Annotated in this window: 49 protein-coding genes and 3 pseudogenes (1 of these 52 running past the window's edge); 33 read left to right on the top strand and 19 right to left on the bottom strand. The window is 74.3% G+C overall.

What is annotated here, in order from left to right; genetic code table 11:
- The 5 genes from NX801_RS18405 to NX801_RS18385 all read left to right on the top strand — a co-directional run.
- A protein-coding gene (locus NX801_RS18405) for a bifunctional acetate--CoA ligase family protein/GNAT family N-acetyltransferase (RefSeq protein ID WP_258788847.1) crosses the window boundary here: on the top strand, positions 1-453 show its final stretch. Its footprint begins 2,751 nt before the window's first position; only the last 453 of its 3,204 coding nucleotides appear in the window; the start codon falls outside the window, past its left edge; its stop codon occupies positions 451-453.
- 92 nt (positions 454-545) lie between these two features.
- Positions 546-1,130, top strand: coding sequence for a DUF5998 family protein (locus tag NX801_RS18400; RefSeq protein ID WP_258788846.1), 585 nt, complete (start codon positions 546-548; stop codon positions 1,128-1,130).
- The gene (locus tag NX801_RS18395; RefSeq protein ID WP_258788845.1) at positions 1,130-2,335 is read left to right on the top strand and encodes an alkaline phosphatase family protein; all 1,206 of its coding nucleotides are present in this window, start codon (positions 1,130-1,132) and stop codon (positions 2,333-2,335) included. The genes NX801_RS18400 and NX801_RS18395 overlap by 1 nt, the downstream gene beginning before the upstream one ends.
- A gap of 230 nt (positions 2,336-2,565) precedes the next feature.
- Positions 2,566-3,213, top strand: a complete 648-nt coding sequence (locus NX801_RS18390; RefSeq protein ID WP_258788844.1) for a thymidine kinase — start codon at positions 2,566-2,568, stop codon at positions 3,211-3,213.
- A 506-nt stretch (positions 3,214-3,719) separates the two neighbouring features.
- Complete coding sequence (locus tag NX801_RS18385) at positions 3,720-4,472, top strand: aspartyl/asparaginyl beta-hydroxylase domain-containing protein (RefSeq protein WP_258788843.1); 753 nt, start codon at positions 3,720-3,722, stop codon at positions 4,470-4,472.
- A 34-nt stretch (positions 4,473-4,506) separates the two neighbouring features.
- Here NX801_RS18385 and NX801_RS18380 read toward each other — a convergent pair whose 3' ends face one another.
- The 3 genes from NX801_RS18380 to NX801_RS18370 form a co-directional block, all read right to left on the bottom strand.
- Positions 4,507-5,043: a copper chaperone PCu(A)C gene (locus tag NX801_RS18380; protein WP_258788842.1), complete on the bottom strand. Its 537-nt coding sequence runs from the start codon at positions 5,041-5,043 to the stop codon at positions 4,507-4,509.
- On the bottom strand, positions 5,040-7,532 hold the full coding sequence (locus NX801_RS18375) for a heavy metal translocating P-type ATPase (RefSeq protein ID WP_258788936.1): 2,493 nt from the start codon (positions 7,530-7,532) through the stop codon (positions 5,040-5,042). Before NX801_RS18375 ends, NX801_RS18380 begins: the two co-directional genes overlap by 4 nt.
- 104 nt (positions 7,533-7,636) lie before the next feature.
- On the bottom strand, positions 7,637-7,876 hold the full coding sequence (locus NX801_RS18370) for a hypothetical protein (RefSeq protein WP_258788841.1): 240 nt from the start codon (positions 7,874-7,876) through the stop codon (positions 7,637-7,639).
- A 747-nt stretch (positions 7,877-8,623) separates the two neighbouring features.
- On the opposite strand from NX801_RS18370, the gene NX801_RS18365 reads away from it, so the two are divergent.
- From NX801_RS18365 to NX801_RS18315, 11 genes and pseudogenes are all read left to right on the top strand, one after another.
- Complete coding sequence (locus NX801_RS18365) at positions 8,624-10,027, top strand: MFS transporter (RefSeq protein WP_258788840.1); 1,404 nt, start codon at positions 8,624-8,626, stop codon at positions 10,025-10,027.
- Between the two features lie 188 nt (positions 10,028-10,215).
- Entirely contained in the window at positions 10,216-11,310 is a 1,095-nt protein-coding gene (locus NX801_RS18360) for a beta-ketoacyl-ACP synthase III (protein WP_428986177.1), read from the top strand.
- On the top strand, positions 11,307-11,546 hold the full coding sequence (locus tag NX801_RS18355) for an acyl carrier protein (protein WP_258788839.1): 240 nt from the start codon (positions 11,307-11,309) through the stop codon (positions 11,544-11,546). The genes NX801_RS18360 and NX801_RS18355 overlap by 4 nt, the downstream gene beginning before the upstream one ends.
- A 123-nt stretch (positions 11,547-11,669) precedes the next feature.
- The gene (gene scoE / locus NX801_RS18350; RefSeq protein WP_258788838.1) at positions 11,670-12,557 is read left to right on the top strand and encodes a (3R)-3-[(carboxymethyl)amino]fatty acid oxygenase/decarboxylase; all 888 of its coding nucleotides are present in this window, start codon (positions 11,670-11,672) and stop codon (positions 12,555-12,557) included.
- The gene (gene scoD / locus NX801_RS18345) at positions 12,554-13,096 is read left to right on the top strand and encodes a (2E)-enoyl-ACP glycyltransferase (protein ID WP_258788837.1); all 543 of its coding nucleotides are present in this window, start codon (positions 12,554-12,556) and stop codon (positions 13,094-13,096) included. The genes scoE and scoD overlap by 4 nt, the downstream gene beginning before the upstream one ends.
- Before the next feature lie 83 nt (positions 13,097-13,179).
- Complete coding sequence (locus tag NX801_RS18340) at positions 13,180-14,826, top strand: long-chain-fatty-acid--CoA ligase (RefSeq protein WP_258788836.1); 1,647 nt, start codon at positions 13,180-13,182, stop codon at positions 14,824-14,826.
- Positions 14,827-15,222: 396 nt separating this feature from the next.
- On the top strand, positions 15,223-15,480 hold the full coding sequence (locus NX801_RS18335; RefSeq protein WP_258788835.1) for a phosphopantetheine-binding protein: 258 nt from the start codon (positions 15,223-15,225) through the stop codon (positions 15,478-15,480).
- Positions 15,467-20,161 carry a non-ribosomal peptide synthetase gene (locus NX801_RS18330; RefSeq protein ID WP_258788834.1) on the top strand — a complete coding sequence of 1,565 codons (4,695 nt, stop codon included), beginning with the start codon at positions 15,467-15,469 and terminating at the stop codon, positions 20,159-20,161. The genes NX801_RS18335 and NX801_RS18330 overlap by 14 nt, the downstream gene beginning before the upstream one ends.
- A gap of 324 nt (positions 20,162-20,485) precedes the next feature.
- Positions 20,486-21,511 carry an ABC transporter substrate-binding protein gene (locus tag NX801_RS18325; protein WP_258788833.1) on the top strand — a complete coding sequence of 342 codons (1,026 nt, stop codon included), beginning with the start codon at positions 20,486-20,488 and terminating at the stop codon, positions 21,509-21,511.
- 47 nt (positions 21,512-21,558) lie between these two features.
- The gene (locus NX801_RS18320) at positions 21,559-22,524 is read left to right on the top strand and encodes a FecCD family ABC transporter permease (RefSeq protein WP_258788934.1); all 966 of its coding nucleotides are present in this window, start codon (positions 21,559-21,561) and stop codon (positions 22,522-22,524) included.
- Positions 22,521-23,297: pseudogene (locus NX801_RS18315) on the top strand (ABC transporter ATP-binding protein); the annotation flags it as partial. The gene NX801_RS18320 and the pseudogene NX801_RS18315, both read left to right, overlap by 4 nt.
- Before the next feature lie 199 nt (positions 23,298-23,496).
- Here the strand turns inward: NX801_RS18315 and NX801_RS18310 are convergent.
- The 4 genes from NX801_RS18310 to NX801_RS18295 form a co-directional block, all read right to left on the bottom strand.
- A complete protein-coding gene (locus NX801_RS18310) occupies positions 23,497-24,090 on the bottom strand; it encodes a DJ-1/PfpI family protein (protein WP_258788832.1) in 594 nt (197 codons plus the stop codon).
- A 223-nt stretch (positions 24,091-24,313) separates the two neighbouring features.
- Positions 24,314-24,952 (bottom strand): sigma-70 family RNA polymerase sigma factor, encoded by a 639-nt coding sequence (locus tag NX801_RS18305; RefSeq protein ID WP_428986176.1) that lies wholly within the window; start codon positions 24,950-24,952, stop codon positions 24,314-24,316.
- A gap of 182 nt (positions 24,953-25,134) precedes the next feature.
- Complete coding sequence (locus NX801_RS18300) at positions 25,135-25,854, bottom strand: hypothetical protein (RefSeq protein ID WP_258788831.1); 720 nt, start codon at positions 25,852-25,854, stop codon at positions 25,135-25,137.
- A 345-nt stretch (positions 25,855-26,199) separates the two neighbouring features.
- Positions 26,200-26,973 carry a VOC family protein gene (locus tag NX801_RS18295; protein ID WP_258788830.1) on the bottom strand — a complete coding sequence of 258 codons (774 nt, stop codon included), beginning with the start codon at positions 26,971-26,973 and terminating at the stop codon, positions 26,200-26,202.
- A gap of 294 nt (positions 26,974-27,267) precedes the next feature.
- Between NX801_RS18295 and NX801_RS18290 the strand changes: the two genes are divergently transcribed.
- The gene (locus NX801_RS18290) at positions 27,268-28,101 is read left to right on the top strand and encodes a sulfurtransferase (RefSeq protein WP_258788829.1); all 834 of its coding nucleotides are present in this window, start codon (positions 27,268-27,270) and stop codon (positions 28,099-28,101) included.
- A 1,099-nt stretch (positions 28,102-29,200) separates the two neighbouring features.
- Here the strand turns inward: NX801_RS18290 and sepH are convergent.
- A complete protein-coding gene (gene sepH, locus NX801_RS18285) occupies positions 29,201-30,280 on the bottom strand; it encodes a septation protein SepH (RefSeq protein ID WP_258788828.1) in 1,080 nt (359 codons plus the stop codon).
- 429 nt (positions 30,281-30,709) lie between these two features.
- On the opposite strand from sepH, the gene NX801_RS18280 reads away from it, so the two are divergent.
- A complete protein-coding gene (locus NX801_RS18280; RefSeq protein ID WP_258788827.1) occupies positions 30,710-32,002 on the top strand; it encodes a hypothetical protein in 1,293 nt (430 codons plus the stop codon).
- Between the two features lie 109 nt (positions 32,003-32,111).
- Here NX801_RS18280 and NX801_RS18275 read toward each other — a convergent pair whose 3' ends face one another.
- Together NX801_RS18275 and NX801_RS18270 are read right to left on the bottom strand one after the other, a co-directional pair.
- Complete coding sequence (locus NX801_RS18275) at positions 32,112-33,461, bottom strand: D-arabinono-1,4-lactone oxidase (protein WP_258788931.1); 1,350 nt, start codon at positions 33,459-33,461, stop codon at positions 32,112-32,114.
- Complete coding sequence (locus NX801_RS18270; protein ID WP_258788826.1) at positions 33,391-34,719, bottom strand: MFS transporter; 1,329 nt, start codon at positions 34,717-34,719, stop codon at positions 33,391-33,393. Before NX801_RS18270 ends, NX801_RS18275 begins: the two co-directional genes overlap by 71 nt.
- Before the next feature lie 389 nt (positions 34,720-35,108).
- Here NX801_RS18270 and NX801_RS18265 point away from each other — a divergent pair, with 389 nt between their 5' ends.
- Complete coding sequence (locus NX801_RS18265; protein ID WP_258788825.1) at positions 35,109-36,236, top strand: ferrochelatase; 1,128 nt, start codon at positions 35,109-35,111, stop codon at positions 36,234-36,236.
- Between the two features lie 9 nt (positions 36,237-36,245).
- A complete protein-coding gene (locus tag NX801_RS18260) occupies positions 36,246-37,079 on the top strand; it encodes an inositol monophosphatase family protein (RefSeq protein WP_258788824.1) in 834 nt (277 codons plus the stop codon).
- Between the two features lie 607 nt (positions 37,080-37,686).
- On the opposite strand, the gene NX801_RS18255 is transcribed toward NX801_RS18260, so the two are convergent.
- Entirely contained in the window at positions 37,687-37,860 is a 174-nt protein-coding gene (locus NX801_RS18255) for a hypothetical protein (RefSeq protein WP_258788823.1), read from the bottom strand.
- 370 nt (positions 37,861-38,230) lie between these two features.
- Between NX801_RS18255 and NX801_RS18250 the strand changes: the two genes are divergently transcribed.
- From NX801_RS18250 to NX801_RS18235, 4 genes are all read left to right on the top strand, one after another.
- The gene (locus tag NX801_RS18250) at positions 38,231-38,884 is read left to right on the top strand and encodes a response regulator transcription factor (RefSeq protein ID WP_258788822.1); all 654 of its coding nucleotides are present in this window, start codon (positions 38,231-38,233) and stop codon (positions 38,882-38,884) included.
- A 3-nt stretch (positions 38,885-38,887) separates the two neighbouring features.
- Positions 38,888-40,126: a sensor histidine kinase gene (locus NX801_RS18245; protein ID WP_258788821.1), complete on the top strand. Its 1,239-nt coding sequence runs from the start codon at positions 38,888-38,890 to the stop codon at positions 40,124-40,126.
- 441 nt (positions 40,127-40,567) lie between these two features.
- The gene (locus NX801_RS18240) at positions 40,568-40,864 is read left to right on the top strand and encodes a DUF4193 domain-containing protein (protein ID WP_258788820.1); all 297 of its coding nucleotides are present in this window, start codon (positions 40,568-40,570) and stop codon (positions 40,862-40,864) included.
- 13 nt (positions 40,865-40,877) lie between these two features.
- Entirely contained in the window at positions 40,878-41,777 is a 900-nt protein-coding gene (locus NX801_RS18235) for a hypothetical protein (RefSeq protein ID WP_258788819.1), read from the top strand.
- A gap of 231 nt (positions 41,778-42,008) precedes the next feature.
- Here NX801_RS18235 and NX801_RS18230 read toward each other — a convergent pair whose 3' ends face one another.
- Complete coding sequence (locus tag NX801_RS18230) at positions 42,009-42,482, bottom strand: DUF3093 domain-containing protein (protein WP_258788818.1); 474 nt, start codon at positions 42,480-42,482, stop codon at positions 42,009-42,011.
- Between the two features lie 91 nt (positions 42,483-42,573).
- Here NX801_RS18230 and NX801_RS18225 point away from each other — a divergent pair, with 91 nt between their 5' ends.
- The 7 genes from NX801_RS18225 to NX801_RS18195 all read left to right on the top strand — a co-directional run bounded on the left by NX801_RS18225 (position 42,574) and on the right by NX801_RS18195 (position 49,594).
- Entirely contained in the window at positions 42,574-43,116 is a 543-nt protein-coding gene (locus NX801_RS18225; RefSeq protein ID WP_258788930.1) for a PaaI family thioesterase, read from the top strand.
- A complete protein-coding gene (dut, locus tag NX801_RS18220; RefSeq protein WP_258788817.1) occupies positions 43,116-43,628 on the top strand; it encodes a dUTP diphosphatase in 513 nt (170 codons plus the stop codon). Before NX801_RS18225 ends, dut begins: the two co-directional genes overlap by 1 nt.
- A gap of 1 nt (position 43,629) precedes the next feature.
- Complete coding sequence (locus tag NX801_RS18215) at positions 43,630-44,391, top strand: DUF3710 domain-containing protein (protein ID WP_258788816.1); 762 nt, start codon at positions 43,630-43,632, stop codon at positions 44,389-44,391.
- 651 nt (positions 44,392-45,042) lie between these two features.
- Complete coding sequence (locus tag NX801_RS18210; RefSeq protein WP_258788815.1) at positions 45,043-47,607, top strand: sensor histidine kinase; 2,565 nt, start codon at positions 45,043-45,045, stop codon at positions 47,605-47,607.
- Complete coding sequence (locus NX801_RS18205) at positions 47,604-48,290, top strand: response regulator (protein ID WP_258788814.1); 687 nt, start codon at positions 47,604-47,606, stop codon at positions 48,288-48,290. Before NX801_RS18210 ends, NX801_RS18205 begins: the two co-directional genes overlap by 4 nt.
- Positions 48,291-48,325: 35 nt before the next feature.
- Positions 48,326-48,724, top strand: a complete 399-nt coding sequence (locus tag NX801_RS18200; protein WP_258788813.1) for an OB-fold nucleic acid binding domain-containing protein — start codon at positions 48,326-48,328, stop codon at positions 48,722-48,724.
- A gap of 3 nt (positions 48,725-48,727) precedes the next feature.
- Positions 48,728-49,594, top strand: a complete 867-nt coding sequence (locus NX801_RS18195; protein WP_258788812.1) for a DUF3159 domain-containing protein — start codon at positions 48,728-48,730, stop codon at positions 49,592-49,594.
- 728 nt (positions 49,595-50,322) lie between these two features.
- Here the strand turns inward: NX801_RS18195 and NX801_RS18190 are convergent.
- Together NX801_RS18190 and NX801_RS18185 are read right to left on the bottom strand one after the other, a co-directional pair.
- Positions 50,323-51,003: a potassium channel family protein gene (locus NX801_RS18190; protein ID WP_258788811.1), complete on the bottom strand. Its 681-nt coding sequence runs from the start codon at positions 51,001-51,003 to the stop codon at positions 50,323-50,325.
- Complete coding sequence (locus NX801_RS18185; protein ID WP_258788810.1) at positions 51,003-51,671, bottom strand: potassium channel family protein; 669 nt, start codon at positions 51,669-51,671, stop codon at positions 51,003-51,005. Before NX801_RS18185 ends, NX801_RS18190 begins: the two co-directional genes overlap by 1 nt.
- A 370-nt stretch (positions 51,672-52,041) precedes the next feature.
- On the opposite strand from NX801_RS18185, the gene NX801_RS18180 reads away from it, so the two are divergent.
- Positions 52,042-54,099, top strand: coding sequence for an APC family permease (locus NX801_RS18180; protein WP_258788809.1), 2,058 nt, complete (start codon positions 52,042-52,044; stop codon positions 54,097-54,099).
- A gap of 399 nt (positions 54,100-54,498) precedes the next feature.
- Entirely contained in the window at positions 54,499-55,818 is a 1,320-nt protein-coding gene (locus NX801_RS18175) for a class I SAM-dependent RNA methyltransferase (protein WP_258788929.1), read from the top strand.
- Between the two features lie 279 nt (positions 55,819-56,097).
- On the opposite strand, the gene NX801_RS18170 is transcribed toward NX801_RS18175, so the two are convergent.
- The 5 genes and pseudogenes from NX801_RS18170 to NX801_RS18150 all read right to left on the bottom strand — a co-directional run.
- Entirely contained in the window at positions 56,098-56,223 is a 126-nt protein-coding gene (locus tag NX801_RS18170; RefSeq protein WP_258788808.1) for a hypothetical protein, read from the bottom strand.
- Between the two features lie 9 nt (positions 56,224-56,232).
- Positions 56,233-56,673: a hypothetical protein gene (locus tag NX801_RS18165; RefSeq protein ID WP_258788807.1), complete on the bottom strand. Its 441-nt coding sequence runs from the start codon at positions 56,671-56,673 to the stop codon at positions 56,233-56,235.
- A 61-nt stretch (positions 56,674-56,734) separates the two neighbouring features.
- The gene (locus NX801_RS18160) at positions 56,735-56,962 is read right to left on the bottom strand and encodes a hypothetical protein (protein ID WP_258788806.1); all 228 of its coding nucleotides are present in this window, start codon (positions 56,960-56,962) and stop codon (positions 56,735-56,737) included.
- A gap of 262 nt (positions 56,963-57,224) precedes the next feature.
- Positions 57,225-57,400, bottom strand: a pseudogene (locus NX801_RS18155) (transposase); the annotation flags it as partial.
- A 40-nt stretch (positions 57,401-57,440) separates the two neighbouring features.
- Positions 57,441-57,671: pseudogene (locus NX801_RS18150) on the bottom strand (IS630 family transposase); the annotation flags it as partial.

Here is a 57,671-nt window from a genome sequence, read left to right as displayed (position 1 = left end):
ACCGAGGCGCTCGGGGCCCCGGCCGAACTCCAGCCGGTCGTCCAGGCCATGGTGCCGCGCGGGGTCGACACGGTGGTGCGCGCCGCCATCGATCCCGCCGTGGGCGCGGTCCTCTCCTTCGGGCTGGCGGGCGCCGCCTCCGAGCTGCTCGGTGACATGGCCCACCGGCTCGTCCCCGCCACCGACCGGGACGTGGCCGAGCAGATCCGCTCCCTCCGGACCGCCCCCATCCTCTTCGGCTGGCGGGGTGCCGCCCCGGTGGACACCCCGGCCCTGGAGGAACTGCTGCTCCGGGTGTCCCGGCTGGTGGACGACCACCCCGAGGTCGTGGCCGTGGGACTGGAACCGGTGGTCGTGGCGGCGCACGGCCTCTCCGTGCTGGCCGCGACCGTCCGGCTCGCCCCGCCCCCCGCCCGCAACGACCTCGGTCCCCGCAGCCTCCCCGTCTACTGACCGGCCGCCGGGCGCCCCGGCCGTACCCGCTCCCGGCGGCGAGGGCTCGCCGTCGTACCGGGCAGCCACCGGGCCCCCGTAGGATGGAGTCCATGGCGAAGACCGGTACGACGACCCAGGGGCTGCGCGCGGCGATCGAGCGCAGCGGCTACTACCCGGCCCTCGTGGCCGAGGCGGTGGAGGCCGCCGTCGGCGGCGAGGAGATCGCCTCGTACCTGGTGCACCAGGAGACGACCTTCGACGCCAACGAGGTGCGCCGCCATGTGACGGTGCTGGTGCTCACCGCCAACCGCTTCATCGTCAGCCACACCGACGAGCAGAACGCGGACACCAGCTCCCCGACGCCCTACGCCACCACCTCCACCGAATCGGTCAAGATCGGTCAGATCTCCTCGGTCGTGCTCAGCCGGGTCGTCGCCAACCCCGAGTCGTACACCCCCGGCACCCTGCCCCGGGAGGTCGTGCTGACCATCGGCTGGGGCGCCGTCTCCCGCATCGACCTGGAGCCCGCCGCCTGCGGCGACCCCAACTGCGAGGCGGACCACGGCTACACCGGCAACAGCACCGCCGACGACCTCAGCCTCCGGGTCAGCGAGGCCGGCGACGGCCCCGACACGGTCCGCCAGGCCCTGGCCTTCGCCCAGGCGCTCTCCGAAGCCACCGCGGCCAGTCGCTGATGGTCCAGCCCGTACACCCGGTGTCCGCCTGGCCCGACGATCCGGTCCCGCTCGCCCTCGACACCGCGCCCGTGCCCGAGTACGGCTCCGGCTCGCTCGCGGACCTGCTGCCCACCCTGGCGGCCGGGATGGAGGTGCCCGGGTTCGAGCCGCGCATCACGGAGCTCGCCCCGGCCGACCGGAACTGCGTCTTCCTGATCGACGGACTCGGCTGGGAGCAGATAAGGGCGCACCCCGACGAGGCCCCGTTCCTGCACTCCCTGCTCGGCGGTTCACGTGGCGGCACCGGCCGGCCGATCACCGCCGGTTTCCCGGCCACCACGGCCACCTCGCTCGCCTCGGTCGGCACCGGTCAGGTGCCGGGCGTCCACGGGCTGCCCGGCTACACCGTCCGGGACCCGGAGTCGGGCGAGCTGATGAACCAGCTCCGGTGGAAGCCCTGGACCCCGCCGCACGTCTGGCAGCCGTACCCCACCGTCTTCCGGCTGACCGACGCGGCCGGGGTGCACACCGCCCAGGTCTCGGCCCCGGCGTTCCAGGACACCCCGCTGACCCGGGTCGCCCTCAGCGGCGGCACCTTCCACGGCCGGCTCACCGGCGAGGAGCGGATGGACCTCGCCGCCCGGCAGCTGGCCGCCGGCGACCGCTCGCTCATCTACACGTACTACAGCGAGGTCGACGGCAACGGCCACCGCCACGGCGTCGACTCCGACCCCTGGCGCGAACAGCTCGCCACCGTGGACCGGCTGGCCCAGCGGCTGGCCGAGCAACTTCCGCCGCGCAGCGCGCTGTATGTCACCGCGGACCACGGCATGATCGACATCCCCTTCGACGAGGAGTCCCGGATCGACTTCGACGAGGACTGGGAGCTGCGCGCCGGGGTCGCCCTGCTCGGCGGCGAGGGCCGCGCCCGTCATGTCTACGCCGTGCCCGGCGCCCACGCCGATGTGCTGGCCTGCTGGCGCGAGGTACTGGGGGACAGGTTCTGGGTGGCGGGCCGGGACGAGGCGATCGCGGCCGGCTGGTTCGGTCCTTCGGTGGACGAGCGGGTGTACGGGCGGATCGGGGACGTGGTCGCCGCCGCCCATGACGATGTGGTGATCATCGCCTCGGTCAATGAGCCCAATGAGTCCGCGATGGTGGGGATGCATGGGTCGATGACCCCCGTGGAACAGCTGGTCCCGCTGCTCGAAGTCCGCCCCTGAAGCCCCGGGCGGGGCCCCGGTCCCGCCCGGAGGGCGCCCCGCCCGCCGTCCGGCCCGTTCCCACGGCGCCCCGTGGGAACGCCCGCCCGCCACCGCCGGCCGGTCCCGACCCGTCCGATCCGGCCGGCCCCACCGCCGCCGAACCGCCTGAACTGTCCGAACCGCTTCCGCCGATCCGCCTCCGCCGTACCTTCCCCGCCGACCCCGCCCCGAAAGGCCGTCACCCTCCCATGCCCGAGCTGGTGTTCTTCTCCGGAACGATGGACTGCGGAAAGAGCACCCTCGCTCTGCAGATCGAGCACAACCGGTCCGCGCGCGGCCTCCAGGGCATGATCTTCACCCGGGACGACCGGGCCGGGGCGGGCAAGCTCTCCTCCCGGCTCGGCCTGGTCACCGACGCCGTGGAGGCGGCCGAGGGCTTCGACTTCTACGCGTATCTGGTCGACCGGCTCTCCCGGGGCGGCCGCTGCGACTATGTGATCGCGGACGAGGCGCAGTTCCTGGCGCCCGAGCAGATCGACCAGCTGGCCCGGGTGGTGGACGACCTCGGCCTCGATGTCTTCGCCTTCGGTATCACCACCGACTTCCGCTCCAAGCTCTTCCCCGGCTCCCAGCGGCTGGTGGAGCTGGCCGACCGGGTGGAGGTGCTCCAGGTCGAGGCGCTCTGCTGGTGCGGGGCCCGGGCCACCCACAACGCCCGTACGATCGGCGGGCTGATGGTGGTCGAGGGGGCCCAGGTGGTGGTGGGCGACGTCAACGCCGGGGACGAGGTCGGGTACGAGGTGCTGTGCCGCCGCCACCACCGGCGCCGGATGACCGCCGCCTCCGCCCACGCCGGGGCGCTCTCCCCGGACGTACTGCCGGCCGCCCCGGCCTGAGCCCCCCCGGCCGCCGGGCGGCCGACCGGTCCCGACCGGTCCCGGGACCGGTCGGGACCGGCGGAGATCAATTCGGGGACGGCCGGGGATTCCGATTCCACCGGGGCATTCGGCAGGGCTGATTCGGCCGGTGGATCGACCGGTGGATCGACCGGCGGATCGACGGGCGACTCGGCGGGTAATGGACCGTACCAATGCCGCGGCACTGGCGTACGGTGGACAGCGCGGCGGGGAACGGGACGCGGGATTCGGTCAGTTGTGGTCGCCGGGTGCTCCGGGGAAACAGCTCACCACAGAAGAAGTCGGTTCGGGACGGTGCCGAGTTCCCGTGATCCGCCCACTTCTCTCGGGATTCGGGGCCGTGGGTGGCGGCGCCCGGGGGAAATCCCGCCGGCGGACCGGCGGTTGGTTTCTTCCGGTCGTTTTTCCCTCGTGCGGCGAGGGCTCGTCCCGGTACGCTCCCCCCGGGACGCACGGACCGTGGAGCGCTCAATCCTGGAGATCCCATGACCCCGGAAATAGAGAACGCCTTCGCCGCGATCAGAAGTCAGCACGGACCGGAATCGATCGTTCGGGTCGAACAGATGCTGGCGGCCGGGAAACAGGACCGGCACCCGCTCCAGCGGGGCGCCAAGTGGATCCTGCCCGGCATTTCCCGGCAGCCCTGGCACGATCCGCACGGCCACCCGGAACTCGCGCCCGTGGTCGCGGCGTTCGAGGCGAACCACGCCTCGGTCAAGAAGGAGCTGGAGGCCGCCTGGGCGGTCCGCCGGAACGCCTTTTCGGACTATGAGCACTACCTCACCCGCCAGTCCGACTGGCAGGCCCTCTACCTCTTCCGCAAGGGCGCTCTGGTGGAGGAGTCGGCGGAAACCGTGCCGACGGCGTTCCAGGTGCTCAAGGAGTACGCGGTCGACACCGGCGTCCTGTGCCCGCTGCTGGAGTGCCACTTCTCGACGCTGCTCCCCGGCGCCACCATCGCCCCGCACAGCGACCTGTGGAACTTCAGCATCAACCTGCATCTGGCGGTCGACATCCCGGAGGGCTGCGGGATCACCGTGGCGGGGGAGACCCGGAGCTGGCAGGAGGGCACCTGCCTGCTGTTCGACTACTCCTTCGAGCACGAGGCCTGGAACCGGGGCACCCGGCCGCGCACCTGCCTGCTGGTGGACCTCTGGCACCCGGAGACCACCGTGCCCGAGCGGAAGGCGCTGGTCGCGCTGATCACCGAGATCCGCACCCTGATGGGCGAGGGGTGAGCGAACCGGCACCCCGGGATGCCCGGGGGCCGGCTCACCCCCACCGGGCGGGAACCACCACGGCATCGACCCTGATCCGCCCGGAGGCGCGGAACCACAGGTCGAAGGGCACCTTGTCGCCCGGCTCCAGCGCCGGTGGATAGGTGATCATCACATTGACGTCGTACGGACTCATCCGCACCGCGCCCCCGGCGGGAATGGTCAGCGGCCCGGCCGACACCATCCGGCCCGCGCCGTTCGCCACCAGCCGCCGGGAGACCATGACCGACCCGAGGGCGGGGGAGGAGACGAGTTCCAGCGTGTCGGCACCGGCGCCGGTGTTGCCGATGTCGAAGTAGGCCGAGGTGCGTTCGGAGTTGGGCGGGACGAAGACCCGGCCCCGGGTGACGGCGATCCGGGCCGGCCCGGTACCGGCCGCCCCGGTGGCGGTGTAGGCGGTGAGCAGCAGCAGGGTCACCAGACACGCGCCCAGCGGCACCAGGGCGGGCCGCAGGGCCCGGACGGCCGGGCGGAGCCGGGCGCCCGCGCCGCGCGTCGGGGTCGTTCCGGCCGCCGGGGTCGTTCCGTTCATCGGACTTCCTTCACGGGTCGTGTCCGGTCCGCCGTCGTGGGCCGTGTCCGGTCCGCGAGCGGGAGTGGCCGTACGCCCGCGGCCCCCGCCGGAGCCGGGGCGGTGCCGGCTCCGCTCTCGGTCCCGGCCCTGTTCTCGGTTTCGGTACCGGTACCGGGCGCGGGCCCAGTGCCGGTCCCGGTCCCGGTTCCTTCGCCGGGGCCGGCGGGGTCGTACGGGCCGGCGGCCCCGGGCGGGGCCCCCGGGTGCGCCCGCAGGCGCAGGCTGTTGGCCACCACCAGCAGCGAGCTGGCGGACATCGCCACGGCCGCGAACATCGGGTTGAGCCAGCCGGTGGCGGCCATCGGCACGGTGACCAGGTTGTAGCCGAAGGCCCAGACGAGGTTGGCCCGGATGGTACGGAGGGTGGCGCGGGTGAGCCGTACGGCCGCGACCACCGCCCGCAGGTCCTCGCGGACCAGGGTCAGGTCGGCGGCGCCGATCGCGGCGTCGGTGCCGCCGCCCATGGCGATGCCCAGGTCGGCGGAGGCCAGCGCGGCGGCGTCGTTGACCCCGTCACCGATCACGGCGACCCGCCGTCCCGCCGCCCGCAGCTCCGCCACCAGGGCCGCCTTGCCCTCCGGGGTGACCCCGGCGCGGACCTCCTCGATGCCCGTCCGCTCGGCGGCGAACCGGGCGGCGGCCGGGCCGTCGCCGGTGACCAGCACCGGTGTGATGCCCAGGGCCCGGAGCTCCCGTACGGCGGCGGGGCCTCCCGGCCGGAGCGTGTCACCGACCGCGAGCACCGCGACCGGGCGGCCGTCCCACTCGACCACCACGGCGGTCCGCGCGGCCGCCCCGGCGCGGTCCAGGGCCCGCCGGAGCACCGCCGGCAGCGGGGCGTCCGGGCGGTGGCGGCCCACCGTGACCCGACGGCCGGCCACCCGGCCGGTCACGCCCGTGCCGGGCACCGCCCGGAAGCCGGTGACCCCCGGCAGCCGGCCGTCGCCCTCGGCCGCCCGGGCGGTGGCCGCGACGGCCCGGCCGATGGGGTGCTCCGAGCCGTGCTCCACCGCCCCGGCCAGCCGCAGCACCAGGGCCGGGTCCACCCCGTCGGCCACCGTCGTCCCGGTGAGCGTCATCCGCCCGGTGGTGAGGGTGCCGGTCTTGTCGAAGAGCACGGTGTCGATCCGGCGCAGCCGCTCCAGCGCCTCCGGCCCCCGGACGAGCACCCCGAGCTGGGCGCCCCGTCCGGTGGCGGCCAGGAAGGCGGTCGGAGTGGCCAGGCCGAGCGCGCAGGGGCAGGCGACGACGAGCACCGCGACCGCCGCGGTCACGGCGGCGCCGCCGTCCGCCCCGGCGCCGAGCCAGAACCCGAGGACCGCGCAGGCCACCGCCACGATCGCGGGCACGAAGACGGCCGCCACGGCGTCGGCGAGCCGCTGGACGCGGGCCTTGCCGGCCTGGGCGTCGTTCACCAGCCGGGTGATACGGGCCAGTTGGGTGTCGGCCCCGACCGCCGTGGCCCGGACCACCAGGAACCCGCCCGCGTTGACGGCCGCGCCCACCACGGCGGACCCCGGGCCCACCTCCACCGGCGCGCTCTCGCCGGTCACCAGCGACAGGTCCAGGGCGGAACCACCTTCGACCACCGTTCCGTCGGTGGCCACCCGCTCGCCCGGCCGGACCACGAACTCCTGGCCCACCCGCAGTTCCGCCACCGGGATCCGGCGGTGGCGGCCGTCCTCGCGCACCTCCACGTCCCTGGCGCCCAGTTCGGCGAGCGCCCGCAGGGCCGAGCCGGTGCCGCGCCTGGCGCGTGCCTCCAGGTAACGGCCGGCGAGCACGAACAGCGGCACGCTCACGGCCGCCTCCAGATACAGCTGGGCGCCGCCCACGTCCGCCCCGGGGAGCGGACTGAACGGCATCCGCATGCCCGGCAGCCCGGCGCCGCCGAGGAACAGCGCGTAGACGGACCAGGCGAAGGAGGCCAGCACGCCGAGGGAGACCAGGGTGTCCATGGTCGCCGTGGCATGCCGGAGGCCGCGCCAGGCCCGCTGGTGGAAGGGCCGGGCACTCCAGACGACGACCGGCCCGGCGAGGTTGAGGGCGAGCCACTGCCAGTGGGTGAACTGGAGGGCCGGGACCATGGAGAGCAGCAGCACCGGCAGCGAGAGCGCGGCGGTGATCAGCAGCCGGCGGCGCTCGTCCGCGCCGGAGGCAGTCTCCGCCCCGTCGCCGGACGGGTCGCCGGCCCCGTGCCCGGACTCGTGCCCAGGCCCCTGCTCGGCCCCTTGTCCGGCTCCGCCCCCGGCCGGCCGGCTCGCGGGCACCGGAGGCAGCGCGGCGGTGTAACCGGCCCGCTCCACCACGGAGATCAGCTCCTCGGCGGAGACCGAGGCGGGGTGGGAGACCCGGGCCCGACCGGTGGCCAGATTGACGGTCGCCGCCACCCCCTCGACCCGGCCGAGCTTCTTCTCCACCCGGCCCACGCAGGCACCGCAGGTCATGCCCCCGATCAGCAGATCGGTGGTCAGCGCGCCGGCGGTCAGGGCCCCGGCGTCCGGCGGTTCGGTCGTCGGCGGTCCGGCGGGCGGGTGTGATTCCGCGCGGGTCACCGGCCCGTCTCCGCCCCGCCGGTTCCTCCGCCACCCATGCCTGCCATTCCCGGCATCCCCGGTCGTGGCGCGGTGTCCCCGGAGGCGGGCACGGTCCGGTGCATTCCGGGGGCCACCGGCCCGGCCAGCCGGCCGGCGGCGAACGAGAGGGCGGTCAGCGCGAGCAGCAGGACGGCGAAGCCGAGCAGCGCCGGGGGAAGGGGGAGAACACGCTGCGGTGTTCCGGGTGACGGCATGGGAACTCCTCCGTGAACCGAGCCGTACGCCCGGCGCACACTTACGGTAGGCGGTGTCCTCGGGAAAAAATCCGGGAAACAGTCCGGGAAACTGTGACAAGAAAATCCAGGACGGCCGGGAACCAGAACGGCCCGCCGTCCGACATCATGAATATGGCCCCCGTGGCCCCGAAAGAGCAGGATTTTCGGGGCGGAAGAGGGTGTTCCAAGTGTGTCGGAACGCCGGCCGGTGCGGCGTCATCCGACCGCGAAACAGAAACTAATCGGCCATTCCCGAGCCGACGCCGAGAGGGTCCGGTGCCCGGAAGAAAAGACGGCCCCCGGGTCTTTCCGTAACGCCTTTCCGGCGGCCTTCCCCGGGGAACTGGGATCCTTCCGTCCGGCGATGGCCTCACCGGGGTGGGGCAATGGCCTGGACCTTTGCCCCACCGATGGTGGCCGCCGACCGCCCCACGGCCTCCTCTCCGATCGATTTCCGGGGCTTACCCAGGGCTTTTCGGGCCGGTCCGGGGTTCCGTTCCGGGAGTCCGGCCGAAATTGGTTGCCGAGCGCTTGTGGCGGCGCAGCAAGTGAGCCACGATCCGGAGTGCTTCGCGCTTCGAACGGATGGCGGCCCGGCGTGGAAACGTCTGATTCCGGCAGTCGCCGATCACTTTTCCGGTATGCCGCACCCGGTACGGCAGCGCGTCCGCGGTGAAAGATCCACTCCGCCGCACGGAGTGGATTCCTAGGGGGATCAGTTGCGCCATGCCTGCTGTTGAAACGACGTCCACGCCAGCTCGCCGGCGGCTCGGGCCGCCGCTGCTCGTCCTGGCCACCGCGCAACTGGTCATCTCACTCGACTACAGCATCGTCTATGTGGCCCTGCCCGGCATCGGCAGCGGGCTCGGCTTCTCGGGCCAGGACCTCCAGTGGGTGGTCAGCGCCTATGTGGTGGCGACCGGAGGGCTGCTGCTCCTCGGCGGACGGGCCACCGATCTGCTGGGCCGCCGCCGGATCTTCGTGATCGCCGCCCTGCTGTACGCGGTCTCGTCGCTGGTGGGCGGGGCGTCCGGCTCCCCGGGCCTGCTCATCGCCGTACGCGCCGTGCAGGGGATCGGCGGAGCCCTGCTGTTCCCGGCGGCGCTCTCACTGATCAACACCCTGTACGAGGAGGGCCCCGACCGGAACCGGGCGCTGGCCGTCTGGGGCGCCGCCGGAGCCGGCGGACTCTGCTTCGGCTCCCTGCTGGGCGGGGTGCTGGTGGAGGCGTTCGGCTGGCCGGCGGTGTTCTATGTGAACGTCCCACTGGCCGGCGGGACGGCGCTGGCCGGGGCGCTTCTCTTCCCCGCCGACCGACCGCCGCCCGGCCGACGGGACTTCGACCTGCCGGGCGCCCTGACCGCCACCGTGGGCATCACCCTGCTGGTCTTCGTCCTCATCCACGCCCCCGAGGCCGGCTGGGGCAGTCCCGGAATCCTGGGCTGCGCCGTTCTCTCGGTGCTGTCACTGGCCCTGTTCGCCCTGGCCGAGAGGCGCGCCCGGGCCCCGCTGACCCCCGGTCACCTCTACGGCCGGCGCGGGTTGCTGGGCGCCATGGCGCTGGCCGCCCTGTTCAGCGCCACCTTCAGCGCGCTGCCGTACTTCCTGACCCTGTACTTCCAGACGGTGCGTGGCTACGGCGCGCTGGCCACCGGCGCCGCCTTCCTGGTGCCGGCCGTCGTGGTGGCCGTCGGCACCAAGGCCGGTGAGCGGGCCGTCTCCGCCTTCGGCGTACGGCCCGTCCTGCCCGGCGCCCTGGCCGTGGGAGCGGCCGGTGCCGTCCTGCTCGCCGCCGGGCTGGGTGGCGAAGGCCCGTATCTCCGGCTGCTGCCCGGGCTGGTGCTGCTGAGCCTGGGCCAGGGCGCCACCTGGACCGCGCTGTGGATAGCCGCGGCCTCGGGCATCCCGGCCCGGGACCAGGGGGTCGCGTCGGGGCTCGCCTCCACCGCGCTGCAGGTCGGCGGTGCGGTGGGCCTGGCGGTCCTGATCGTGGTCGTCGGCGCCGGTGATCACGGCGCCGCCACCGCGACCCCCGCCGGAGCCGTCCGGGACGCCGTCTGGATCATCGCGGCCGGCATCGCCGCCGGGGCGTGTGCGCTGCTGCCCCTGCGCCACCGCGCCGCCCGCTGACCACGGTCCGGCCGGCCTCCTCCCCGTACACCGTGGGCACTCCACCCGGCCGGCCGGCCCCGCCCACTCCCGTACCTCCGGATCCCGCCCCGAACGCCCCCACTCCCGTACCTCCGGAGCCACCCCCGACCGTCCGCCCGCATCCCCACCCCACCCCAGCCGCACCCCGGGAGCACCGAGGAGCCCTCGTGTTCAGCTCACCCGCACCGACACCCACCACCGCCACCGCGCCGCCCGCCGTGCCCCCGGCCCGGGCCGCCGTCCTCTGCGGTCTGGGCGGCTGGCTGCCGTCCCGGGTGGTGACCAATGAGGAACTGTCCCGCCGGCTCGACACCAGTGACGCCTGGATCCGCACCCGTACCGGCATCACCCAGCGGTACGCCGCCGGGCCCGGCGAGGCCACCTCGGACCTGGCCGTGGCGGCGGGGCGCCGGGCGCTGCGCTCGGCGGGAGCGCCGGAGGCGGACGCGGTGGTGGTCGCCACCACCACACCCGACCGTTCCTGCCCCGCCACCGCGCCGCTCGTCGCCGACCGGCTGGGACTGGCCGGTGCGTGCGCCTTCGACGTCGGCGCCGTCTGCACCGGTTTCGTCTACGGGCTGGCGTCGGCCGCCGGGCTGATCGCCGCCGGAGTGGCCGAGCGGGTGCTGCTGATCGGGGCGGACACCTACTCCACGATCGTCGACCCGGAGGACCGGGCCAACGCGATCATCTTCGGCGACGGGGCCGGCGCCGTGGTCCTGCGTGCCGGAAGCCCCACCGAGCCCGGCGCCGTCGGCCACTTCGACCTGGGCAGCGACGGCGCCGGCGAGGAACTGATCATGGTGGCGGCCGGCGGCTCGCGCCGGCGCCCGGCCCCGGGCCCGGCGGAACGGCCGGACGGCTACTTCGCCATGCGCGGCAAGGAGGTCTACCGCCACGCGGTGACCCGGATGACCGCGTCGGCGCGGGCCTCGCTCGCCCTGGCCGGCCTCAAGACCGACGACATCGACCGGCTCGTCCCGCACCAGGCCAATGCGCGGATCCTGCGCTCGGTGGCCCAGGAACTGGAACTGCCCCCGGACCGGCTGGTGAGCAATGTCGCCACGGTGGGCAACACCGGCGCCGCGTCCGTGCCGCTCGCCCTGGCCGACGCGGCCGCCCGGGACGGGCTCCGGCCGGGTGAACGGGTGCTGCTCACCGCCTTCGGCGGCGGACTCACCTGGGGCTCCTGCCTGCTGACCTGGCCCGCCCTCGGGCCGACCATCCACCCGCACGACGGAGGAGGAACCCCGGCACCATGAGCGCCACCACCTACGACCGGCTGGTCGAGATCGTCACGACCGTGCACGACGCCCCGACCCACCGGATCAGTCCGGACATCACCTTCGCCCAGCTCGACGTCGACTCGCTGACGATGGTCGAGATCGGCATGCGCATCGAGCGCGACCTCGGGGTCCACATCACCGACGACGAACTGAGCGAAGACCTCACCCTCGGCGCGACCAGCACCCTCATCGAGACGAGGCTCGGCCAGTAGTGCTCCGCGAAGACCGGCGAGACCGGCGGGATCAGTGGAGGCCGGCGGGACCGGCTGAGACCGGCGACACCGGCGGAGACCAGTGAAGACCAGTAGAGAGCAGTATCGAAGAGAGCGGGAACGATGGACATCACGGTTCATGACGACCGAGCGATCGGCGCCTCGGTCCACGGGTTCGACCACACCACCGCCACGGCGGAGGAGATCGACGCCGTCCTCTCGGCGGTCTACGACCACAAGATCGCCGTACTGAAGGACCAGGAGCTGAGCCCACGCCAGTTTCTGGAGCTGGGCGGGCGGTTCGGCCGTCCGGAGACCTACTACGAGCCGATGTACCAGCACCCCGAGGTCCCGGAGGTGTTCGTCTCCTCCAATGTGCCGGAGAACGGGAAACAGATAGGCGTACCGAAGACCGGTAAGTTCTGGCACGCCGACTACCAGTTCATGCCGGACCCCTTCGGCATCACCCTCATCTACCCGCAGGTCGTGCCCGAGAAGAACCGGGGAACCTACTTCATCGACATGGGGAAGGCGTACGAACGGCTGCCCGGTGACCTGAAGAAGGAGGTGTCCGGCACCTTCTGCGAGCACTCGGTGCGCAAGTACTTCAAGATCCGCCCGTCGGACGTCTACCGGCCGCTCTCCGAGGTCATCACGGAGGTCGACACCAAGACCCCGCCCGTGCTGAAGCCCACCACCTTCGTCCATCCGATGACCGGTGAGACGGTCCTCTACCTCAGCGAGGGCTTCACCCTCCGCATCGCCGACGAGCACGGCGAACCGCTGGAGACCGATCTGCTGCACCGTGTCTTCGAGGCGACCGGCCAGCTCGACGACACCTTCGCCCACCCCAACATCCATCTCCAGACCTTCGAGCGGGGAGACCTGCTCGTCTGGGACAACCGCAGCCTCATCCACCGCGCCCGGCACACCACCACCCCGGAGCCGACCGTGTCCTTCCGGGTGACCGTGCACGACGCGCACAAGCTGTACGACGAGCCCGCGGCATGACCGCGCCGGTGACCGGGAGACGCTCCCCGGCGCGACGGAGCTGGGACACCGACGAGGAACTGCTGCCCCAAGTGCTGCGGCCCTACAAGGCCCACTGCAAATATCTGCTGTCCGCCTCGGTCGGCACGGCGGCCGGCCGGGTGACGGCCCGCTGCGACCTGGCCATCCCGGAGTCCTGCTACATCGACGACACCGGACACCTCAACGCCGTCGAGGTCAACATCAGTTACAACCAGATGATGTATTACACCGTCGCCAAGGCGGTGAAGGAGGAGCTGCTGCCCGCGTTCGACGGCTGGACGCTGGACGACTACTGGCGCCACCAGCTCCCCGACATCCTCATCGCCCGCTTCAGCGGCAACTTCCGCCGGCCCATCAACGCCCGTGCCTTCCACGGGGAGATCGAGTTCCTCTCCGTGGAACGGCGCTCGCCCGGTGGGGAGTCACTGCTCCTCGCCGACACCTCCTACCGGTACTGGGACGACACGGGCGGCCGCTGCGACGGCACGGTCAAGCTCGCCTTCCGCGACGCCCCATGAGCCGGGGACCGCAGCCCCGGGGGCGTACCGCCGCACCCTCCCGCGGTGGTACGCCCCCGGCCGACCGAGAGGCAGGACCGCACATGGCCGAACCGGCCCGCCCGGCGGCAGCCGGCGCACCGCCCCACCGACCCGGACCACCCCACCACCCCGGGTCGCCCCACCATTCCGCACCGGCCCACCACTCCGGACCGGCCACGCTGGTCGACACCGCGCGGCACCACGCGGCGCACCGCCCGGACACCGCCGCCGTGCTCTGCGAGGGGCGCACCCTGACCTACGCGGAGCTGCACACCGGCGGCAACCGCGTCGCCCACGCGCTGCGGGCCGCCGGAGCGGCGCCCGGCGCCCGGGTCGCGTATCTGGGCAAGGAGTCCGAGCACTACTACGAGATCCTCTTCGGCTGCGCCAAGAGCGAGACCGTGCTGGTGCCCGTCAACTGGCGGCTGACCCCGGACGAGGTCGGCCACATCCTCCAGGACTCCGGCAGCGAAGTGCTGTTTCTGGAGGAGGAGTTCGCCGGCGTCCTCGACCGGCTGCCGGGCGCGCCGCCCAAGACGGTGGTACGGCTCGGCGCCACCGGGGACTACCCCGCCTGGAAGGCGCGGCACCCCGGCACCGAACCGCCGTCCGCCGCCGGCCCCGGCACCCCGGTCGCCCAGCTCTACACCAGCGGCACCACCGGACTGCCCAAGGGGGTGGTGCTCGCCCACCGCAGCTTCTTCGCCATCCGCGACGCGCTGACCGGTGCCGGTCTCGACTGGATCGACTGGCGGCCGGGGGACGTGGCGCTCATCGGCATCCCCGGCTTCCACATCGGCGGCCTGTGGTGGGCGACCCAGAACCTCAATGCCGGGGTGACCGTGGTCGCGATGCGCGCCTTCACCCCCCGGGGCGCGATCGACCTCATCCGCGACCAGGGTGTGACCACGGCCTGTGTCGTGCCCGCGATGCTCCGCATGATGGTGCGTGAACCCGGGGTGTCACGGGACGACTTCGCCACCCTCCGGAAGATCGTCTATGGCGGCTCACCGATCTCCGAAGCGCTGCTGGAGGAGAGCCTCGCCCTGTTCGGCGGCGAGTTCGCGCAGATCTACGGCCTCACCGAGACCGGTAACACCGCCGTCTGCCTGCCGCCCGCCGACCATGTCCCCGGCCACCCCCGGATGAAGGCCGCGGGCCGCCCTTACCCGGGGGTGCGCTGCAAGGTCGTCGACGAGGAGGGCCGCGAACTCCCGCCCGGCACACCGGGGGAGATCTGCCTCGCCACCCCGGCGCACATGGTGGAGTACTGGGGGCTGCCCGAGCGCACCGCCGAGACCCTGCGGGACGGCTGGATCCACACCGGGGACGCCGGCTATCTGGACGAGGACGGCTATGTCTTCATCCGCGACCGCATCAAGGACGTGATCCTCGTCGCGGGGGAGAACGTCTACCCCGCCGAGATCGAGAACGTGCTGGAACGGCATCCCGGGGTGGCCGACGCGGTGGTCGTGGGCGCCCCCGACGAACGCTGGGGCGAGCAGGTCCGCGCCTTCGTCGTCCCGGCGCCCGGCCGGCGGCCCGCCCCGGGAGAGCTGCACCGCTTCCTCGCCGAGCGGATCGCCGCCTTCAAACTGCCCGCCCGCTACGAGTTCATCGACCGCGTGCCACGCAATCCGAGCGGCAAGATCCTCCGCCGCGAACTCCGCGACCGCTTCTGGACCGACACCGAACGCAAGGTGAACTGACCGGCCCCGGGCTCCTGTTCACCGGCCTCCGGCCCTGGGCCCTGGGCTCCCGGCCCCTGTGCGCCGATCCCCGGTTCCGGGCCCTGAGCCCCGGCCCCCGGGCCGACTCCGCCCGGCGACCACCGGCCGCCGAGAGCTGCCACCCGCCGACCGCCGCCGACCGTCCCGGCCCCCACACCCGCCGACCGCCCCGATCCCCGGTTCCGGCCCCCGTGCCCTTCGGCCCCGGCCCCGGGTCCGCAGCCGCCCGGCGGGCCACTCCCGCCGCCGAGAGCCCCGGCCTCCACACCCACCGACCGCCGCCGTCACCGACCGTCCCGGCCCTGCCGATGTCACCGACCGCCCCGGCCTCCACCCGCCGCCCGGCGACCACCGCCACCACCGAGAGGGAGCACCATGCCCGAGCCCCTGACCCAGGCGGCCTTCCGCGCCGACCTGGCGGAGGTGCTGCACCAGCGCCCGGACGACGTCGACCTCGACGAGAATCCCCTGTACGCGGGCCTCGACTCGCTGCGCATCGCCGCCCTCGCCGAACGCTGGCGGGACGCCGGCGCCGAGGTGAGCTTCGTGGAACTCGCCGAACGCACCTCCTTCGCCCAGTGGTGGCAGCTGCTGGCCGAGCGCCTGGCGGGAGCGCCCCGTGCCGGCGCCTGACCCCGGCGACGGGCTCCGGCCCCTGCTCGCCGCCCAGGAGGGCATCTGGACCGGCCAGCAGCTAGACCCGGACAGCCCCGCCTACAACACGGCCGAGTACGTCCGGATCGCGGGCGCGGTGGACCCGGCCGCCTTCGAACGGGCGCTGCGCCACACCGTGGCCGAGGTGGCGGCGGTCCAGGTCCGCTTCCCGGTCGACGCCGGGGGCCGGCCCCGGGAGCTCGCCGTCCCCGTCCCCGACTGGGCGCCGCACCACGCCGACCTCACCGCCGCCGCCGACCCGCACGGCGCGGCCCTGGCCTGGATGGCGGACGACCTGGCACGCCCCACCGATCTGGCGCGCGGCCCGCTCTTCGGCCACGCCCTGCTCCGCACCGGCCCCGCCGAGTACCTCTGGTACCACCGGGTGCACCACATCGCGCTCGACGGCTTCGGCCTCGCGCTGGTCGCCCGCCGGGTGGCGCACGTCTACACCGCCCTGCTGGCCGGTGAGCCCCCCGGCGAGAGCGGCTTCGGCACCCTGGAGTCGGTGCGCCACGAGGAGGCCGCCTACCGCGCCTCGGCCCGGTACGCCGAGGACCGGGCGTACTGGACCCGGCGGTTCGCCGACCGGCCCGCCGTCACCGGGTTCGCCGGCCGGTCGGCGCTGCCCGCGCGGAGCTTCCTGCGCCGGATCACCGACCTGGGCGCCGAGGAGACCGCCGCCCTGCGCGCCGCCGCCCGTGAGCTCTCGGTGACCTGGTCCGACCTGCTGCTGGGCATCACCGCCGGCTACCTCCACCGGGTGACCGGCGCCCCCGAGGCGGTGCTCGGGCTGCCGGTCATGGGCCGGCTCGGCTCGGTGTCGCTGCGCGTCCCGTGCATGGTGCGCAATGTCCTGCCGCTGCGGATACCGGGCGGCGGGCGGGACAGCCCGCGCGAGCTGGCCGCCCGGGCCGCCGCCGAACTCCGGGCCTGCCTGCCGCACCAGCGCTACCGGTACGAACAACTGCGCCGCGATCTCAAGCTGGTGGGCGGCGGCCGGCGGCTGTCCGGGCCGGGCGTCAACATCATGCCGTTCGAGTACGACCTGCGGTTCGCCGGGCTGCCCAGCACCGTGCACAACCTCTCGGCCGGGCCGGTCGACGATCTCTCGGTCAATGTGTACGACCGCGCCGAGGGCGCCGGACTGCGGATCGCCGTCGACGCCCACCCCGGGCTCTACGACGAGGTCGCCCTCGCCGGGCACCAGCGGGGGCTGCTGGACCTGCTGCGGGAGGCCGTCGCCGCCCCGGACCGGCCGCTCACCCGGCGGCCGTCCCCCGCCACGCCCGGCGGCGGAGGGCCACAGCCCCTCGTGCTCGACGGCGGGCCGCTCCCCGGACCCGCCGTGCCGGTGGTCCGCCCGCTCACCGACCACGCGGCGCGGCGCGGCGCGGCCGTGGCGGTCGAGGAGGCCGGCCGGAGCCTCGACTACGCCGGGCTGTACGCCGCCGCCCGGCGCCTCGCGGCCCGGCTCGCCGCCCGGGGTGTCGGCCCCGGGGACCTGGTCGCGGTGGTGCTGCCGCGCGGCACCGGGACCGTCGTCGCTGTCCTCGGCGTCCTGCTGTCCGGCGCCGCCTACTGCCCGCTCGACCCGGACGCCCCCGCCTCCCGGACCGAGGCGCTGCTGGCGAGCGCCCGGCCGGCCGCCGTTCTCACCACCGGCGACCGCGCCGCCCGGTTCCCCGGTCTCCCGGTGCTGACACCAGGCGCCCCGGAGCCGGGGGCCCCGGAACCCGGGCCGGCGGACCGGTGGCCGCCGGAGCCGGGGCCGGACGACCTGGCGTACGTCATCCACACCTCGGGCACCACCGGCACCCCCAAGGGCGTGGAGATCAGCCATGGCGCGCTGGCCGCCTTCGTCGCCGGGGCGAGGCCCCGCTATGGGCTGCGCCCCGCCGACCGGGTGCTCCAGTTCGCGCCGCCGCACTTCGACACCAGCGTGGAGGAGCTGTTCCTCACCCTCGCCACCGGCGCCACCCTCGTCGTCCGCGACCCCGCGATGACCGATTCGGTGCCGGCCTTCCTGGACGCCTGCGACCGGCTGCGGATCAGCGTGCTCGACCTGCCGACCGCCTACTGGCACGAGGTGGCACACGCCGTCTCCACCGGCATTGCCCGGTTGCCGGCCGGGGTGCGCACCGTCGTCATCGGCGGCGAGGCCGCCCTGCCGGAGCGGGTCGACCGCTGGCGGGCGGCGGTCGACCCCTCGGTGCGGCTGCTCAATACGTACGGCCCGACCGAGGCCACCGTGGTCGCCACCGTCGCGGACCTCCACGACCCGGCCGCCGATCCCGGCGATGTGCCCATCGGCCACCCGCTGCCCGGCATGCGGGCCGTGGTGGCCGACGGCGAGCTGTATCTGACCGGGGCCGCGCTGGCCCGGGGCTACCGGGGCGCGGCGGCCCCGGACGACGCCCGGTTCGCCCCGCTCGCCCAACTCCCGGGCGCGCCCCGGGCCTTCCGCACCGGGGACCGGGTACGGGTGGGTGATGACGGCCAGTTGCGGTTCCTGGGCCGGGCGGACGACGAGTTCAAGATCAGTGGCCATCGGGTCCACCCGGCCGAGGTGGAGGCCGCCCTGCTCACCGACGCCCGGGTGCGGGAGGCCGCCGTGGTGGGGCAGGTGCTGCCGGACGGCACCCGGCGCCTCGCGGCCCATGTCGTGGCCGCCGGTCCGCAGCCCGCCGCCGCCGAACTCCGCTCCCGACTGCGAGAGTTGCTTCCGGCCGCGATGGTCCCTTCGGCCGTCGAGTTCACCGACCGGCTGCCCCGTACCAGCACCGGCAAGATCGACCGGAAGGCCCTGGCGGCCGTCACCGGTGGGCGGACAGCCGACCCGGCAACGGTCGTTGACCCGGCGACGGGGGCACCACGCGGTCCGGAAGAGGCCGTCGGCCCGGTGACGGGGTCAGCACCCGTCACGGTGGCGGCCGGTGACCCGCTGGAACGGGCCTCCGTTCCGGACCCGCTGGAACGGGCCGCTGCCCCGGACGGGGCCGGTGACCCGCTGGAGCGGACCATCGGCCGACTCTGGGCCCAGGTGCTGGGCATCGAGCGGCTGAACCGCGACGACGACTTCTTCGACCTCGGCGCGCAGTCGCTCCAGGCGATCCAGGTGGCCAACCGGCTCGGTGTCGAACTGGCCCGGGAGGTGCGGGTCGGCTGGCTCTTCGAGCACCCGACCGTGGCCGGACTCGCCCGCCGGCTGGCACCGCCCCCGGCCGCCCCGGGGGAGCCGGGCACGGACGCGGGTGCGGCGGCGGACACCGCCGCCACCGGTCCGGACCCGGCCGTTCCGGTACCCGCCGGAGCCGCGCCGGCCGACGCGGTACGCGCCGACGCCGCTCCGGCCGGTCCGCCGGACATGGCCGCCGCTGCCGGGGACGCCAGGGACGCCAGGGACACCGGGGACACCGGGGGCGCCGTACCCGGCCTCCCGCCGGCCCTGTCGGCCGACGCCGTGCTGGCGGGCGCCATCCGCCCGGCGGTGCCGGCCCGCCGAGCCGGGGCCCGCGCACCCGGGGCGCCGCGCACGGTGCTGCTCACCGGTGCCACCGGCTTCGTCGGCCCCCATCTGCTGGCCGAACTCCTCCGGGTCACCGACGCCGAGATCATCTGCCCGGTCCGGGCCGCCGACCCGGCCGGGGCCACCGAGCGGATCCTCGGCGCCCTCGCCGCCCAGGGGCTGCCCCGGCCGGCCGGAGCGGAGCGGATCACCGCCCTCCCGGCCGACCTGGCCCGCCCGGACCTCGGGCTCGGCGCCGCCCGGCTCACCGAGCTGGCCGACCGCTGCGACGCCGTCTTCCACAACGCCGCGACCGTCAGCGTCCTGCGCGAGTACACCAGCCTGCGCGCCGTCAACACCGGGGCCACCCACCGGCTGCTGCGGCTGGCCGCCGCCCGCGCGGTGCCGCTCCATCTGGTCTCGACCCTCTCGGTCGCCCCGCCCCGGAGCCTGAGCCCCGAGGTGCCCGAGGCGTTCTTCCCGCCGCACCCCGGGCTGCTGCGCGGCTACCAGCAGTCCAAGTGGGCCTCCGAGCGGCTGGTCGAGCAGGCCGCCGAGCGGGGCCTCCCGGTCACGGTGCACCGGCTGGGCCGGGTGGTGGGCGCCCCGGCGACCGGTCTCGTCAACCCCCGGGACTTCCTGTGGAGCGTGCTGGCCGCTGGTCTCCCGGCCGGGCTGCTGCCCGAGCTGTTCGAGGCCGAGGTCTGGACGCCGGTGGACTATGTGGCCCGGGCCGTCGTCCGGCTCTCCCTCTCCGGCGCCCCGGGCACCGTGTTCAACCACGCCCCGGTGGAGCCGGTGCGGCTCGACGACCTCTACGACTGGGTGGCCGCGTACGGCTACGCCGTCAAACGCGTGCCGACGGCCCAGTGGCGGGCCGAACTGCCGCGCTCCCCGGGAGAGACGGCGGCGGTGGCGGTCACGACCGGGGCCTTCTTCGACTCCCTGGCGGGCGCGGAGGAGAGCGGGCGGCACGACGGCGGGGACGGCCCGGAGCTGGGACTCGGCCGGGTGCGCGCGGATCATGTGCGGCGCGGGCTCGACGGCACCGGCATCGGCTGCCCGGTGATCGACCGGGCCCTGGTCTTCCGCTACCTCGACCACGGCGTGCGCACCGGGATGCTGCCGCCCCCCGGCGGACGGGAGGGCTGACCGACCCGCGTCACCCGGCCGGCCCCCGTCGCCCCGGCCGGTCCCCCGCGCCACCCGGCCGGCCCCCGCCCACCCGCGTCACCCGGGCGGCGGCCACTCCGGCGGGCGGCAGGTCCGTACCACTGGCGACCCTCCGGGAACCCGGCGGGACTCCGCGCCGACTACTGGAACGGAGTCCCCCACCCCCGAGGAGCGCATGTGCCGAGGACGCCGGGAAGAACGCCGAGCACGCCGCAAGCGCGGAGGCAGCCGGGAACACCGAGAAAACCGGGACCACCGAGAAAGCCGAGGAAACCGAGGAGGCCGGGAACACGGTCCGCCGCCATGGCGCTGGCCGGAGCGCTCTGCCTCGCCGCCACGGCCTGCGGGGGCCCACCGGCCCCGGTGGCCAAGGCGGCGGCGGACGCGCCCGGCTACCCGGTCACCCTGGAGAACTGCGGGCGCACCACCACGTTCACCCGGCCGCCCGAACGGGTGGTCGTCATGAACGGCGCCTCCGTCGCGGAGGCGTCCGCGCTGCTGGCGCTCGGCCTCGGTGACCGGGTGGTGGTGAACCAGCAGTCCTACGGGCGTTCCGAGGTGCCGGGCCGGGCCGCCGCCCTCAAGCGGCTCCCCACCGGGGACGTCACGCCCAACGAAGCCGCCGACATCCCCCGCGAGACCATGCTGGGCCTGCGCCCCGATCTGGTGCTCTCCACCACCTCCTACGGGTTCGACGCCCGGAACGGCTTCGCCACCCGCGACGACCTCACGGCCGCCGGCGCCCAGAGTTATGTCTCCCCGCAGGGCTGCGACCAGGACACCTCGCGGATGACCGTGGAGGACAGCTACCGGCTCCTCCGCGACCTGGGAAAGATCTTCGGCGTGGAGGACCGCGCCGAGAAGCTGGTGGCCGCCTCCCGCGCGCGGATCGCCGCGGTCTCGGCGAAGGTGAGCGGGGAGAAGAAGCCGAACGTCATGGTGGTCTTCTCCCGGATGACCATGGGCGCCAACGACTTCAGCTCCGTCGCGGCCAACGGCATCTGGAACGACATCCTCGCCCGGGCAGGTGGCCGCAACGCCTTCGCCGGCGCCACCACCGCCACCTTCGCCGACCTCAGCAAGGAGAAGGTCGCCGCCGAGCCGGTCGACGCCCTCGTGGTGATCAGCTACAACGACCCCGCCCCGGAGGCGTACGCCCGCGAACTGCTCAAGGAGTTCCCCCAGTGGCCGGCCGCCAAGAACAAGCGCTTCCTCGTGCTGTCCGACTCGATCTACCTCGGTCCGAGCAACGACCTGGCCGTGGCGGCGCTCGCCCGGACCCTGCACCCGGACGCCTTCCGCACCGGCCGGACGGGCGGCACCGGCTGACCGCCGCCCTGGTGCCGGCGGTGCTGCTGGCGCTGCTGGTGGCCGCCATGACGGTGGCCGTCAGCGTCGGCGCGGTCACCGTGCCGCTCGGCGACGTCTGGCGGATCGTCGGACACCACCTGACCGGCGGCGGCCCGGCCGCGGACCCGGTCACGGACCAGATCGTCTGGACCTTCCGCGCCCCGCGGGTGGTGCTGGCAGCCTTGGCCGGCGCCGGGCTCGCGGTGTCCGGCGTGGTGCTCCAGGCGGTGGTCGCCAACCCGCTCGCGGACCCGTACGTCCTCGGGGTCTCCTCCGGTGCCTCGCTCGGCGCGGTCCTCGTGATCACGCTCACCACCGGCGCCCTCGGCGGGCTCGGGGTCTCCACGGCCGCCTTCGCCGGCGCCACCGGCGCCGTGGCCCTGGTCTTCCTGCTGGGCCGGCGGGCCGGCCGGCTCGCTCCCACCCGGCTGGTCCTCTCCGGGGTCGCCGTGGGCTACCTCTTCCTGGCGGCCACCAGCTACCTCCAGCTGCGCGCCACCCCGACCGAGCTGCGCACGGTGATGTTCTGGATGCTGGGCAGCGTGGCCGGCGCCAAGTGGGAGCAACTGCCCCTCGTCACCTGCGTCGTCCTCACCGGCACCGCCGCCCTGGTGCTCTTCGGCCGGCGGCTCAACGCGCTGCTGGTCGGTGACGAGTCGGCCGCCGCCCTCGGCGTGGACACCCACCGGCTGCGCGCCGCGCTGCTGCTGCTCGCCTCCCTGCTCACCGGCACCGTCATCGCCGTCGCGGGCGGGATCGGCTTCGTCGGCCTGATGATCCCGCACCTGGTACGCCTCACCAGCGGCGCCGACCACCGCCGGCTGCTGCCCCGGTCGGCACTGGCCGGAGCGGTCTACCTGGTCCTCGTCGATCTGCTCTCCCGGACGCTGGACCGGCCCAATGAACTGCCGCTCGGCATTCTCACCGCCCTCTTCGGCGCCCCCTTCTTCCTCTGGCTGCTGCGCCGCAACAAGAGCCTGGACACCGTATGAAACTCACCGTGAACGGGGTCCACCTCACCCTGGACCACCGGCCGGTCCTCCGCGACGTCTCGCTGGAGGTCCCGCCGGGCGCCGTGGTCGGCCTGGTCGGCCCGAACGGCAGCGGCAAGTCCACGCTGCTGCGCACCATCTACCGCTCGCTGCGACCGCGCGGCGGCGTGGTCCGGGTGGACGGCGACGACATCTGGGCGCTGTCCGCCCGGGCCGCCGCCCGGCGCACCGCCGCCGTACTCCAGGACGGCAACGGCGGCCCGACCGCCATGCGGGTCACCGAGATGGTGGCGCTCGGCCGGACCGCGCACCACGGGCTGCTCGGCCGGGACACCGCCGAGGACCTCCGGGCGGTGGCCGAGGCGCTCGACCTCTGCGGCGTCCGCGACCTCGCCGGGCGGGAGGTCGTCTCGCTCTCCGGCGGCGAACGCCAGCGGGTGCTGCTGGCCCGGGCCCTGGCCCAGCGGCCGGGGCTCCTGGTGCTGGACGAGCTCACCAACCACCTGGACATCCGGGCCAGGTTCGAGCTGATGGACCTCATCCGGACCACCGGGATCAGCACCCTGGCCGTCCTGCACGACCTGGACCTGGCCGCCCGGCTCTGCGACCGGCTGGTGGCGCTGCACCGGGGCGAAGTGGTCGCGGCGGGCCCGGTCCTGGAAGTGCTGACGCCGGGTCTGCTGGGGGAGGTCTTCGGGGTGGCCGCCTCCGCCGCCCGGCACGCCGACGGTGTCGTACGGGTGACCTACGCGGCCGAACCGCTGGCCCCGGAACCGTCCCCGGCGGTCACCCCGGGCCCGGAACCACGGCCCGAGCCGAGCCCGCGACCGGGCCCCAACTCGGGTCCGGGCCCCAGCCCGCGCCCGGGGCCGGAACCGCGCCCGACCGCAGGCCCGGAGCCGCGCCCGACCCCGGCCCTGGAACCGCCTCCCGAGCAGCCGCCCGAGCCGGAGCGCGAGCCGCAGCCCAGCGTCAGCTGACCGGCGGCTCGTACTGGATGCCCCGGCGGACCGCGGCCGCCGCCTCCGGTCCGTCCAGCCGCTCCACCAGTCGGAAGGCCATGTCGATACCGGCCGACACGCCCGCGCTGGTCAGGATCTCGCCGTCGTCCACGTACCGCTCGGCCGCCCGGACGTCGATCGTCGCGTCCAGCGCCGCCAGCTCCCCGGCGAAGTCGCGGTGGGTGGTGGCCGGACGGCCCTTCAGCAGCTCGGCGGCGGCCAGCACCAGGGACCCGGTGCAGACGCTCGCCAGCAGCACCCCCCGGTCGCGCAGCTCCCGCAGCCAGCCGAGGTGCGCGGCGTCCCGCTGGAGCACGGCGGTGCCGTCCCCGCCCGGGTGCACCAGCACATCCAGTGCCGGGGCCGAGGCGACGCCGTGGTCGACGCCCAGCCGGAGACCCTTGGCACAGCGCACCGTGCCCTCCTCCCGGCCGATCGCCAGCACCCGCACCGGCGCGGCCGCGACATGCGCGGCCCAGAAGCCCAGGACCTCCCACGGACCGACGACATCCAGCTCCTCGGCGTCCTCGAAGACGAAGATCCCGACGGTCAGCGCTGCTGCCACGCCGCACCCACCCACCTTTCCTGCGTGCCCGGACGGCGGACGGCCCCGCGCCCGCGTCCGGGCACCCTGGCACGGCCCGGCGCCCGGCGGCCAACCGGCGAGGCGCCATGTTGACGCGACCCGGGCGTCCATGTCCGGACACCCCGGCTCCCATGACCGGGCAGGGCCGGTCCCCGGGCCCCGGCGCACCGGGACCCGGGTACCGGCCGCCGCCGGAGACCCGTCAGGCCGGGTCGGCTCGCACCGGGACCGGGCCTGGTTCGCCCGGCTCGGCCAGCAGCTCCAGCAGGGTGGCCCGGGCCCGGGCCACCCGGGAGCGGACCGTGCCGACCGGGCAGCCCGTCACCCGGGCCGCCTCCGCGTACGGCAGGCCGACCAACTGGGTGAGGAGGAACGCCTCCCGGCGCTCGTCCGGCAGTCCGGCCAGCAGCTCCAGCAGGGCGACGCCCTCCTCGAAGCCGGGCAGGTCGCACGGCTGGGCGAGCTCGGCGGCCCGCCGCCAGTCGAGGCTGTCGGACAGCCGTGGCCGGGAGGCGGCGCGACGGAAGTCGTCGATCACCGCGCGGCGGGCGATGGAGAGCAGCCAGGCCCGGGCCGAGGAGCGGCCCTCGAAACGGTGCAGGCTGCCGAGGGCCCGTATGAAGGTCTCCTGGGCCAGATCGTCGGCCGACTGGGGGTCGGCGCTGAGATGGGCTACATAGCGCAGTACGTCGCGGTGCAGGGCGCGTACGAAGCGGTCGACGGCCTCCGGATCACCGCCCCGGGCGTCCAGCGCCCAGGCGGTGACCAGTTCGTCGACGGCGCCGGCGCGCTCGGGTTTCGCGCGTCGTTCGAGTAATGCGGACGGGGCAGGGGGAAACACCGGCTGTCCTTCGCGGTTCGGGCACGGCTCGGCGGCACACGCGCTGCACGCGCACGGGCAGGCGGGCACGCCGCACCGGCGGTTCGGGGAACGCGGCCGCGCCGGGGCACGGCCGCCCCCGGGGCGCGCGGGCGGGTGTCAGGTGTCGACGAAATCCGGCACCGCCCCGGGGTACTGGCTGGTCAGCGAAGACCGACCGCCGGCGGACCCCGGGAGGTGATCGCGTGGACGAGCAGCAGCGGGCGCGGCAGCCGGTGGCCGCCCCGGTAGGAGAGGACGCGGGGGCAGTGCGGCGGCGGGCACGGCGCGGGCGGCGGTCGCAGCGGCGCGGCCAGCAGCCCGGCCAGCGCGCGCAGCAGCCGGAAGGCGGCGCGTTCGCCGTACCCCAGCCACAACCCGCTCGCCACGGCGGCCAGCAGATGCGCCGCGTACATGCCGATCATGGGGGAACTCAGCGGCAGCCACGCCCAGTCGGTGTCCGGCACGGCGGACCCGCCGTGCGCCATCCCCATGAGGTGATGGCCACTGTGCCCCCCGCCGGGCGGCGCGGCCGGGGCGACCGGACCGGTGGCGTGCGGGCCGTGCGGGTGCCCGGCCGTCATGCCGGACGACCCCGGGAGAGTGGTCCGGACGACGCCCGGCGACGTGGCGCTCTGGGCCCGGGAGAACAGTTCATGCAGTGTCACCTGGGCGAGCACCGCCACGGGGACGACCACCGGCAGCCCGCGCTCCCGGCCGGCCAGCCCGAAACCGGCGGCGCCGGTCGCCAGGGCACCGGCGGCCAGCGGCCACCAGGGCACGGGGGCGCCGGACATGAGGACGTGTCCGAGAGCGGCGAGCAGCACACAGACGGCCGCGAACACCGCGGCCCGTACCGTGCGCGACAACCACCCAGCGGCCATGACAGGTCTCACTCCCGCATCGGACCCCGGCCCATTCTCGCACTCGGGCCCCGTTCCTCACCGAGCGGTACGCGTCCGACGGGGTGGCGTGCTCGGAGCCGTCCGAGTGAGGAAAACCTCGCCACGGGCCGGGAACCAGGCGGGCCGCCCGCCCGACTCCCTGGGCGAAGGAGACGCTTCGCGGCGCCCGGTGGGTCCCGGGCCGGTCCCGGTCGGCCCCCGTGGGCCCGGCCGGTCCCGGCCGGCCCGACCGCCCTCGGCGGCACCGGCCCGCACCGGTCCGCGCCGGTCCGCACCGGTGGGCCCCCGCCCGCCCCGGCCGACGCGCGCCCGCCCCCGGCCGGGTCAGGGAGTGGCCGACCGGACGATCGTGAAGACCGCGCCCTCCGGGTCCGCCACCGTCGCGACCCGGCCGGCCGGCCCGTCGTGCGGCGGTTCCAGCACCCGGCCGCCCAGGTCGGTCACCTGCCCGGCGGCGGCGTCGGTGTCCGCCACCTCGAACCAGGTCATCCAGTGCGCCCCCAGGCCCCGGGGCAGCGACCTGCCCAGGCCGTGCAGCGCGGCGACCGGCCGCCCGTCGAGCCGCAGGGTCACGATGTCCGGCTCACCCGGCAGCAGCGGATCCAGCTCGTAGCCGAAGACGTTCCGGTAGAACTTGGCGACGGACTCCGTCTCCCAGGTCAGCAGCTCGTTCCAGACCGGGGACCCCGGGGTGCCCGCCAGCGCGGTGCCGATGTGCGCGGCGGCCTGCCAGACGCCGAAGACCGCGCCGGACGGGTCGGCGCAGATCGCCATCCGTCCCGCGTCGGCCGCCATGAGCGGGCCCACCGCGACCGTGCCGCCGCTGTGCCGGACCGACTCGGTGGTCCGGCCGGCGTCGTCCGAGGCCAGATAGGTGGTCCAGGCGGTCGGCAGGTCCCGGCCGGCGGGCAGCCGCCCGATCCCGGCGACCTCCCTGCCGTCCAGCAGCCCGCGCACATAGGGGCCGAGCTGCTGGGGCCCGGGCTCGAACCGCCAGCCGAAGAGGGCTCCGTAGAACTCCTGCGTCGCCTCCAGGCCACGCACCATCAGGCTCACCCAGCAGGGTGTGCCCGGCCTGCGCCGAGCCGCCTCGGTCATCGTCACTCTCTCCTCGGACCCTTGTGTGGCCGTACGGGCGAGCGGGCGCGCCGTCCCGGCCACCGGTTCCGCGCCCGGTCAGATGCTTCCACCACCGGCGGCGAGGTGCGCCCGGCCGCGCCGCAGTTCGGCGCGATCCGGCCAGAGGCTGCCCGTAATCTCCGGCGCTCATCCGTTTTGGCCGGACGATTTCCCGAACTGCCCTGCGCGTACTGGTCTGCTGACCGCGTTTCCGGCGGTATTCCGGTCGCCCGGCCGCCGTCCGTGCCCGGCGGCTGCGCGAGGATGGCGGACATGAATCCGATCGTTTCCGCCGACGCGCTCGCCACCGAGCTGGCCGGCCCCCGTCCGCCGGTCCTCCTGGACGTCCGCTACCAGCTGGGCGGCCCGCCCGGCCGGCCGCTCCACGAGGCGGGCCACCTCCCCGGCGCCGTCTATGTGGACCTGGACACGGAGCTGGCCTCTCCGCCGGGCGGCAGCCGGGGCGGCCGGCACCCGCTGCCCGACCCGGACGCCCTCGGTGCGGTGCTGCGCCGCGCGGGGGTCCGTGCGGCGTACCCGGTGGTCGCCTACGACGGCGGCCAGGGCTGGGCCGCCGCCCGGGCCTGGTGGCTGCTCCGGTGGGCCGGACACCAGGACGTACGGGTGCTGGACGGCGGGCTGGCCGCCTGGCACGGGGACCTCTCCACCGAGGTGCCCGCACCGGCCGGGGGCGACTTCGTCCCCGAGCCGGGCGCCCTGCCGCTGCTGGACGCGGACGGGGCGGCGGCGCTGGCCCGGTCCGGGCTGCTGCTGGACGCGCGGGCGGGGGAGCGGTACCGGGGCGAGACCGAGCCGCTGGACCGGGTGGCGGGGCACATCCCGGGCGCGGTCTCGGCGCCGACCGGGGAGAACGTGGGCCCGGACGGCCGGTTCCTGCCGGTCCCGGAACTGCGGGCCCGGTTCACCGCGCTCGGGGCGGCCGAGGCGGCGGAGGTCGGCGTCTACTGCGGCTCGGGCGTGTCGGCCGCCCAGCAGCTGATCGCGCTGGAGCTGGCGGGCTTCCCGGCGGCGCTGTACGCGGGCTCCTGGTCGGAGTGGTCGAGCGACGAGTCCCGCCCGGTCGCCACCGGCCCGACCCCCGACTGACCCACCCCCCGCCGGACCGCCCCGCGCCATGCCGGCCGCCGGACCTGACGGGCCATCTTGCTCCCGCGCCCGGCCGCCGGATCTGACGGGCCCGCCTCGCCCCCGTACCGGGTCGCCGGACCTGACGCGTCGCCTCGCTCCGCACCCGACCGCTGGACCTCACGGGCCGTCTGGTCCCCGCGCTGGGGGGCGGGCCTGGCGGATCGCTGCCCCCCCGGTGCCGGGTCGCTGGACCTGACGGGGCGTCTCGCCCCCGTGCCGGGTCGCCGGACCTGACGGGCTGTCTTGCCTCCGTGTCGGTTCGCCGAGCCTGACGGGCCGCCTCGCCCCCCACCTGCGGCTGGAGCCTGACGGGCCGTCGCCCCGCGCCGGGGTCGCCGGACCTGACGGGCCGTCTCGCCCCCTGCCGGGTCGCCGGACCTGGCGGATCGCTGGCTCCCCCGCGCCGAGTCGCCGGACCTGACGGGTCGCTGGCCCCCTGGTCGGCCCGGCACCCCCGGGAGGCCTGGTGTCCCTGGCCGCTGGCCCGGCCGGGTGAGCCCGAAGCTCTACGACTGCGCCCGCGCCGGTACGGCTCCGGCTCCGGCCCCGGCGTTCCGACCGGCACCGGCCCCCGGGCGGCCGGCCCGGTCGCCCGGGCGGGTGAGGCCGGGGCGTACGGTGCCGGGCCCTCGCTGGCCCAGCGGCCGGTACGGCGGCCGGCGGGGACATCAGGCGCGGGCGGGACGCCGGCCCGCGCGCCCGAAGCCGTACGGCCGTCCCGCCCGGGGTCGTTGCGGCGGCCGAAGGGGCTGCTGCCCACCCGGCGGCCCGGACGGGCGGCTCTCGGTGGGCACGGCGATGCGGCTCCGGAGCCGTACAAGACTCCGCCCGGGCGCGCGATTCACGGTCCGGAGCCGTACGGCGGCCGCAGGGGAACGCGGCGAAGCCGGGCGGAACCGCCGGCCCGGCAGGCCCGGAGCGGTACGGGTGTCCGCCCGGGGGCAGCACATCTCCGGCCCCCGGGCCGGTACGGCGTCAGGCCGGGACGCCGAGCCCGGCGGCGGCAGCGGCCGGGTGGCTCTCGGCCGTCAGCCGGGCGGCCGGGGGAGCGGAACCGTCACTCCTGCTTCTTGCGGCGGGTGCCGAAGACGATCTCGTCCCAGCTCGGTACCGCCGCGCGGCGGCCCGGGCGCACCCCGTCGGCCTCCGCCTGACGGTCCGTCGTCCCGGTCAGCCGGTCCCGGTGGCCGCTCACCGCGCGCGGCATCAGCACGTCCGCGTAGGCCGAACCGGCCCCCGCCGAGGCCGCCGGGGCCGGGGGCTCCTCGGCCTCCGCCTCCTCGTCCGGCTCGGTGTCCGGCTGCTCCTGGGCGGCGGGCAGCTCCGGGACGACCAGATCGCCCCGGAAGCTCGGCACCGCCTCCAGCAGACTGGTCAGCGAGTCGCGCCCGGACTCCTCCTCCGGCTCGGGTGCCGGGGCGACGGCCCGCTCCAGCGGGCGGTCCAGGCTCCGGTCCAGCGGCCGGTCCCGGGGCAGCCGGGCGATCCGGGGCACGAACGGGTAGCTCGGCTCCTGCTGGACGGCCACCGCGTCGTCGGTCTCGCCGATCAGCGACCGGGCCTCGTCGTCCACGGCCTGGACCAGCCGCCGGGGCGGGTCGTAGCTCCAGCTGGCCGAGTGCACCTCACCGGCGACCCGGTAGACGAGCAGCACCTCCCAGGTGCCGTCGTCCCGGCGCCAGGAGTCCCAGATCACGGTGTCCCGGTCGGCGCCGCGCAGCAGCAGCCGCTCCTGCACGGCCTCGCCCAGCGGCGGACCGCTGTTCTCGCCCGGCCTGCGGACGGGGGTCTTGCGGGCGCGCTCGGCCATGAAGGCGCGCTCGGCGAGCACCGGCCCCTCGAACCTGCGGACCCGTTCGACCGGGATGCCGGCGAGCTGGGCGACCTCCTCGGCGGAGGCACCGGCCCGTATCCGCGCCTGGATGTCCCGGGGGCGGAGGTGGCTCTCCACCTCGATCTCGATCTGGCCCAGCCGCGCCCGGTCGTTGCGGACGGCGGCGCGCAGCCGCTCGTCGATGGGAAGCGTGTATTCCGTGCTGTCGGCAGCCTTGAGCACCAGTCGTGTGCCGTCGTTGGAGACGGCCACGACACGCAGTTCGGGCATGGGGACCTCCCGGGTGGTGCCTGCCGACGTCACCTGCGTCGCCGCTTCCGCTAGTCGAGTGTGGCCTGCCCGGGTGCAGCCTGCCACAACCTTGTCCAGTTGCACCGGCGTGTCGGGCGTGGGCCCTGGAACGCCGTTATGGCACGGTTACCACTTTCACCACTCAGCGTGATGGTTGGTCACGCTGTGCGGCAGGTCTCCGTGCTGTCGCGGCGCCGCCGGTTCGAGCGCCGCTTTTCGGTCACCCTCCCGTACTCCCGGTCGCCCGCCAAGGCGAGCGGCCAGGGTTCGCCACAGTACTCCATTCGGGCCACCGGGGTGGACAGGCGCGCCGCCGAAGTTTGTGCGGGTCGCGGCAGTTGGGGCCGCCACCGGTGGCGAGCGTGTCCTCCTTCACAGAACCGGCCTAACCGGAACTATTCGCTTCGCCCGCAAGTCCCTAGTCGGTGCATGCTCGTACAGGTGGGTGAACATAAGGTGCAAACAGCTCGTACGACGGACTGGTCGGCCCACGGCCCGAATGAGAGGAACGAGAGGGAGGGGAAGACGACGGAGACGACGGAGGGGAAGCCGGAGGAGAAGAAGCGCCTCGACCTCAGCACGGCCCAGGTGGCTGCCAGTGCGCTGGCAGCCGTCCTCGCGGCCAAACTCGCCGCCAAACTGGGGGTGTACGGGACGGTCCTCGGCGCCGGCGTGATCAGCGTCATCGCCACCTGCGGGGGCTCCCTCTTCCAGCATGTCTTCAGAAGCACCGGGGAGCGGATGCGCCTGGTGACGGCGCTGGCCACCCGGTCGAAGGGCGGCCGTCAGGTGCCGGTCCGGCCGGCGGCCGGCGCCGCCGACCCGACCCGGGCCGCGCCACGGGCCACCGGCGGCCCGCCACGGGCGGCGCCGGACGCCGGCGATCCGACGCGGCTGCTTCCCGGCGCGGTTCCCAAGGTGACCTGGGGGGCGGATGACCGCACCCGGGCGATGCCCTCCGTGCCGACGGCGGAGTCCGCGACGACGGTCACGCCGACCGCTTCCGGAAGCGCCGACGACCGCACACGCGCCCTGCCGGCGGTGCCGGGCGCGGCGGCCGACGACCGGACCCGCGCCCTGCGCGTACCGCCGCCCGGGAACGGCGAGTTCACCGAGGCCGTCACCCATGGCACCCGGGTGCGTGGCGGGAAACGCTCGGCCCTCGCGGCCGTGGTCGTCTTCGCCGTCGCCATGCTCGGCATCACCATGTACGAAATGGCGGCGGGGCACGATCTGAACGGCGACCGGGGCACCACGATCGGCTCCGTGGTCCGGGGAGGCGGCGGAAGCGGCGGTTCCGCGCCGCATCAGCAGCCCTCCACCGGCTCCGGGGGCTCGGACGGCTCCGGGCACGACGAGCGGGACGACGGCCGGGACGGCGGCGGGCAGAGCGCCGGCCCGAGCGCCCCGGGCACCGGCGGAAAGGACGGTTCGTCCGCCGGTACCGGCACCGATGACGGTTCGGGCACCGGCCAGGACGGCACCGGCAAGGACGGGGAGACCGGGAAGACCGGGCAGGACGGCACGGGCCAGGACCAGGGCGGCGACAAGGCCACCCCGTCCCCGACCCCCTCGCCGTCGGCGTCGTCCGGCCAGGACTCCGGTCAGAACGGCGGCGCGTCCGCCTCGCCCGACCCCGGCACCTCGGCGGACAAGCCGGAGCCGGGCGGTGCGGCCCAGGGCGGAGCCCCGGCCCAGCAGGCCCCGGACCCGAAGGTTCCGCCCGCCGAGTGAGCCCCGGCCGCCGTACGACCGGTGCCGTACGACCACATGACACGGCACCGGTCGTACGGCCCCGAGGGCGTACGGCTCCGGCCGGGGCCGCCGCACCGATCGCGCGGGATCAGTCGCCCAGGACCCGCCGCAGGTGGTCGTTGCCGAACACTCGCCGCGGGTCCAGGCGGTCCCGGAGCGCGGTGAACTCCCCGAAGCGCGGATAGACCCCGGCCAGATAGCCGGCGTCCCGGGTGTGCACCTTGCCCCAGTGCGGCCGCCCGCCGTGCGCCGTCATGATCCGCTCGGCCGCCGTGAAGTACTCCCGGTACGGCACGCCCCGGTACATGTGCACCGCGAGGTACGCGGTCTCCCGGCCGGACGCGGTGGAGAGCGGGATGTCGTCGGCGGGCGCGGTCCGCACCTCCACGGGGAAGCTCACCCGCAGCGGCGACCGGTCGACCATCGCCCGCAGTTCGCGCAGCACGGCGATGACGGTCTCCCGGGGCAGCGCGTACTCCATCTCCATGAACCGCACCCGCCGGGAGCTGGTGAACACCTTGTACGGGATGTCCGTATAGGTACGGGCGGAGAGCGCCCGGCTGGTCACCCCGGCCATCGCGGGCACCGCCGGAGGCGCCAGCCGGCCGACCGTGTTGACCACCTGGAACATGCCGTTGGAGAGCAGCTCGTCCGCCACCCAGCCGGCGAACCGGCCGAGCGGCCGCGCCGGGCCCGCGCTGCGGTTGTTCCGCTTGACGCTGCACTGGTCGGTGTGCGGGAACCAGTAGAACTCGAAGTGCTCGTTCTCCGCGTGCAGCGCGTCGAAGTCCCCGGTCACCCGGTCGAAGCTCATCGGCTCCTCGCGGGCCGCCAGCAGGAAGAGCGGCTCCACCGCGAAGGTGAGCGCGGAGATGATCCCCAGGGCGCCAAGACCGACCCGGGCGGCGGCGAAGACGTCCGGGTTCTCCCCGGGCGAGCAGGTCAGCACCGAACCGTCCGCCGTCACCAGCTCCAGTTCCCGGATCTGTGCCGCGAGGGAGGCGGAGTCACGGCCGGTGCCATGGGTGCCGGTGCTGACGGCGCCCGCGACGGTCTGCTCCATGATGTCGCCCATATTGGTGAGCGAGAGGCCCTCCCGCGCCAGCGCCTGGTTCAGCCGCCGCAGTGGGGTGCCCGACTCCACGGTCACGGTCATGGCGCGGCGGTCGATCCGCCGGATGCCGGTCAGCAGGTCCGGCCGGATCAGCAGCCCGTCGGTGGCGGCGATGGCGGTGAAGGAGTGGCCGGTGCCGACCGTCTTGACCCGCAACCCCGCGTCGGCCGCCGTCCGGACCGCCCCGGCCAGCTCCGCCACGGAGGCGGGCCGGGCCTCCCGGGCGGGCCGGGCGGTGACATTGCCGGCCCAGTTACGCCAGGTGCCGCTCTTCCGGGCGCCCGCTGCCGTCGGGGTGTTCCGACCGGTCGTCGGGGCGCTCACGCTGTCCGGGCCGGTCGAGTGGTTCGGGTGCTGCGGGTTCCTGTAGTGCCTGCTCACGGTGACCCTCCCGCGTCGGTGCCGGCTCACGGAGCCGGGCGTACCCCAGGAACGCCACCGCGGCCGCGAGCACTCCCGCCACACCGGGCACCGCGTACCCCGCCGCCGCCCCATGGGCCTCGACCACCCAGCCGGCGGCGGCCGAACCCAGCGACACGCCGACCGCCAGCCCGGTACTCGTCCAGGACATGCCCTCGGTCAGCTTGCTGCGCGGTACGTGCGCCTCCACCAGGGCCATGGTGGTCACCATCGTCGGCGCGATGGCCAGCCCCGCGACAAAGAGCGCCACGGCCAGGAACGGCAGGCTCCCGGCCAGTTGGAGGGGGATCATACTCACGGCCATCGCGCAGACACCCACCACCCAGCGGCGGGACGGCGCTCCCTTGAGGTGCAGCAGGCCGAAGACCGCCCCGGCGAGACAGGAGCCGAGCGCGTAGACGGCCAGCACCAGGCTGGAGGCCGACTTGTTCCCCGCCTCGTCGGCGAAGGCCACGGTCACCACGTCCACCGCGCCGAAGATCGCCCCGGTGGCGACGAACGCGGCCATCAGCACCTGGAGCCCGGGGGAGCGCAGCGCGGAGCCCCCGCTGTGCTGCTCGGCCGGGTGCGGTGCCGGCTCGGTCTCCCGCTGGGCGGTGAGCCACCAGACGCCGACCGCCAGGAAGCCCGCCGCGAGCAGCGGACCGGCCTCCGGGAACCACATGGTGGACAGGCCGATGGAGATGATCGGACCGAAGATGAAGCAGACCTCGTCGACCACCGACTCCACCGAGTAGGCGGTGTGCAGCTCCCGGGGGGAGCCCTCGTAGATCGACGCCCAGCGGGCGCGGGTCATCGCGCCCACGCTCGGTATGCAGCCCGCGACGGCGGCGAAGACGAAGAGCGTCCAGTCCGGCAGCCCCTGCTGGGCGCAGATCAGCAGCCCCGCGACGGCGGCCAGCGCGACCAGCGTCACCGGCCGGAGTATCCGGCGCTGCCCGTGCCGGTCCACCAGCCGGGAGACCTGCGGCCCCAGCACGGCGGCGGAGAGCGCCAGCGTGCCGGAGAGGGTGCCCGCCAGGCCGTAGCGGCCGGTGATCTCGGACACCATGGTCATGATCCCGATGCCCATCATGGACAGCGGCATCCGGCCGAGCAGGCCGGCGGCGGAGAACTTCAGGGTGCCGGGGGCGGTGAAGACCGCGCGGTAGGGACTGGGCAAGGGGCACTCCGGCCAGAGCGTAAGGCGTACGGGCAGTCTTGACAGCTTACGTGTCGGGCGGCGGTACGCGCACAGCGGTTTTCGCCGCCCGGCCGGCGGGCAGGACCGGGCGGCGGGCGGCGCGGCCGGGTTCCGCCCCGGGCCGAACGCCTCCGCCCGGCCCGGAGCGGGCGGAGGCCGGGAACTCGGCCCGGGACGGCGCGGAGGACGCGGACCCGGCCGGCCCGGCGGAGTGCGGAGGACGGTGAGACGGGGACCGGGCCGGGGCGGGGAGCGGACGGGCGACCGGGACCCGGCCCGGGGCGGGGGAGCGGACGGGCGCCGGCGGTCCGGCGCGCCCGCGCACGGCGGTGTCCCGGGCCCCCGGGGCGGGTGGCAGGATCGATTCCATGTCCGATCAGCGCGATCCAGCCCCCTACGACGCCCTGTTGCTGCTCTCCTTCGGCGGGCCCGAGGGCCCCGACGACGTGGTCCCGTTCCTGGAGAACGTGACGCGCGGGCGCGGCATCCCCCGGGAACGGCTCAAGGAAGTGGGGCAGCACTACTTCCTGTTCGGCGGCGTCAGCCCCATCAACGACCAGAACCGGGCCCTGCTCGCCGCGCTGCGCGAGGACTTCGCCGACGCGGGCCTGGACCTCCCGGTCTACTGGGGCAACCGCAACTGGGCGCCCTGTCTCACGGACGCCCTCCGGGAAATGGTCGCGGACGGCCGGCGCCGGATCGCGGTCCTCGCCACCAGCGCCTACGCCTCCTACTCCGGCTGCCGGCAGTACCGGGAGAACCTGGCGGACGCGCTGGCCACGCTGGAGGCGGAGGGGCTGCCGCTGCCGCGCGTCGACAAGCTGCGCCACTACTTCAACCACCCCGGCTTCGTCGAGCCGGTCGTCGAAGGGGTGCTGGCCTCGCTCGCGGAGCTGGACGAGCCGGTACGGGACGGTGCCCGGCTCGCCTTCACCACCCACTCCATCCCGGAGTCGGCCGCCGACACCTCGGGCCCCGCCGGGGAGCACGGCGACGGCGGCGCCTATGTGCGCCAGCACCTCGACGTGGCGGAGCTGGTCGCCCTGGCGGTGCGCGAGGCCACCGGCGTCGACCACCCCTGGGACCTCGTCTACCAGTCGCGCAGCGGCGCCCCGCACATCCCGTGGCTGGAGCCGGACATCTGCGACCACCTGGAGGCGGTGCACGCCGCCGGGGCGCCGGCCGTCGTGATGGTGCCGATCGGCTTCGTCTCGGACCACATGGAGGTCCTGTACGACCTGGACACCGAGGCCACCGCCAAGGCCGCCGAACTCGGACTGCCGGTCCGCCGGTCCGCCACCGTCGGGGCCGACCCCCGGTTCGCCGCCGCAGTCCGGGAGCTCGTCCTGGAGCGCGCGGCGGCCGAGCGGGGCGCGCCCGTGGAGCGGTGCGCGCTCGGCGGCCTCGGACCCTCGCACGACCTGTGCCCGATCGGTTGCTGCCCGGCCCGCGCGGAGCGTCCCGCGGCCGCCGGTGCCGACAGCCCCTACGCGTAAGGAGCCACCGTGCCCGACCCCACCCCCGCGACCGTCCCGGACGCCGCCGACCCGCTCCTGGCCGAGCTGCTGGAGCTGGCCCTGACGGCGGCCCGCCGGGCGGGCGCCCTGCTGCGCGACGGCCGCCCGGACGACCTGGGCGTCGCGGCGACCAAGTCGAGCCCGATCGACGTGGTCACCGAGATGGACATCGCCGCCGAGAAGCTGATCACCGGCTTCCTCGCCGAGCACCGGCCGGACGACGGCCTGCTCGGCGAGGAGGGCGCGGCCACCGAGGGCAGCACCGGGATCCGCTGGGTCATCGATCCGCTGGACGGCACCGTGAACTACCTCTACGGCCTGCCGACCTGGTCCGTCTCGGTGGCGGCCGAGCGGGACGGCCGGACCCTGGTCGGCGTGGTCGAGGCGCCGATGCGGGGCGAGACCACCCGGGCGGTGCTCGGCGGCGGGGCCTTCCTCAACGACCGCCCGGTGCGCTGCCGCCCGGCGCCGCCGCTGGACCAGGCGCTGGTCTCGACCGGCTTCAACTACGTGACCCCGGTCCGGGCGCACCAGGCGGACGTGGCCCAGCGGCTCATCCCGCGCCTCCGCGACATCCGCCGCAGCGGTTCGGCCGCCATCGACCTGGCGGACGTGGCGGCGGGGAGGCTGGACGGTTTCTACGAGCGGGGGCTGCGGCCCTGGGACTGGGCGGCCGGCACCCTGATCGCCCGCGAGGCCGGAGCGCTCACCGGCGGCCGGCCGGGCCGGCCGGAGTCGGAGGAGCTGACGGTGGTGGCGGGTCCCGGCGTCTTCGAGCCGCTGCAAGAGCTGCTGGAGGAATTCGGCGCCTGGCACGACTGACCCCAGGCCCGTCCGCCGGATGCCGCGCACCGACCGGTCGGTGCGCCCGGCGGCCCGTCGTGCCGGGACCGGTGTGCCTGCCGGGCCCGATCGGGCCGCCCCGGCCGGGTGCGCCGACGGGTGTCTTCCGCCCCGGTGACCCGCCGTGCCGGGCGGGGGCGGAGGTCGCTCCGGGGGCGCGGGAGGCGCCGCGATCTCCGCCGGGGCTCCGGCCGGGTGCCCGAGGACCGGCGGGCCCGCCCTCGGAGCCGTACGGCCTCTGTCGTCCCGGACGGGGCGGGGAACCACCCGCGCCGCTCCGGGGTCACGGGCAGGGCCCCGGCGGGGTGCGCGGCCCCCGCGGCGGTGCGGCCCCGGGCGGCCTGCGGGCGGCCCCGGACGACGTCTGACGTGCCCCGGTGACGGCGCGGCCCCGGACGGCCCCCGGTGGCGCGCAGGGACAGCACAGGGCCCCGCGGCCGGCGTGCGGGGCCGCGGGGCCCTGGTGGGTACCGCTGTGCGGGTGGTTCGGGTGTTTCCATGAGGGCCGGTGGCGGCCCCCCGATCAGGTGTTTCAGGGGCCGGCGGCGGCCCGGCCGGGTGTTCCCCGGGGCTCTCGCCGCCCCGGTCAGGCCGTCGCCGCGCCGATCTCCACGCCGTGTTCGGCGGCGAGCCGGCGGAGGTCGTCCAGCTCCTCCTGCTCGACATCGGCGAGGAATTCGTCGCCGGTCTCCCGGGCGTACGTGAGGTCGTCCTCCGCCGCCCTTATGCGCTGCAGAATCCCGTCGGTGAAAGCGTCCATCGTGCGCCCCCTCGTCATGGGTCGGTGGCACGGGGGTGTGCCGAGGGTCGGATCGATCACACACGCCACCTCTGGGGGACAGAGCGGACGGCGCGCGCGAACAGCGCGATGTGATCGGGGTGTGCAGTCGTCCTCCCCCCGGCCCTCCGAGCGGAAACCTCGACCGGCCTCCGAATCAGGTGAACAGCCGGAAAACACCGCCCGGGAGCCGGTCCCCGGGGGCCGCCCGCGAGCCGTCTTACAGCCGGTTTACGCGCGTAAGGGGCAGGATGGACACGCACAGTCAAAGTGGGGAACTGCCCGGATCCGGGCCCCGGGGGTGCCTCGCGGCGAGCCCCGGCCCGGACGGGCTTCGTGGGAAGGAACAACCGTGCGCGTACTCGTCGTCGAGGACGAGCAACTGCTCGCCGACGCGGTGGCCACCGGTCTGCGCCGGGAGGCCATGGCCGTCGACGTGGTCTACGACGGCGCCGCCGCACTGGAGCGGGTGGAGGTCAACGACTACGACGTGGTGGTGCTCGACCGGGACCTCCCGCTGGTGCACGGCGACGACGTGTGCCGCCGGATCGTGGACCTCGGCATGCCGACCCGGGTCCTGATGCTCACCGCCTCCGGGGACGTCAGCGACCGGGTGGAGGGCCTGGAGCTGGGCGCGGACGACTATCTGCCCAAGCCCTTCGCCTTCACCGAGCTGACCGCGCGGGTGCGGGCCCTCGGCCGGCGCACCACGGTCCCGCTGCCGCCGGTCCTGGAGCGGGCCGGCATCAAGCTCGACCCCAACCGCCGCGAGGTCTTCCGGGACGGCCGGGAGATCCAGCTCGCGCCCAAGGAGTTCGCGGTCCTGGAGGTCCTGATGCGCAGCGAGGGCGCGGTCGTCTCGGCCGAGCAGCTGCTGGAGAAGGCGTGGGACGAGAACACCGACCCGTTCACCAATGTGGTCCGGGTGACCGTGATGACCCTGCGCCGCAAGCTCGGCGAGCCGCCGGTGATCGTCACCGTGCCCGGCTCGGGCTACCGGATCTGATCCGTGGCCACCGCCCCCGCCCCCGCGCCCCCGCCCCCGCACCACCCGCCGAAGCCCACCTGGGACCCCCGGGGCCCGGTGCGGCCCTGGCTGCGCCCCACCATCCGGATACGGCTGACGCTGCTGTACGGCGGCATGTTCCTGATCGCCGGGATCCTGCTGCTGTCGATCATCTACCTGCTGGCCGCGCAGGCGCTCCAGGTGATCAGCGAGCTGCCGTTCCGGGTGGTGAACGGCCAGGTCACCAGCAAGATCTGTGATTTCCCGACCAACGCCGACTCCGATGTGTTCAACGCGGCGATGAACACCTGCGTCCAGCAGCAGCGCCAGCACGCGCTCCAGGACCTGCTGCGCCGTTCGCTCTTCGCGCTGCTGGGGCTGAGCGTCATCGCCTTCGCCTTCGGCTACGCGATGGCGGGCCGGGTGCTCTCCCCGCTGGGCCGGATCACCCGCACCGCCCGTCAGGTGGCCGGTTCCGACCTGGCCCGCCGGATCAAGCTGGACGGCCCGGACGACGAGCTCAAGGAGCTGGCCGACACCTTCGACGAGATGCTGGAGCGGCTGGAGCGGGCGTTCAGCGCCCAGCAGCGGTTCGTCGCCAACGCCTCGCACGAGCTGCGCACCCCGCTGGCGATCAACCGGACCCTGCTGGAGGTCCACCTCTCCGATCCCGGGGCCCCGGCCGAGCTCCAGCAGCTGGGCCGGACCCTGCTCGCCACCAATGAGCGCAGTGAGCAACTGGTGGAGGGCCTGCTGCTGCTCGCCCGCAGTGACAACCAGATCGCCGAGCGCAAACCGGTGGACCTCGCCGAGGTCGCCGTGCGCGCCATCGAGCAGGTGCGGGGCGAGGCGGCCGAGAAGCACGTCGAGATCCGGGGCGAGCGGGCCCCGGTGGTCGTCCAGGGCAATGGCGTCCTGCTGGAGCGGATCGCGCTGAACCTGGTGCAGAACGCCGTCCGGTACAACATCCCGGACGGCGGCTGGGTCGAGGTGGTCACCGAGACCGCCCCGGGCCGGGCCGTGCTGGTCGTCTCGAACACCGGTCCCGTCGTTCCCGCGTACGAGATCGACAACCTCTTCGAGCCTTTCCGGCGGCTGCGCACCGAGCGCACCGGCAGTGACAAGGGGGTCGGCCTCGGCCTCTCCATCGTCCGCTCGGTGGCCCGGGCGCACGGCGGGCACATCGCCGCGGAGCCCCGGGAGGGCGGTGGCCTGGTGATGCGGGTCACTCTGCCGCTGTGATCCTCCCGGTGACACGCCGGGCACACGACGGGTGCCGCGCCGGGTGACACCCCCGGTCCGCCGGTGAACCTTGTTCGCTTTAAGCGGAAATGTCGGCCCCTGATCAACGCACCCCACTGTGTGTTCCGTCACAGTGACTCCTTTCCGGCCAGCCACGCACGGTGATCGCATCTGCCGCTGGAAGGCCGGAAAAGTCCGGGTTTCCCGGGGGTGTGATGACGGGAAGTACAGGGGGTGGCCCCTGCGCGCGGCCACCCCGGGACGGTGTACGGTCCCGTTCGCCACCCGCCACCGATCACCCATGAGGGGTCCGGTTGGGTGTCGATTGAGTAACAGACCTTGATGTGAGGCAAAATCTCCGCCTCAGGTCGGGCACAAGTCCGGCCTCTCACGCGTTACGTGCGCTGGAGACACCGCAAACACCCAGAGGGGGAGAGCGACATGGCAACGGATTACGACACCCCACGCAAGACCGACGACGACGTCGACTCGGACAGCCTGGAAGAGCTGAAGGCCAGGCGGAACGACAAGTCGACCTCGACCGTCGACGTCGACGAGTTCGAGGCCGCCGAGGGCCTGGAACTGCCCGGCGCGGACCTCTCCAACGAGGAGCTGGCCGTCCGGGTGCTGCCCAAGCAGGCCGACGAGTTCACCTGCATGAGCTGCTTCCTGGTCCACCACCGCAGTCAGCTGGCCCGCGAGAAGAACGGCCAGCCGATCTGCCGGGACTGCGAGTAGGGACCGGCCGGCCGTGGCAGGCGACAACCCGTCCCGGAAGCGACGCTTCCGGCTCCCCAGGAAGCCGGAGGCGTACCAGGGCGGCCCGAGCCCGGAACCGGACGCGTCCGACGCGTCCGCCGAGCCCGGCGCGCTCCTGCCCCACCCCGGCGCGCGTGACGACGAGCGGGGCCCCGCGGCCTCGCTCGAAGGCGGCGCCGGCACCGCACCGCAGGCCGGCAGGGGGCGGCGGCTGGACGCCGTCCGGCGCGGTGTGCGGAAGAGCCGCGAGGGCGCCCGGGCCGGTCTCGGTCACCTCGCGGACCGGGTCATCGAGACGGCCCCGCGGGTGCCCGTCCGGGACCTGGCGACCCTGCGCCGGCAGTTTCCGGGGCTCGGCCCCGAGCAGCTGGCGGACAAGCTGATCGCGGGCGCGGCGAACGCCACCTCCACCGTCGGAGCGGGTGTCGGCGCGGCCGCCATGCTGCCGGTGCCACCGGCGATGCCGGCCGAGCTGGCCGCCGAGATCACCGGTGTGGCGGCGATCGAGCTCAAGCTCATCGCCGAGCTGCACGAGGTCTACGGCCTCCGCGCGCCCGGCACCCTCCGGGAGCGCGCCGTCGCGTATCTGACCTCCTGGACGGAGGAGCGCGGTGTGGACGTGACCAAGCCGACCACGCTCAACGCCGCCCTGGGCGGCCGGATGAAGCGCGAACTGCGCCAGCAGATCATGAAGCGGATGGTGCGGAACATGCCGAGCCTGATGCCGTTCATGATCGGCGCCACCGTCGGCGCGGTGATGAACCGCCGCGACACCAAGAAGCTCGCCGAGCACATCCGTACCGACCTGCGCGAGCGGCAGGTGCCCTGGGACGCCCTCGCGGACCTGCCCCCGCTGGACCAGCCCGCGAAACCCAAGGAACTCGGCTTCTGAGACCCTGCCGGCCGGTCCGGTGACCGCCCGCCGATCCTGAGACGACCGCCGGTCCGGTGACCGACCAGTGGTCCTGAGACGACCGCCGGTCCGGTGGCCGCCCAGTGGTCCGGTGACCGCCCGCCGGTCCGGTGACCCGGTCCCACGAGCCGGGGCGCCCCGTCGCGGTGACACCCGTGCCCGGGGTCGTCAGGCGCTGATGCCCGTGCCCGGGCACGTCAGGCGGGGTCGTCAGGCGGTGGTCCTGACCCGCCGCACGGCCGCGACCAGGCCCTGCGGGTCGCGGGTCGAGAGATAGAGGTACGGCGTGGGGTCCGCCGGGTCCGTCACCGGAATCCGCACCGCCGTCGGCACATAGCTCCGCAGCAGCATGAACGCGCGCGGATCGGCCTTGTGGCTCCGCCAGGCCCGGGTCTCCTCGGCGTCCAGCGCCTCCGGTTCGCCGAGTGCCGTTCCCGGGATCCGGGCCGTCCCCGCGACCAGCGAGCCGGCCACCACCCGGATGCGCGCGGAGCCGTACGAACTCACCGCCGCGGCCGTCAGCGCCGTGGCGACGATCAGACCGCCCAGCATCGGCAGCGTCCCCAGCGGCAGCATGATCAGCGCCCCCGACAGACCCACCAGGGCGGTGATCAGCCACCAGGAGCGGGGCGCGGTGAGACGTTCGTCGTACTGCGGCGCGGAAGCCGGGGCAGAGGGCTGCATGAGCCCAAGCTTGGCACGGCGCGACCGGTGCGCCGCCGCGCGGGTAAGGTCTGCGCCTGTGAGCAACGCACTGACGCCACCCGCCGACGCCGTGCCGCCGCAGCGGCACCCCGACGCGCCCGCCCCCGGCGAACTGCTCGGGGCCCATTACGCGCACTGCTTCGGCTGCGGCGGCGGCCAGCCGCACGGGCTGCATCTGGCGGCGCGGGCCGGCGAGGGCGTGACCGTCACCGCGGAGTTCACCGTGACCGCCGACCACCAGGGCGCTCCCGGACTCGCGCACGGCGGAGTGCTCGCCACCGCGCTCGACGAGACGCTCGGCTCGCTGAACTGGCTGCTGCGGGTGATCGCGGTGACCGGGCGGCTGGAGACCGACTTCGTGCGCCCGGTGCCCGTCGGCACGGTGCTGCACCTCGACGCCGAGGTCACCGCCGTGCGCGGACGGAAGATCTACTCCCGGGCGACCGGGCGGATCGGGGGCCCCGACGGGCCGGTGGCCGTCCGCGCCGACGCTCTTTTCATTGAGGTCAAGGTCGATCATTTCATCGACAACGGCCGTCCGGAGGAGATCCGGGCGGCGATGGCCGATCCCGACCAGGTCCGGCGCGCCCGCGCCTTCGAGGTGAACCCCTGATGCCCAACCCGCTCGACGTACTGATCCGCCGCGTGGATCCGGAGGTCCCGATCCCGGCGTACGGCCACCCCGGCGACGCCGGTGCCGACCTCGTCACCACCGAGGCGGCCGAGCTGGCCCCCGGCGAGCGTGCCGTCCTGCCCACCGGTATCTCCCTCGCCCTGCCGGACGGCTACGCGGCCTTCGTGCACCCGCGTTCCGGCCTCGCCGCCCGCTGCGGAGTGGGCTTTGTGAATGCCCCGGGGACGGTGGATGCCGGGTACCGTGGAGAGATCAAGGTGATCGTGGTCAACCTGGACCCGCGCGAGAGCGTGCGGTTCGAGCGGTTCGACCGGATCGCCCAGCTGGTCGTTCAGCAGGTCGAGAGGGTCCGCTTCCACGAGGTGGCGGAGCTTCCCGGCTCGGCGCGGGCCGAGGGGGGCTTCGGGTCCACCGGCGGCCATGCCGCCGTCGAGAGCAGTTCGGGTGGGAATCGATACGCATCGGTCGTATCCGACCGGGAAGGACAGTGACGTGTTCGGACGTCGCAAGAAGAGCGGAACCGCCGACACGGCGGGCGAGGCCGAGCAGGTCGTCGACGACGAGGTCGGCACTGACGACGCGGCGGACCAGCCGCGCCGGGTGAACCTTCCGCCGGCGCCCCGGCCCGACGGGCCGTGGGACGTCTCCGAGGTCGCCCGGCCCGACGAGGGCCGCGTCGACCTGGGCGGCGTCTTCGTGCCCGGCGTCGAGGGCATGGAACTCCGGGTGGAGGTCGCGGGCGACGCGATCGTGGCGGCGACGGTCGTGCTGCGGGACAGCGCGATCCAGCTCCAGGCGTTCGCCGCGCCCAAGAAGGAGGGCATCTGGGGCGAGGTCCGCGAGGAGATCGCCTCCGGGATCACCCAGCAGGGCGGGGTCATCGACGAGGTCGAGGGCCCCCTCGGCTGGGAGCTGCGCGCCCAGGTCCCGGTCCAGCTGCCCGACGGCACCGGCGGTGTGCAGCTGGTGCGGTTCGTCGGCGTGGACGGGCCCCGCTGGTTCCTGCGCGGGGTGATCTCCGGCCAGGGCGCGGTGCAGCCGGGGGCCGCCGGACTGCTGGAGCAGGTCTTCCGGGACACCGTCGTGGTCCGGGGCGAGGGCCCGATGGCACCGCGCGACCCGATCGTCCTCAAGCTGCCGAACGACGCGCAGATGGTGCCCGAGGGCGTCCAGCAGGAGGACCAGGAGACCTCCCGGTTCTCCGGCGGCATGGGACAGCTCCAGCGCGGTCCCGAGATCACCGAGGTGCGCTGAGCCGGGTCCTCGGCCCCCGGGTACCGGACTTCCCGGACCTGGGACTTCCCGGGTGCCGGGCCCCGGATTTCCCGGCCGGCGGCCCCGGGCCCCGGACTTCCCGGCCGGCGGCCCCGGGCCCCGGACTTCCCGGCCGGCGGCCCCGGGCCCCGGACTTCCCGGCCGGCGGACCCCGGTCCCCGGGCCGACGGCCGGTCGCCTTCCGGCCCGACGGGCCGTATCCCGCAGGAGCGGGGTGCGGCCCGTCGGCCGTTGTACGGCCAGGGCGCCCGAGGCGCTCGGGGTACGCGGAGTGCTCGGGCGCGGGCGCTCAGGGGTGGCCGGGGCTGACGCGCCGCCGGGGTGGCCCGTCGCTCCCGGAGGGGGCGGGGGCCGGGGGCGTCAGAAACGCGTCAAAAGGGGCCGTCCACCTCCTTCCTGGGCCCTGCCGTCCGCCGTGCTGGTCGTAAAGTCGGTCTGCGCGGCCGGACGGCCGGCACCCGGCGCGGTCCGGCGACCGGTGCCGGAACGCGGCCGGAAGGCCCGTACGGAAGCGCGGCCGGGCGGCTCGCACGGGGGAGCGGCCGGGCGGCCCGGCCCCGTACGGGCGGCCCGCGGCCGGGGCCGTCCCGGTGGCGGGGCGCGGAGGACAGAGCGGCAGACAATGGGGCCATGGGACGCGGCAAACTACGGATCTACCTCGGTGCGGCACCGGGCGTCGGCAAGACGTACGCCATGCTCTCCGAGTGCCATCGGCGCGTCGAGCGGGGCACGGACTGCGCGGTCGCCTTCGTGGAGCACCACGAACGCCCCCGCACCCAGGCGCTGCTGCACGGCCTCGAACAGCTTCCCCGCCGGGAGCTGACCCACCGGGGCGCCGCCTTCACCGAGATGGACGTGGACGCGGTGCTGGCCCGCCGCCCCGCCGTCGCCGTCGTGGACGAGCTGGCGCACACCAATGTCCCCGGCTCCCGGAACGCCAAGCGCTGGCAGGACGTCGAGGAACTGCTCGCCGCCGGCGTCGACGTGGTCTCCACCGTCAACATCCAGCACCTGGAGTCCCTCGGGGACGTGGTGGAGTCGATAACCGGCGTACGGCAGCAGGAGACCGTCCCCGACGAGTTCGTCCGCCGCGCCGACCAGATCGAGCTGGTCGACATGTCGCCCCAGGCACTTCGCCGCCGGATGGCGCACGGCAACATCTACCGTCCCGACAAGGTGGACGCGGCCCTCTCCAACTACTTCCGTCCCGGCAACCTCACCGCCCTGCGCGAGCTGGCCCTCCTCTGGACCGCCGACCGGGTGGACGAGTACCTCCAGCAGTACCGGGGCGAGCACAACATCCGCACCACCTGGCAGGCCCGGGAGCGCATCGTCATCGGGCTCACCGGCGGCCCCGAGGGACGCACCCTCATCCGCCGGGCCGCGCGGATGGCGGCCAAGGGCTCCGGCGGCGAGATCCTCGCCGTCTACATCGCCCGCAGCGACGGGCTGACCTCCGCCTCCCCGAAGGAACTGGCCGTCCAGCGCACCCTGGTCGAGGACCTCGGCGGCAGCTTCCACCATGTGATCGGCGACGACGTGCCGCCGGCCCTGCTGGAGTTCGCGCGCGGGGTCAACGCCACCCAGATCGTGCTGGGCTCCAGCCGCCGCAAGACCTGGCAGTACGTCTTCGGCCCCGGCGTCGGCGCCACCGTCGCCCGCGACTCCGGGCCCGACCTGGACGTGCACATCGTCACCCACGAGGAGGTCGCCAAGGGCCGGGGGCTGCCCGTCGCCCGGGGCGCCCGCCTCGCCCGCTCCCGGATCATCTGGGGCTGGGCCGCCGGAGTCCTGGGCCCCGCCCTGCTGACCCTGCTGCTCACCCATGTCGACGCGGACCTCGGGCTCGCCAACGACATGCTGCTCTTCCTCTCCCTGACCGTCACCTCCGCCCTGCTCGGCGGGCTGGCCCCCTCGCTCGCCTCGGCCGCCTTCGGCTCCCTGCTGCTGAACTGGTTCTTCGCCCCGCCGCTGCACCGCTTCACGGTCGCGGACCCCAAGAACATCGTGGCCATCACCGTCTTCTTCGGAGTGGCCGTCTCGGTCGCCTCCGTGGTCGACCTGGCGGCCCGCCGCACCCACCAGGCCGCCCGGCTGCGCGCCGAGTCCGAGGTGCTCTCCTTCCTGGCCGGCAGCGTGCTGCGCGGCGAGACCGCGCTGCCCGCCCTGCTGGAGCGCGTACGGGAGACCTTCTCCATGGAGTCCGTCGCCCTGCTGGAGCGCGCGGGCGACGTGGAGCCGTGGACGCTGGCCGCCGGGGTCGGCCCGCGTCCGGTCGCCCGGCCCGAGGACGGGGACGTGGACATGCCGGTGGGCGACCACATGGCGCTGGCCCTCTCCGGCCGGGTGCTGCCGGCCGAGGACCGCCGGGTGCTCGGCGCGTTCGCCGCGCAGGCCGCCGTCGTCCTGGACCGCCAGCGGCTGGTCGGAGAGGCCGAGGAGGCCCGTAAGCTCGCCGAGGCCAACAAGATCCGTACGGCGCTGCTGGCCGCCGTCAGCCACGACCTGCGCACCCCGCTCGCCGGGATCAAGGCGGCTGTCTCCTCGCTGCGCTCCGACGACGTGGAGTGGTCCGAGGAGGACCGGGCCGAGCTGCTGGAGGGCATCGAGGCGGGCGCCGACCGGCTCGACCACCTGGTCGGCAACCTGCTCGACATGTCCCGCCTCCAGACCGGCACGGTCACCCCGCTGATCCGGGTCACCGACCTGGACGAAGTGGTCCCCATGGCACTCGGCGGCGTCCCCGACGGCAGCGCCGTGCTGGACATCCCCGAGACCCTGCCGATGGTGGAGGTGGACAAGGGGCTGCTGGAGCGGGCGGTCGCCAACATCGTGGAGAACGCCGTCAAGTACAGCACCGGGACCGTCCCCGTCCTCGTCTCGGCCAGCGCGCTCGCGGACCGGGTGGAGGTCCGGGTGATCGACCGCGGCCCCGGGGTGCCCGAGGAGGCCCGGGAGCGCATCTTCGAACCGTTCCAGCGCCTCGGGGACGTCCCGCGCGGGGCCGGGGTGGGCCTCGGCCTCGCTGTGGCGCGCGGCTTCGCCGAGGCGATGGGCGGCACCCTCGCCGCCGAGGACACCCCCGGCGGCGGACTCACCATGGTCCTCACCCTCCGGGCGGCACGCGTCCGCACCGGCACCGGCCCGGACGCCCCCGCCGAGCCCGACCCTCTCCAGAAAGCAGGCCGCCCATGACCCGGGTGCTCGTGGTCGACGACGAGCCGCAGATCGTCCGCGCGCTCGTGATCAACCTGAAGGCACGCACCTACGAGGTGGACGCCGCCCCGGACGGCGCCACCGCCCTCGAACTGGCCGCCGCGCGCCACCCCGACGTGGTGGTGCTGGACCTCGGCCTGCCCGACATGGACGGCGTCGAGGTGATCAAGGGCCTGCGCGGCTGGACCCGGGTGCCGATCCTGGTGCTCTCCGCCCGGCACACCTCCGACGAGAAGGTGGAGGCCCTGGACGCCGGCGCCGACGACTATGTGACCAAGCCCTTCGGCATGGACGAGCTGCTCGCCCGGCTGCGGGCGGCCGTCCGCCGGGCCGAACCGGTCGGCGGCGGCGACGGCGAGGTGGTCGTGGTGGAGACCGACGGCTTCACGGTCGACCTGGCCGCCAAGAAGGTCAACCGGGACGGCCGGGACGTCCGGCTGACCCCGACCGAGTGGCATCTGCTGGAGGTGCTGGTGCGCAACGGCGGCCGGCTGGTCGGCCAGAAGCAACTGCTCCAGGAGGTCTGGGGACCGTCGTACGGCACCGAGACCAACTACCTGCGGGTCTACATGGCCCAGCTGCGCCGGAAGCTGGAGGCCGACCCCTCGCACCCGCGCCACTTCATCACCGAGCCGGGCATGGGATACCGCTTCGAACGCTGACGGCCGTGACGGTGGCGGCCGGTAGGCTTTCCGGTATGAGTGCCGCACCGCGAACAGAGAAGCCGGCCGGTCGCTTCCGCCGGATGCTCGACCGGTTGTCCACCTCCCAGGGCGACCTGGAGTCCCAGGAGCTCCGGGAGGACAGCCGGGCGTCGGGGTGCACCCGGATCTCCGAGTGCGACGACCGCCAGATCGTGAAGGTGACTGGTACCTTGCGGACGGTCACCCTGCGTCCGCGGGCCGGTGTGCCGGCGCTGGAGGCGGAGCTCTTCGACGGTACGGCCCCGCTGGACGTGGTGTGGCTGGGCCGGCGTTCGATCACGGGCATAGAACCGGGCCGCAGGCTCATCGCCTCGGGCCGGATCTCCATGAGTCACGGCCGCCGGGTCCTCTTCAACCCCAAATACGAGCTCCGACCGCTCGGACAGGAGTAGCCGGTGACGTCCTTCGACAAGCCGACCGCAGCCCAGGGCGACCAGGATCCCCGGAGTCCCCAGGATTTCCGGGATTCCCGGCACGGTGACACCGCCGGCGCGCCCGCCCCGGGTCCGGCCGGGTCGCACGACTCCCGGGCGGCGACCGAGGCCGCGCTCTTCGAGGCGTTCGGCGGGGTGCTGGGGATGGTGGAGACGGTCCTCCCCGGCCTGCTCTTCGTCACGATCTACACGATCAACAAGGACCTGCACATCTCGGCCATCGCGGCCCTGGCGGTCTCCCTGGTCCTCGGCGTCGCCCGGCTGATCCGCCGGGACACCGTCAAGCACGCGTTCAGCGGGGTCTTCGGGGTCGCCTTCGGCGTGGTCTTCGCGATGATGACCGGGAACGCCAAGGACTTCTACCTCCCCGGCATGCTCTACACGCTGGGCCTGGGCGTCGCCTACATCGCCACCACCCTGGCGGGCGTCCCGCTGATCGGCCTGATCCTCGGCCCGGTCTTCAAGGAGAACCTCTCCTGGCGCACCCGGAACCCCGGCCGGAAGAAGGCGTACGCCAAGGCCAGCTGGGCCTGGGGACTGATCCTGCTCGCCAAGTGCGCGGTCCTCTTCCCGCTCTACTGGTGGGCCGACACCACCCAGCTCGGCTGGGTGCTGGTGTCGCTGAAGATCCCGCCGTTCCTGCTCGCGGTGTATCTGACCTGGCTGTTCCTGGCGAAGGCCCCGGCGCCGATCGACGTCTTCGCGGAGATGGAGGCGGCCGAGCGCGCCGAGAAGGCGGAGAAGGCCGCCGCCCAGGCCGAGCGGGAGCACCGGGCCGCCGTGGCCGCCCCGCCCCCGGCCGGCCGGCCGCACCGCAACGAGGTCTGATCCCCGCGAGGGAGGACTGGGTGCCGGGGTTGCGACGGGCGGCCTCCGGCCCGCCTGCTTCGAGCGCCGGGCCCGGTCCGCTCCCGGGGCCCCGGCCGGGCGGTGCTCACCGGCCCGCCTGCCCCTGTGCGGGCGGGTGCCGCATCTGCTCGGCCCGCAGCGCTCCCGGGCACCGGCCTGCTCCGGGCGCCGGGCCCGGTCCGTTCCCGTACGGGTACCTCCTCGGGCTGGCGGTGCGCACCCGCGCGGCTCACCGGTCCCGGTGCCGTACCCGGCCGCCGCCGCGCGGGCCCGGGGCGGTAGCGGGGCCACCGCCCTGCGGGCCCGGGGCGGTAGCGGGGCCACCGCCCTGCGGGGCCGCCGGGCGGCGCCCGTCCGACTCCCGGCTCCCGTCCGACTCCCGGCGCCCGTCGGCCTCGGAGCCGTGTCGTCGCCGCCGCGCGGGCCGGGGCGGCGCGGGACCACTGCCCTGCCCGGGCCCCGGGGCTCGCAGGGCTGCCGGGTGGCCAGGTAGGCGGAGTCGTACGGCTTCTCAGGTTTTCAGGGTTCGCCGGAGTCCTCGGGGCCGTACGGCATCGTCCGCGCCGGCCCGCCCCGATTCGCCGGCTCGGCCCGGTCCGCCCCGGAGTGGGGCCGGTGAGCGCGGGCGGGCACCGTACGACCGCGTGGCGGAGGCCCGGAACCCGTGTGGGTTCCGGGCCTCCGCCGTACCGGGTCCGGGCGGGCGCTCAGTCCCGGGCGCCGGCCTCGCGGCGTACCGACAGCAGGTCCTCCAGCTGCTCCTCCCGGGCCTGCGCGGCCACGAACAGCAGCTCGTCGCCCGCCTCCAGGGTTTCCTCGGGGCTCGGGGTGAGCACCCGGGGCCCCCGGATGATGGTGACCAGCGAGGTGTCCTGCGGCCAGGCCACATCCCCCACCTGGGTACCGGCGATCGCGGACTCCGGCGGCAGCGTCAGCTCGACCAGGTTGGCGTCGCCGTGGCTGAAGCGCAGCAGCCGGACCAGGTCGCCGACGCTCACCGCCTCCTCCACCAGCGCCGACATCAGCCGGGGCGTGGAGACGGCGACATCCACGCCCCACGACTCGTTGAACAGCCACTCGTTCTTCGGGTTGTTGACCCGGGCGACGACCCGGGGCACCGCGTACTCGGTCTTGGCCAGCAGCGAGACGACCAGGTTCACCTTGTCGTCACCGGTCGCGGCGATGACCACATTGCAGCGCTGCAGCGCCGCCTCGTCCAGCGAGGTGATCTCGCAGGCGTCGGCCAGCAGCCACTCCGCCTGCGGCACCCGCTCCACCGAGATGGCGGTCGGCGCCTTGTCGATGAGCAGGACCTCGTGCCCGTTCTCCAGCAGCTCGCCCGCGATGGAACGACCCACCGCGCCCGCGCCGGCGATCGCGACCCGCATCAGTGACCGCCCTCCTCGGGGCCCTCGGCGAACGACGCCTCGACCTTCTCGATCTCGTCCGTCCGCATCATCACGTGGACCAGGTCGCCTTCCTGCAGAACCGTCTGCGAGGTGGGCAGCACCGCCTCGCCGAGCCGGGTGAGAAACGCCACCCGTACCCCCGTCTCCTCCTGGAGGGTGCTCACCTTGTGGCCGATCCACGCGGGCGAGGTGTGCACCTCGGCCAGCTGGACGCCGCCGCTCGGGTCGCGCCACAGCGGCTCCGCGCCCGAGGGCAGCAGCCGGCGCAGCATCTGGTCGGCGGTCCAGCGGACCGTGGCGACCGTCGGGATGCCCAGCCGCTGGTAGACCTCGGCGCGCCGGGGGTCGTAGATCCGCGCCGCGACGTTCTCGATGCCGAACATCTCCCGGGCGACCCGGGCGGCGATGATGTTCGAGTTGTCGCCGCTGCTCACGGCGGCGAAGGCGCCCGCCTCCTCGATCCCCGCCTCACGCAGGGTGTCCTGGTCGAAGCCGACCCCGGTCACCCGCCGGCCGCCGAAACCGGCGCCGAGCCGGCGGAAGGCCGTGGGGTCCTGATCGACGACCGCGACCGTGTGCCCCTGCTGTTCCAGGGTCGTCGCGAGGGCGGCGCCCACCCGGCCACACCCCATGATCACGATGTGCACTCCGCTTACCCCGCACTCCTGGTCTCTGCGCTGACCTGCGAAAACACCCTGATCACTCTTCTCTCTCAGCCTGCCAGGCAATGATGGGGGCAACGGTGCGCGGTGTTGCCTCCTGCCGAGCTTATCGACCTTTTGACACCGTTCCCGGGTCGCCCGCCCCGGGGACCCCGCTCCTGGCGGAGGACGGGTCACGGCCACCGGCCGGCCGGGCGTCCCCGGTGCTCCGGCGGCCTCCGCCGTGTCGCGGAACACCTCGGCAGGTCGCTGTCCGGCTACACGCCGTGGTGGCCGCGTTAAGGGTCCGCAAGTTTCTTCGGCGCGGAGGGTGGTGAGTGGGCCAGTCGTATTAAGAACGCTTACGATCCTCTGCGTGTCCAAACTGACCGACGTGCCCAAACGGATCCTGATCGGCCGGGCGCTCCGCAGCGACAGGCTCGGAGAGACCCTTCTCCCCAAGCGGATCGCGCTCCCCGTCTTCGCATCCGACCCGCTCTCCTCGGTGGCGTACGCGCCGGGTGAGGTCCTGCTGGTCCTCTCCATCGCGGGTGTGTCGGCGTACCACTTCAGCCCCTGGATCGCGGTCGCCGTCGTGGTCCTGATGTTCACGGTCGTCGCCTCCTACCGGCAGAACGTGCACGCCTACCCGAGCGGCGGCGGCGACTACGAGGTCGCCACCACCAACCTCGGCCCCAAGGCCGGGCTCACCGTGGCGAGCGCGCTGCTGGTCGACTATGTGCTGACGGTGGCCGTCTCGATCTCCTCCGGCGTCGAGAACCTCGGCTCCGCCATCCCGTTCGTCGTCGAGCACAAGGTGTTCTGCGCGATCGCGATCATCGTGCTGCTCACGCTGATGAACCTGCGCGGTGTGAAGGAGTCGGGCAAGCTCTTCGCGATCCCCACCTATGTCTTCGTCGCCGGCGTCTTCGTGATGATCGCCTGGGGCGCCTTCCGGGCGCTGGTCCTGGGCGACAGCATGCGGGCGCCGACCGCCGACTTCGAGATCAAGCCCGAGCACCAGGGACTGGCCGGCTTCGCGCTGATCTTCCTGCTGCTGCGCGCGTTCTCCTCCGGCTGTGCCGCGCTCACCGGCGTGGAGGCGATCAGCAACGGCGTCCCCGCCTTCCGCAAGCCCAAGAGCCGGAACGCCGCGACCACGCTGGCGTTGATGGGCGGCCTCGCCGTCACCATGTTCTGCGGCATCATCGGGCTGGCCATGGCGACCGACGTCAAGATGGCCGAGACCCCGGCCAGCGATCTGATCCGGAACGGCGCCCCGGTCGGCGCGGACTACGTCCAGAACCCGGTGATCTCCCAGGTCGCCGCCGCCGTCTTCGGTCAGGGCACCTTCTTCTTCGTGCTGCTCGCCGCCGCCACCGCGCTGGTGCTCTTCCTGGCCGCGAACACCGCGTACAACGGCTTCCCGCTGCTCGGCTCGATCCTGGCGCAGGACCGCTATCTGCCGCGGCAGCTGCACACCCGGGGCGACCGGCTCGCGTTCTCCAACGGCATCGTGCTGCTGGCGGGCGCCGCGATCCTGCTGGTCGGGCTGTACGGGGCGGACTCCACCCGGCTGATCCAGCTCTACATCGTGGGCGTCTTCGTCTCCTTCACGCTCAGCCAGACCGGCATGGTCCGGCACTGGAACCGCCACCTGGCGACCGAGCGTGACCCCGCCAAGCGCCGGCACATGGTCCGCTCCCGGGCGATCAACACCTTCGGCGCCTTCTTCACCGGACTGGTGCTGGTGGTCGTGCTCGCCACCAAGTTCACCCACGGCGCCTGGGTCGCCCTGCTGGGCATGGTCATCTTCTACGGGACGATGAGCGCGATCCGTAAGCACTACGACCGGGTCGCCGCCGAGATCTCCGCGCCCGACGAGCCGGGGGACGAGAGTGTACGGCCCTCCCGGGTGCACTCGATCGTGCTGGTCTCCAAGGTCCACCGGCCGACTCTGCGGGCGGTCGCGTACGCCAAGCTGATGCGCACCGACACCCTGGAGGCGCTCAGCATCAACGTCGACGCGGCCGAGACCAAGGCGCTGCGCGCCGAGTGGGAGCGGCGCGGCATCAATGTGCCGCTGAAGATCCTGGACTCCCCGTACCGGGAGATCACCCGGCCGGTCATCGAGTACGTCAAGAGCCTGCGCCGGGAGAGCCCCCGGGACGCGGTGAGCGTGATCATCCCCGAGTACGTGGTGGGGCACTGGTACGAGCACCTGCTGCACAACCAGAGCGCCCTGCGCCTGAAGGGCCGGCTGCTCTTCACGCCGGGCGTCATGGTGACCTCGGTCCCGTACCAGCTCCAGTCCTCCGAGGCGGCCAAGCGCCGGGCCAAGCGGCGCCAGGAGTGGAGCGCCCCCGGCGCCGTCCGCCGCGGCCCCGTCGCGGAGCGCCCCCCCGGCCGCGAGGAGCCGGCCGCCCGGCCGTGAGCCGAGGCCCCGGGGGGCGGGCCGTGCGGGTGCGGGCCGCGCGGTGGGTGCGGCCCGGCCGCCCGGGGTGTGCGCCTCCGGGAGCGCGGGGGCGGGCCGTGTAGGGGTGCGGGCCGGGAATGCGGGGTCGGCCCCGGTCGTGCAGAGCTCGGCCGAGGGCCTCGGGGGTGCGGGGTCGGCCCGGTCCTCCCGGGAGCGGTGGTCAGGGGACGGGCTCATACGGGCTCCCTGGCATCGCCGCCACCCGCCTTGTCGGAGGCTGTCCGTCCGGGCGCGTAGACTGGTGGGCTGCGCCGCCGGGCGCCCGCCGGGGTACCCGCCCCCGGCGTCCGGCCCGTCCAGGCCCTTCCTTCCCCGATGTCCCTGACATCCCCCGATCCGCGCTGGAGTCACCCCGCCATGCCGAACGCCCCCGAGTCCTCGCTGATCGGTACGGAGTACGAGGTCGAGGTCGGTCCCGTCGCGCACGGCGGCCACTGCGTCGCCCGCACCGACGAGGGCCGGGTGCTCTTCGTCCGGCACTCGCTGCCCGGCGAGAAGGTCGTCGTCCGGGTGACCGAGGGCACCGAGGACTCCCGCTTCCTGCGCGCCGACGCGGTCCGGGTGCTGGAGCCGTCCAAGGACCGGATCGAGGCGCCCTGCCCGTACGCCGGCCCCGGCCGGTGCGGCGGCTGCGACTGGCAGCACGCCAAGCCGGGTGCCCAGCGCCGGCTGAAGGGTGAGGTCGTCGCCGAGCAGCTGAGCCGGCTGGCCGGGCTCACCCCCGAGGAGGCCGGCTGGGACGGCACCGTGGTCCCGGCCGAGGGCGACAAGCTCCCGGCCGGCGAGGTCCCCGCCTGGCGGACCCGGGTCCAGTACGCGGTCGACGCCTCCGGCCGGGCCGGACTGCGGAGGCACCGGTCGCACGAGGTGGAGCCGGTCGACCACTGCCTGATCGCGGCGCCCGGGGTGAGCGAGCTGGGCGTCGAGAAGCGCTCCTGGGACGGCATGGCCTCGGTGGAGGCGATCGCCGCCTCCGGTTCGGGCGACCGCCAGGTGGTGCTCACCCCGCGCCCCGGCGCCCGCCTCCCCATCGTGGAGCTGGACCGCCCGGTCTCGGTGCTGCGCGTCCATGAGGGCGACGGCTCGGTGCACCGGGTGCACGGCCGCCCCTTCGTCCGCGAGCGCGCCGACGACCGCACCTACCGGGTCGGCGACGGCGGCTTCTGGCAGGTCCACCCGAAGGCCGCCGACACCCTGGTGCGCGCGGTGATGCAGGGCCTGCTGCCCCGCAAGGGCGACACCGCCCTGGACCTCTACTGCGGCGTCGGCCTCTTCGCGGGCGCCCTGGCCGACCGGGTGGGCGACAAGGGCGCCGTGCTCGGCATCGAGTCGGGCAAGCGCGCCGTGGAGGACGCCCGGCACAACCTCCAGCACTACGACCGGGTGCGCATCGAGCAGGGCAAGGTGGAGCAGGTCCTCCCGCGCACCCGGATCACCGAGGTCGACCTCATCGTCCTGGACCCGCCCCGCGCCGGCGCCGGCCGGCAGACCGTCCGCCACCTCGCCTCCCTGGGCGCCCGCCGCATCGCCTACGTGGCCTGCGACCCCGCCGCCCTCGCACGCGACCTCGCCTACTTCCGCACCGCCGGCTACCGCCCCCGCACCCTCCGCGCCTTCGACCTGTTCCCGATGACGCACCATGTCGAGTGCGTGGCGATCCTGGAGCCGGTGAAGTAAGGACTCCTGACCTGCGGTTCTATGCGTGCGCATGATGTGCGGTGCGGGCGTTACGGGCGACATCTTGACGCTCGTTCCGATGGAGTGTCAGGCGGCACGTTGGGCAGGTCGGGCCCTGCCGTAAGGCGTATATCGATGGAGCGCCGAGGGCGGGCGGCCTTCTGCGTGGAGCTGCTCGTTCCTGATGATCACTTGCCTCATACGAACCCAGCCAATGCCGTGAGGTGCGATGCCTGGCCGTCGCAGGTCGTTGATCTGCGATGGAGTTGCATGTCAAGGTCACAGCAGGTACGAGAAGCGCAGTGCCCCACCCTCCTCGCGATAGCGGCCCCGGCCGCGCTTCTCGTAAGGGTTGGGGAGCATCTGGATGGCCACCTTGTGCGGGGTGAGTGCGTGGGTGACCACCAGGAGGCGCTAGCGGTCGTTGCCCGCGTGCTGGCGGGCCGCGCGGACCTCGCTCTCTCCCAGCTCGAAGCGTCCGCCTTCGCCTGCGGTCGCCTTCTCCAGCAGGAACGCCCGCCACTCCCCGGTCTCGCCCCGCTTGGCGAACTCCTCGGGCGCGGCAAGGAGGCGTCCGGCGATCGCCTTGAGGCTCTTCGACACGTCCTGCCCGGCGGCGACCACCGCCGCCAGGTCCTCACCGGCGGACGCGCGGCCCCAGCCCCGGCCGAAGACGGCGCCGCTCGCCCTGATCAGCCGGCCGTCCGCCGACGGTACGTACAGTCCGAGCGAGGAGATCTCCGTCCCGCCCAGCGAACGCCGCAGCTGCCACAGCCGGAAGACGAACCGCAGGGTCTGGAGCCGCAGCCGGAGATCGCTGCTCGCGCTGAGCGCCTGCCGTACGTGGTCCAGCAAGCCTCTTGTGTCGTACGGCCGGACGAGCTCCTCCTGCTCAAGGAAGGCGCGGGCGGACCGCCTACGCGTACGCTCGCCGGGGTCCTTCCAGACCAACGACTCTCCGCAGGTCGGTGACGTCGAGCGCGCCCGCCTCCACCGCCTCCTCGGTGCCGGAGCAGGCACCCGGGTTCTCGGCGGCTACGACCGCCATTGACCCGAAGTTGCCCACCGAGACGACGATCCGCTCCCCGCATGCCGTGGCCTCCGCCGACATCTCGACCCTGGCGTGCAGGCTCGCATCCGGCACCTGGCGATCGGCCATGCAACGGGTGCCGAAGTGGGCGTCCAGTCTGGCCGCCAGCCGCTCGAACAGCGCTCGTGTCGCCGCGTGTCGTAACCGGGGGATGCTCCACCGGCTCCGGATCGTCCAGGCGATGAAGGAGGGCGTTCAGGTCGGCATCGCTATAGGTCGTCCACCCATGATGGCGAAGCGGCCACAAGCAGCACAGCTCGGTCGCAGGCAGTGGTGCTGGCTGGCCAGGCGGCGGGGTCGGCCGGTTGCAGGGAGCACGTTCATAGACCGTCTGCCACGGCCCAAAGCGCTCGGGCAGGTCACGCCACGGGGCCCCGGTCCGCAACCGCCACAGCACCCCGTTGATCACCTGCCGATGATCCCGCCACGGCCGACCACGGCCATCGACACCCGGCAGCAGGGGCTCTGTCCGCCCTACGCCGCATTGGTCAGCTCACCATGACCCACCACAAGATCAATTATGAGACAGGACCTAGTGACCTGAGTCAGAGATTCGTCGGCAGTAGGCGGCGACCTTGTCGAGGATCTCGTCGGCTGTCTTCGTCCAGACGAAGGGTCCGGGGTGCTCGTTCCAGTCGGCGAGCCAGGTCCGGATGTCGCGTTCGAGGGCCTGGACGGAGCGGTGGACGCCGCGCTTGAGCTTCGTCTGGGTGAGTTCGGCGAACCATCGTTCCACCAGGTTCAGCCAGGACGCGCTGGTCGG

The organism is Streptomyces pyxinae (assembly GCF_024756275.1).
GTDB lineage: Bacteria > Actinomycetota > Actinomycetes > Streptomycetales > Streptomycetaceae > Streptomyces > Streptomyces pyxinae.
Note: the sequence above shows the minus strand (reverse complement) of the source record. Positions and strands in the feature narration are given on the sequence as shown.

Excerpts from the sequence above, each read along its gene's own strand:
- NX801_RS18400 (WP_258788846.1), top strand. The coding sequence starts at position 546 with ATGGCGAAGACCGGTACGACGACCCAGGGGCTGCGCGCGGCGATCGAG.
- NX801_RS18395 (WP_258788845.1), top strand. The coding sequence starts at position 1,130 with ATGGTCCAGCCCGTACACCCGGTGTCCGCCTGGCCCGACGATCCGGTC.
- NX801_RS18390 (WP_258788844.1), top strand. The coding sequence starts at position 2,566 with ATGCCCGAGCTGGTGTTCTTCTCCGGAACGATGGACTGCGGAAAGAGC.
- NX801_RS18385 (WP_258788843.1), top strand. The coding sequence starts at position 3,720 with ATGACCCCGGAAATAGAGAACGCCTTCGCCGCGATCAGAAGTCAGCAC.
- NX801_RS18380 (WP_258788842.1), bottom strand. The coding sequence starts at position 5,043 with ATGAACGGAACGACCCCGGCGGCCGGAACGACCCCGACGCGCGGCGCG.
- NX801_RS18375 (WP_258788936.1), bottom strand. The coding sequence starts at position 7,532 with ATGACCTGCGGTGCCTGCGTGGGCCGGGTGGAGAAGAAGCTCGGCCGG.
- NX801_RS18370 (WP_258788841.1), bottom strand. The coding sequence starts at position 7,876 with ATGCCGTCACCCGGAACACCGCAGCGTGTTCTCCCCCTTCCCCCGGCG.
- NX801_RS18365 (WP_258788840.1), top strand. The coding sequence starts at position 8,624 with ATGCCTGCTGTTGAAACGACGTCCACGCCAGCTCGCCGGCGGCTCGGG.
- NX801_RS18355 (WP_258788839.1), top strand. The coding sequence starts at position 11,307 with ATGAGCGCCACCACCTACGACCGGCTGGTCGAGATCGTCACGACCGTG.
- scoE (WP_258788838.1), top strand. The coding sequence starts at position 11,670 with ATGGACATCACGGTTCATGACGACCGAGCGATCGGCGCCTCGGTCCAC.
- scoD (WP_258788837.1), top strand. The coding sequence starts at position 12,554 with ATGACCGCGCCGGTGACCGGGAGACGCTCCCCGGCGCGACGGAGCTGG.
- NX801_RS18340 (WP_258788836.1), top strand. The coding sequence starts at position 13,180 with ATGGCCGAACCGGCCCGCCCGGCGGCAGCCGGCGCACCGCCCCACCGA.
- NX801_RS18335 (WP_258788835.1), top strand. The coding sequence starts at position 15,223 with ATGCCCGAGCCCCTGACCCAGGCGGCCTTCCGCGCCGACCTGGCGGAG.
- NX801_RS18325 (WP_258788833.1), top strand. The coding sequence starts at position 20,486 with ATGGCGCTGGCCGGAGCGCTCTGCCTCGCCGCCACGGCCTGCGGGGGC.
- NX801_RS18320 (WP_258788934.1), top strand. The coding sequence starts at position 21,559 with ATGACGGTGGCCGTCAGCGTCGGCGCGGTCACCGTGCCGCTCGGCGAC.
- NX801_RS18300 (WP_258788831.1), bottom strand. The coding sequence starts at position 25,854 with ATGGCCGCTGGGTGGTTGTCGCGCACGGTACGGGCCGCGGTGTTCGCG.
- NX801_RS18295 (WP_258788830.1), bottom strand. The coding sequence starts at position 26,973 with ATGACCGAGGCGGCTCGGCGCAGGCCGGGCACACCCTGCTGGGTGAGC.
- NX801_RS18290 (WP_258788829.1), top strand. The coding sequence starts at position 27,268 with ATGAATCCGATCGTTTCCGCCGACGCGCTCGCCACCGAGCTGGCCGGC.
- NX801_RS18265 (WP_258788825.1), top strand. The coding sequence starts at position 35,109 with ATGTCCGATCAGCGCGATCCAGCCCCCTACGACGCCCTGTTGCTGCTC.
- NX801_RS18255 (WP_258788823.1), bottom strand. The coding sequence starts at position 37,860 with ATGGACGCTTTCACCGACGGGATTCTGCAGCGCATAAGGGCGGCGGAG.
- NX801_RS18240 (WP_258788820.1), top strand. The coding sequence starts at position 40,568 with ATGGCAACGGATTACGACACCCCACGCAAGACCGACGACGACGTCGAC.
- NX801_RS18230 (WP_258788818.1), bottom strand. The coding sequence starts at position 42,482 with ATGCAGCCCTCTGCCCCGGCTTCCGCGCCGCAGTACGACGAACGTCTC.
- dut (WP_258788817.1), top strand. The coding sequence starts at position 43,116 with ATGCCCAACCCGCTCGACGTACTGATCCGCCGCGTGGATCCGGAGGTC.
- NX801_RS18210 (WP_258788815.1), top strand. The coding sequence starts at position 45,043 with ATGGGACGCGGCAAACTACGGATCTACCTCGGTGCGGCACCGGGCGTC.
- NX801_RS18205 (WP_258788814.1), top strand. The coding sequence starts at position 47,604 with ATGACCCGGGTGCTCGTGGTCGACGACGAGCCGCAGATCGTCCGCGCG.
- NX801_RS18200 (WP_258788813.1), top strand. The coding sequence starts at position 48,326 with ATGAGTGCCGCACCGCGAACAGAGAAGCCGGCCGGTCGCTTCCGCCGG.
- NX801_RS18190 (WP_258788811.1), bottom strand. The coding sequence starts at position 51,003 with ATGCGGGTCGCGATCGCCGGCGCGGGCGCGGTGGGTCGTTCCATCGCG.
- NX801_RS18175 (WP_258788929.1), top strand. The coding sequence starts at position 54,499 with ATGCCGAACGCCCCCGAGTCCTCGCTGATCGGTACGGAGTACGAGGTC.